This window comes from Flavobacterium sp. JAS, from assembly GCF_020991455.1.
GTDB lineage: Bacteria > Bacteroidota > Bacteroidia > Flavobacteriales > Flavobacteriaceae > Flavobacterium.
On the sequence record NZ_JAJMOX010000006.1, the window covers coordinates 346,030 to 403,700 of the forward strand.

The following is a 57,671-nucleotide window of genomic DNA, read 5'->3' on the forward strand; positions in this document are numbered from 1 at the left end:
TCCTTGTCAGGAAAAACACAAAATGTATGGAAGAATGTTCAGATAGGTGGAGGGGGTTTTGTATCTGGAATTATTACCAGTAAAAATGATGCAGATTTAAAATATGCCAGAACTGATGTTGGCGGTGCTTACAGATGGGATGCTGCGAATAAAAAATGGATCTCTTTGCTGGATTGGCTAAGTATAGATCAGGTTGGTTATTTTGGCGTTGAATCATTGGCAATAGATCCACAAAATAATAATGTGGTCTACTTATTGGTTGGAACCAGTTATTTTAATAATGGAAAAACGGCTATTTTAAAATCCACAAATAAAGGAAATACATTTACTGAAATTGAAGTGACTTCTAAATTTAAAGCACACGGTAATGGTATGGGGCGTTCGAATGGTGAACGTTTAGCTGTTGATCCAAATAATTCGAATATTATTTATTGTGGAACCAGAAACAATGGTATTTTTCAAAGTATTGATGCCGGTTTGACTTGGAATAAATTGTCAGGTTTTCCTGTTACGACAACTTCAAATGCAAATGGGGTATGTTTTGTTGTTTTGGATCCGGCTTCGGTTTCAGGAGGTAAAACACAAACTATTTATGCCGGGGTTTCACAAGTTGGAGCCTCTAATCTATACAAAAGTCTTGATGGCGGAATTAGCTGGAATGCTGTTTCAGGAGCCACAACATCTTATATGCCGCAGCGTGCTGTTTTAGATTCAAATCGATCTTTATTGATTACTTATGCCGACCTGGAAGGACCATGGAACGGAACCCAGGGAAAAATATCAAAATTAAGCAGTACAGGAATTTTTACAGACATTACGCCGGCTGGTATTACAAGGCCGTTTGGAGGTATTGATGTTGATCCGGTAAATCCACAACGATTAATCGCTTCAACGACAAACACATGGTCGTTCCAATATACTACTCCTGGAGGAACAGCTGTATATGGGGATCATTTTTATGTAAGTACAGATGGAGGAACTAATTGGAGAGATTTAGTTGGTAATTCCGGATTTTTTTTTGAAACTAATGGCTGTACATGGGTTAGCGGTCAGTCAATACACTGGGCAACAGATTTTAAATTTAACCCGGCAAATACGGCTCAGGCAAGTATTGTTTCAGGAAACGGACTTTTTACTTGCGATGATATTAATGCAGTTAAAACTACCTGGAAATTTGATGCAATCGGTATTGAAGAATCAGTTCCTTTAGATTTAATAAGTATACCATCTGGTCCGTTAATGAGTGTAATTGGTGATTTTGACGGATTTAAACATACAGATGTAACTGTTTTTGCTCCACAACATGCTCCGACTATGGGTACTTCAACTTCTATTTCGTATGCTGCAGGAAACACAAATAAAATTGTGAGGTTAGGGGAGTTCATGTATTATTCTGGAAATCAAGGTGCAACATGGACCAAAACTACAGCGGCCTTAATGGGACAAAAAGGAAGGGCAGCCTTGTCTTATGATGGTAATACCATTTTGCATTGTCCCGCCGGTTCAACAAGTACATATCGTTCTGTTGATAACGGAACTACATGGACAACCTGTAAAGGTATAAGTGTTAGTGATGCAATCCCGGTTTCTGATCAGGTAACCAATAATAAGTTTTATGTTTATGATCAATCAACAGGATTAATGATGATTAGTACTGATGGAGGGGTTAATTTTGCTTCTGCAGGTAATGCCGGTTCAGGAGGTTCACAATTAATTCGAACTGTTCCGGGTAATGCAGGACACATCTGGATTGCAATGAGTGGCGGCGGTTTAAAACGTTCAATTGATGGTGGTCTCACTTTTGTTGTTCCTTCAGTAAATGTAACAGCTGCGTCAGCTGTAGGGATTGGTAAAGCAGCTCCTGGAAAAACATATCCTTCTATATATATTTGGGGAACAGTAAATGGAGTTACGGGTGTGTTTCGTTCTATTGATGAAGGCATTACATGGCTTCGTGTAAATGATGATGCGTATGAGTTTGGCGGAACAGGAAATGGTAATTTTGTAATTGGTGATATGAATACTTTTGGCAGGGTTTATATGAGTACCGTAGGAAGAGGAATTGTTTACACCGACAAAGATGCAAATCTTGGGATTTCTGATAACGAATTTAAAAATGATACTCAGATATTCTCTGTAAAAGCGCATCCTAATCCAATGAAAGATTATGTGGTATTAGAACTGCCTGATTATATAAACGGAACTCTGGTTAATATTCAGGTTTATGATTTATTAGGGAAATTGATAAAGCAAGATATGTATACAGTTTCAAATAATACTGTGACATTGTTCTCTGATGATTTATCAAATCAACATGGTGTATTATTGGTAAAAGTAAAAACCAGCAACGGAAAATCAGGTATTGTAAAAATTATAAAATAAAAATACCTTTTTTGAATTGGTTGATTAAAAAAATAAAGGCCTCACTTTTTGGTGAGACCTTTATTTCTTATGCTGAATTTAATAATATAACCTGTCTAAAGCTAATTGATCTCTTTAGTTACAATTTGCATTGTTTCTCTACTCACTTGTTTTAGTAGAACTTCTTTGTTTTCTTCAACCGTTTGAGCGGCTTGTTCAGTAAAGTGACGAATGGTGTATAAAGTTACATTTTCGCTATAATCTACTTTGAATTTTTTCGAAAGTATCGCATTCAATTCGCTGAAATTCTCAAATTTATCTTCAACACAAACAGAAAAACTAATAGCAGAATTCTGAATTAAGTTAACTTTGATTTTGAATTCATGAAATAAAGCAAAAATCTCACTGATGTTTTCTTCCATTATAAAAGAGAAATCAATTGATGAAAGCGAAATCAAAAGTTGATTTCTTTTTACGATAAAACAAGGATATTGTGGTTCTAAATCAACACCTTTAGAAACACAAGTTCCTTTTAATAATGGATTGATAAAAGATTTTACATATAACGGAATTTCTTTTTTCTGTAACGGCTGTAATGTTTTTGGGTGAATAACCGTTGCACCATAAAAAGCTAATTCGATTGCTTCACGATACGAGATTTGGTTTAACAAACTTGCATTTTCAAAATAACGGGGATCGGCATTCATAACTCCAGGAACGTCTTTCCAGATTGTAACACTTTCGGCATTTAAGCAATAAGCAAAAATTCCCGCAGTATAATCAGAACCTTCACGGCCAAGAGTTGTTGTAAAGTTGTTTTCGTCGGCACCTAAAAATCCCTGAGTGATGTTTAATATTTTGCGTTTTACATTTTTACTGATCAGTTGTTGCGTAGTTTCCCAGTCAACTTCAGCATCTCTGTAATTTGCGTTTGTTTTAATGAAATTACGAACGTCCAGCCATTGCGTTTGGATTCCCATAAAATTCATGAAATGACTTAGAATAGTAGTCGAAATTAATTCTCCAAAACTCACAATCTGATCGTAAACAAAATTGTAATTAGGAGATTTATTATGTGCCAAAAAGTATTCTAACTCTGAAAATTGAGCATTTACAGCAGTAAAAACGGCATGTTTTTCATCTTCAAATAAATCTAATAAGATTTGATTGTGATATTTTTTTATTTCTTGTACAGAAGAATTTAACTCTGCCGATTTATCAAAATAATTCTTGATAACAACCTCAAGAGCATTTGTAGTTTTTCCCATAGCCGAAACTACCAAAATTACATCTTCGTAACCTACTTTTTGTAAAACGTCATATACGTTTTTAATTCCATCGGCATCTTTTACAGATGCTCCACCAAATTTAAATACTCTCATTTTTAATTTTAGATTTCAGGTTTTAGATTTCAGATTCGGGGTTTGAATGAAATCTTATTTTGTTTTATTTTTTGCCACGAATTTCACGAATTGGCACGAATTAATTAGTGTAGATTCGTGAAATTCGTGGCAAACAGACACAGATTTTAAATCATTTTAATTGTAATATCCCGATAGCTATCGGGAGTGGCAAATACTTTTTATTTTTTTTCTAAAAACGTATTAATTCCGCTTTCGTCCATTTGAACAACTCTCCATTCTTCGAGAATCTTTGCACCTGAATTCTCATAGAATTTAACTGCCGGAGTATTCCAATCCAGAACATTCCAGTCTATTCTTCTAACGTTGTCTCTTTTTCCTTGTTTCATAATCTCAGAATAAAGTGCAGATCCTAATCCGGTACCGCGCATTTTTTCTTTAACTACTAAATCTTCAAGGTGTATTGTTTTTCCTTTCCAGGTAGAATAGCGGTAATAATATACAGCCATTCCAACGATTTCTTTTTCTTGTTTATCGTTTTCAATTTCTGCTACAAAAACATGAAACAATGGTTTTTCGCCAAAACCGTCGCGAACTAAATCTTCCTCAGTTATAACAACTGCATCAGGTTCTTTTTCGAATATTGCCAGCTCCTGTATTAATCCTAAAACCGATTTCATGTCTTCGGGATTTCCTTTTCTAATATTCATATTGTTGCAATTTATTTTATAGGTCCTATATAGTATTGCTTTTTTGTTTTTAAGACGTTTGTTTGCGCAAACGAATCCTTTAGAGCAATTTCATATATTCTTATTATTAATCAGTTATAAGCTAAAAAAGCGTGTTTTTTGTGTGTACTTTTTGACTTTATTTAGCAAATATACAATAGTAGCAAACTAACAAAATAATTTTTAAATCATTCTCACAAAATAAACGATATTTGTGACTTAAAAATAAATCTACAACGATATAGTAATGGAAGAACGCAATAAAACACTGGGAGAGTTTATTATTGAGAACCAAAAAGCATTTCAGTATTCGTCGGGAGAGCTTTCCCGAATTATCAACTCTATACGTTTGGCGGCAAAAGTCGTAAACTATAAAGTAAACAAAGCTGGTTTAGTTGACATCATTGGCGCCGCAGGCGAGCAAAATGTTCAAGGAGAAGATCAGCAAAAATTAGATGTGTATGCAAACGAAGTATTTATCCAGACGTTAATAAACCGTGAGATTGTCTGTGGAATTGCTTCAGAAGAAAACGACGATTTTATTACTGTTCAGGGGAGCGACAACAGTCATAATAATAAGTACGTGATCTTAATGGATCCGCTTGACGGATCTTCAAACATTGATGTAAATGTTTCTGTGGGAACTATTTTTTCAGTTTTCAGAAGAATTACACCAATTGGAACTCCGGTAACAAGCGAGGATTTTTTACAACCAGGAGTTAATCAGGTAGCAGCAGGATATGTAATTTATGGAACTTCGACAATGTTGGTTTACACCACAGGTCATGGCGTAAATGGATTTACATTAAACCCGGCTATCGGAACATTTTATTTATCACATCCGAATATGAAATTTCCGAAAGACGGAAATATATATTCAGTGAATGAAGGAAATTATGTTCACTTTCCGCAAGGAGTAAAAAACTACATTAAATATTGTCAGCGCGAAGAAGAAGACAGACCTTATACTTCAAGATATATAGGAAGTTTGGTTTCTGATTTTCATCGAAATATGATCAAAGGCGGAATTTATTTATACCCAACAAGTTCAAAAGCACCAAAAGGGAAATTACGTTTATTATATGAATGTAATCCGATGGCGTTTATTGCGGAACAAGCGGGAGGAAAAGCGACAGATGGTTTTGGAAGAATTATGGAAATCCTGCCTACTGAATTGCATCAAAGAGTTCCGTTTTTCTGCGGAAGTTATAATATGGTAGAAAAAGCCGAAGAATTTATGGCAGAAGCTGAGTAGTTTTTAATCTTAGTTTTCAGTCTTAGTTTTTAGTTACAGTTCAAACCCGACAGGTTTTTAAAACCTGTCGGGTTTATTTCTTAACCACGTTTTAGTTTTAATAAGAAACAAAAAAAACCGGCAGATTTTAAAAATCAGCCGGTTTTTTAATTTTTATATTAAGTTTAAAGTTTCAGTTCAAAACTGAAAACATATACTATTTATGCATGTGTTGCATTTCATAAACAAAAGTATCACCGTCTACTTTTTTGTCGACTAATGATAATGCTTTTGCAATGATATAATTTACGTTACTTGGAGTAAATCCTAAAGCAATACCTAATTTTCTTAACATTACTTCTTGTTGGTCTTCAAGATGGTGATCAACATGCACCATTCGGGTTAAATCATATAAACGCTCTAAACGCTGTACATGCAAATAAGGAGGGTTGATAGGATATTTTAAAGGGTCGTTAAGAATTTCTTCGTATTCAGTTTCTGAAATTTCTAAACGTGCAGCTAATTTGTCCAAGAATTTTTTTTCTTCAGGATGTACTATTCCATCTGCTAATGCTACACGAACAATAGCTGAAAAGTGACCTTTGTTTCTTTGTTTGAATTCGCTATCAAATAAATCTGAAAATGACATAATTATGGTTTTTTTTATCCAACAAAGATAAATCTTATTTTAATTTAACATTTTAAATTTCTCATAAAATTTAACTTATTTTTATTCGTTGTTTAAATAGTGGACTTTATTAATTTTTCAAAATAAATCGTAAGTTTACAACCCCTAATCAATTAATATTATTGCCCCTATGTCAGATTTTTGGATTTATTTTCAAATAGGATTGAAGCATGTTCTGGATATTCACGCTTACGATCACGTTCTTTTTTTAATAGCATTAACAGTTCCTTATTTATTTAAGGATTGGAAACGTATTTTGCTTTTGGTCTCTGTTTTTACAGTGGGTCACACCTTAGCCTTATTGCTTTCTGTTTATGGGATTGTTGCCATAAAAGTAAATATTGTAGAGTTTTTAATTCCGATTACGATTTTAGTAACAGCCTTTTTTCATCTTCTTACAGCGGGGAAAACCTCGAAGAATGATGGTGTGAATCTGATCTTTTTTGTAACCTTGTTTTTCGGGATTATACACGGACTTGGATTCTCAAATTATTTTAAGACTATTTTGGGAGGGTCACCAAGCTCAAAATTACTACCTTTAGGAGAATTTGCACTAGGTATCGAAGCTGCGCAATTAGTTGTAGTTTTTGTGGTCTTAGTTATATCATATATTGTACAAACGATCTTTCGTTTTTCAAAACGCGACTGGGCGCTTGTAATGTCGGCTTTTATCATTGGAGTTGTGATTCCGATGATTATTGAAAGCCCAATTTGGAACAGATAAATTAAATGAAGCTAAAGAAATTAAATAAATACGATAAAGCGTATTTGCGTATTGCAAAAGAGTGGGGTTTACTCTCGTATTGCAAGCGAAAACAAGTTGGAGCAATTATCGTAAAAGATAGAATGATTATTTCTGATGGATATAACGGCACACCATCCGGATTTGAAAATTGCTGTGAAGACGAAGACGGATTAACGCGTTGGGATGTTTTGCATGCTGAAGCAAATGCGATTTTAAAGGTTGCCCGATCAACTCAGTCCTGCGAAGGAGCAACGTTATATATTACGCTTTCGCCTTGCAAGGAATGCAGTAAATTGATTCATCAATCCGGAATAAAAAGAGTGGTATATCATAACGGATATCGTGATGATTCCGGGATTCAGTTTTTATTAAAAGCCGGTGTTGAGGTTGAACATATTCCTGTTTTAGAAGAGTAGATGAAATTTAATTCAAAATATTTGCCAATCGTTATCGGAGCTACTTTTGCTCTCGGAACCGTACTCGGAAGCAGAATGAATGCGCCCGTTGATGATCAGTTATTGGCTAAGAATTACTCTAAAACCAAGCTGAATAAACTGATTGATTTTATCAATAACGAATATGTTGATAGCATCAATACAGATTCTATTGTAAACTTAACAGTAGATAATATCCTTTCAAAATTAGATCCGCATTCCGTTTATATTCCGCCAACGGAACAAGCTGAAGTTGCCGAAAGTATGAAAGGTGATTTCGTAGGTATCGGAATCAATTTTTATATGTATAAAGATTCTGTTGCAATTATAAAACCTATCGAAAACGGGCCTTCGGCAAAAGCTGGAATCAAATCTGGAGATAGAATTTTATTTGCCGGAAAAACGAAGTTATTTGGAAGAAGTTTGCCATCTGATAGTTTGTTTTCGAAACTAAAAGGAAAACAAGGAAGCGAAATCGAATTGACCGTTTTTAGAAAATCAGAACAAAAGAAACTTAAGTTTAAAGTAAAAAGAGATATTATTCCGATAAAAAGTGTTGATGCTTCTTTAATGCTTGGGAATAACATTGGTTACATCAAAATCAATCGTTTTGCAGAAACTACTTTTAATGAGTTTAAAGCAGGTTTAAATAGATTGAAACAAAATGGAATCGAATCCTTAGTAATAGATCTTCGTGATAATGGAGGAGGATATATGGAAGAAGCTATTGCTGTTGCTGATGAATTTTTGAAAGACAAACAGCTAATTGTATTTACCAAAAATAAAAACGGTACAACCGAAAAAACATACGCTACAAAAGCGGGTAGTTTTGAAACGGGTAAAGTATATATTTTAATCAATGAAAATAGTGCATCTGCCAGCGAAATTTTAGCAGGAGCCCTTCAGGATAATGATCGTGGAATTATTGTGGGACGTCGTTCTTTTGGAAAAGGATTGGTGCAGCGCGAAATGGATTTTAACGACGGATCTGCAGTAAGACTAACCGTAGCGCGTTATTATACGCCAACGGGAAGATCGATCCAGAAACCATACAAAAAAGGAAACGAAGAATATTTTAAAGAATCAGAATCTCGAGTGAAATCGGGGGAACTTTATGCAAAAGACAGTATTAAGGTTGCAGATTCTCTAAAATTTAAAACTCCAAAAGGTAAAATTGTTTATGGCGGCGGCGGAATCGTTCCGGATGTTTTTGTGCCAATGGAAGCAGAACACGGAAATGAAAATGTTGCCTATTTACTTCAAACAGGGATTGTTGGTCATTTTGTTTTTGAAGAATTAGATAAAAACCGTAATGCTTTTTCAGGACTTCGTTTTAATGAGTTTTTAAATAAGATGAAAACTTCTGATGTGTATTTTAAAAAGTTTAAAGCCTATGTTTTAATAACAGGTTTAGATTTAAAATTAGATAAAACAAAAGCGTTGGTAAACCGTTATATTACTGCAGAGTTTGCTCGACAATTGTATGGCGAATTGTATTATTATGATGTGATTTTGAAAGAAGACGCCATGATCAAAGCAGTTTTGAATCCGAAAAAGTAATTTTTAATTTCTTTTAATATGAAAACAGAAGCCATTGTGAATGCTGAGATTGAACTTTTAACAGCTATTAAAAAAGCTGACGTTTCTGCTTTAGACAAAATACTTCATGATGATTTACTCTTCAATTTACCGGATGGTCAAACCATCACGAAAGAGTTTGATTTGAATGTTTATCGTTCCGGAAAAATGAAAATTGATACATTTGAAGCTTCAGATCAAATTATTAATATTATTGATGATACCGCTGTGGTTGCAGTGACTGTTTTGCTAAAAGGAAATTACGATCACAATCCGTTAGACGGAGTATTTAAATACATTAGAGTTTGGAAACAATTCGGCGAAAGCCTGAAAGTAATTGCTGGAAGCTGTGTTGAATTGAAATAGAATTAATAAAAACTTACAATACAACTTAGCGTCCCGATAGCTATCGGGATCGCGGTTAATAAAATAAAATATGAAAAATCTAAAAAGAATAAGTTTCTTAGCGATGCTAATGGCTTTTGTAATTTCTTGTGCGACTATGAAAAGCAATAGTAATAATGCAGTTACAGGTAAAGTAGATTCAATCGAATCAGGAAAAGACGGTTATACAGCTAAAATCTCTACTGATGCTAAGGAAGTGTATTTTGCAACAATCAGCATTGTAAATCTTGGCGGACCGCAAAATTACAAACAATTAAAAATTGGTGACGTAGTCTCATTAAAAGGAGAAATCTGGAAAACCGATGACGAAAAACACATCAGAGTAACGGAGATTGTTTCGATTAAATAGAAACTAAACCTATTTTTTTGAACCATTAAGATATTAAGTTTATTAAGCTTTGCGGCTAAATTCTCTTAATATCTTAATGGTTTAATCTTTTATAAAAGTTTATGTTTTTGAATTTTTAGTATTAAGTTATTAAAGCGTCAAAGCTTAATAAACTTAATATCTTAATGGTAAAAATGAAAATATGGTAAAATAAAAATTTAATGTTTTTAAATTTTATCGGATGCTATCGTGAACATGGGTCTGAATGCCATTATTCCATAAAGTTAGAATATCTGTAGCAACAGCAGCGCCGCTTCCGGCAGCAATTGCCAATTGACTTCTCCAGCCTGCCAAAGTTCCAATAACATAAATGCCATCGGCTACCTTGTGATCGTCGTTTTTAAGCTGAATACGTTGTTTTTCGGGAAGTGCTTTTTTATGAGGTTCAATATATTGCATTAAACCTTCAATATCAAATGTATTGGCAGAACCAATCCCAACAACGATATTTTTGGTTTTATAGGAGTCTTTATTGGTAGTTACAGTAAATTCAGGATAAGAACCTTCAACTTTAACTACTTTTTCGTTTGGTATTTGTGTGATGTGCGGATAGCTTTCGGCTAAATGTTCAGTGCTTTCATCCAGTAATTCTGAACCCAATTTGCCCGGAGTTATGCCGTAAGCATTGTAGAAAATTGCCTCTTGTAAAGAAGAACTTTTTTGATGTGTAAAAACTCCGATTTTTTTATCGGTAACAAAAGCTTTGTTTTTGGCAGATCCTAAAACTAGGGCACAAGACATGCCCGAAACACCTCCGCCAATAATTAAAACGTCATACATAAGTATTATCGTCCGTTTGTTTTTTCTTCAATTCTTTTTGAAATTCTAAAAATCAAAAGAATTAATACGGCACAAAATGAAGCTGCAATTCCAATAAAAGCAACTACACTATCCCCCTGAAAAGGATTTTTGAAGTCTAGCAACGTAATATTAAAAACAATTAAAGCTAATGCTAGAAGCACTAAGATGGAAGTAAAAATTTTCATAATGGTTGTTTGTTTGCCTAAAAGAATAAAGTAAAACTCTAGACTTAAAAATGTCTTAAAGTTATATTTTAGAAATTTTATGGGGTAAATTTATAAAAATAATTGTTAGACGAACAAACCTTTAACATTAGCAGCGAATAATTTAACAGCAATTGCTAAAAGTATAACTCCAAATGTCTTGCGAACCACGCCAAGTCCGTTTTCTCCTAACAAAGTTTCGATCTTTTTAGAAGATTTTAAAACGATATAAACCAGGATGATATTCAATAAAATAGCAATAATGATATTAATAGTGTGAAATTGAGATCGAAGAGATAATAAAGTGGTCATAGTTCCTGCTCCGGCAATTAGCGGAAAAGCCAGTGGAACAATAGAAGCAGATCCCGGTTCTTCGTCACGATAGATTCTGATTCCTAAAATCATTTCTAAAGCCAGAAAGAATAACACAAAAGAACCCGCAACGGCAAATGAATGAACATCGATACCTATAAGATTCAATAAACCTTCTCCAACAAAAAGAAAAACGATCATAATAAGACCTGCAACAATCGAAGCTTTCTCAGATTCGATATGTCCAACTTTTGCTCTTAAATTTACAATAATCGGAATAGATCCTACAATGTCAATTACAGCAAAAAGAACCATTCCAACGGTGATAATTTCTTTAAAGTCAATTTCTAGCATATTGCTTTGATTTTTAGGAGTTAAAATTTTTGCAAAAATAGATAATAAAGATAGGTGTTTTTTGGGTACGATGCATTATTGTTATAAAAACACGTTTTGTGGTTTAAAAAAGTGATATTTGTAACAATTCATAGCTTTACCACGGAGATTCACAAAGATTTTCACAGAGTTTCGTAAAGTTAATTTTTAGATTTTATTAGTCTTGTGAGTTTTACCACAGAGATACACAAAGTTTTTAATAAGCTTTGCGAAAGTTAAATTTTAAAGCTTTGTGAACTTAAAAAAAAACATCCAATGGAGTTAACCCTGCGTATCTCTGCGAAAAAACTTTGCGTATCTCTGCGGTAAAATCTGCCCAAACTGCGTAGTAAAATTTAATCTCATATCATCTGCTTTCTTTGCCTATCTTTGCACTTTATAAATTACAGTATTTTAATATCATGTTTCAATTAGGTAAAACCATTATTTCAGAGGATATTCTTGAAAAAGAATTTGTGTGCAACTTATCAGCTTGTAAAGGAGCTTGCTGTGTTGATGGAGATGCCGGTGCGCCTTTGAGCGAAGCAGAAACGAAAATTCTGGAAGAAATTTACCCTAAAGTAAAACCATTTTTACGTAAAGAAGGTATTGCTGCAATCGAAGCGCAAGGAACGTGGGTAAAAGGAACCGATGGCGATCTTGAAACGCCACTAATCGATGATAAAGATTGTGCTTATGTTATTTTTGACGGTAAAACTGCACTTTGCGGAATCGAGCAAGCTTATAACCAAGGAATCGTAGATTGGAAAAAACCGGTTTCTTGTCATTTATATCCAATCCGTGTAAAAGACTTTACAGAATTTGCTGCGGTTAATTACGATAAATGGGATATTTGTGATGATGCTTGTTCTTTAGGTAAAGAATTAGAAGTTCCGGTGTATAAATTTGTCAAAGAAGCACTAATTCGCCGCTTTGGTCAGGACTGGTATTTGGAGCTTGAAAAAGTAGCCGAAGAACTTAAAAAATCTTAAAAATTCGGTAGCCATTACCATTGCTGAGAAGTGCTCTGTTTTTGATCAAAAAAATCAAAAAGCCGCTTCGAAAAAACTTTTAAAAACAATTAAAAATTTCTTGCTTTTTATTCTAAAAAGTCTATATTTTACAGCCCCTTAAGGTGTAAATGACAATATTAAATTACTCATTTACAACAATTTAATTATTGTCTGAAAAATATCTCATTTTTGGCGCGTTGTTAAAAACTACGCCCGATTGTGAATAAGTTTGACTTTTATTTTTGGCTACAAATGATAATCTTTGTAGTCTATTGAATGAGCAAAAATTCAGTACAAAAATTAAATAAAAATTACATGTCACAAGTCGAGCCAATATTACAAGAAAATAAAAATCGTTTCGTTATTTTTCCAATTAAACATCATGATATTTGGGAATGGTACAAAAAGATGGAAGCTAGTTTTTGGACTGCTGAAGAAATTGACTTGCATCAGGATTTGACAGACTGGAATAATAAGTTAAGTGACGACGAAAGATATTTCATTAAACACATTTTAGCATTCTTTGCAGCTTCTGACGGAATTGTAAATGAAAACCTTGCGGAGAACTTTGTAAACGAAGTTCAATATGCTGAAGCGAAGTTTTTCTATGGTTTCCAGATCATGATGGAAAACATTCATAGTGAAACATATTCTTTATTAATTGACACTTACGTGAAAGATGAAGCGGAAAAAGCAGAGTTATTTAATGCTCTAGAAGTTTTTCCTGCAATTAAGAAAAAAGCAGACTGGGCTTTAAAGTGGATTGAATCTGATTCATTCGCCGAAAGACTAATTGCTTTTGCAGCAGTTGAAGGAATTTTCTTTTCAGGTGCTTTCTGTTCTATTTATTGGTTGAAAAAACGTGGATTAATGCCAGGTTTAACTTTCTCTAACGAATTGATTTCTCGTGACGAAGGTGTACACTGTGATTTTGCAGTGCACTTACACAATCATCACCTGATCAATAAAGTTCCAAAAGACAGAATTAAGGAAATTATTGTTGATGCTTTAGATATCGAAAGAGAATTTGTTACAGAATCACTTCCGGTAAGTTTAATAGGTATGAACGCTGTTTTAATGACGCAATATTTAGAATTTGTTGCGGATAGATTATTAGTAGAATTAGGTTGTGAGCGTGTGTATGGATCAGCGAATCCGTTTGATTTCATGGACATGATCTCTCTTCAGGGAAAAACTAATTTCTTTGAAAAACGTGTTGCGGAGTATCAAAAATCAGGTGTGATGAACACAGATAGTGATGCTCAGAAAATTTCATTTGATGCAGATTTTTAGACAACAAAAAAACTTTTAGCGCGATCTAAGAAACGCTAAAAAAAAGAATAATAGTAGAGTTTTTTAAGATTGAATCTTCATCCCAAATCGTCGATTCAATAACAATTTTTAATGTATTTAAATTCATTTTTCGAATTTGAATCGGGTAACTATTGAGAATCCTACAATTCTCAAAAAATAATTTAAAAACACGCAATGTTTAAGATCTGGAATTCGTTATTCCAGTGTCTTTCATTTTTTCAATAACTAAATTAGTAAGCTTATGTATGTAGTAAAAAGAGATGGCCACAAAGAGCCCGTAATGTTTGATAAGATTACAGAAAGAATCAAAAAATTGTGTTACGGCTTAAATGAGCTTGTAGATCCGGTCAAGGTAGCGATGAGAGTTATCGAAGGATTGTATGATGGGGTTTCAACTTCTGAACTAGATAATCTTGCGGCAGAAACGGCGGCTTCTATGACAATTGCGCATCCAGATTATGCACAATTAGCAGCACGTGTGGCAATTTCAAACCTACATTCAAATACAAAAAAATCGTTCTCAGAAACGATGAAAGATATGTATCATTACGTTAATCCAAGAAATGGTCAGGAAGCACCATTACTTTCGGATGAAGTATTTAATGTAATTCAGGAAAACTCTGCTTTCTTGGATTCTCATATCATATATACAAGAGATTTCAATTACGATTACTTTGGTTTCAAAACCTTAGAACGTTCGTATTTATTGAAAATCAACGGAAAAATCGTCGAAAGGCCACAACACATGTTGATGCGTGTCTCTGTTGGTATTCACTTAGATGATTTAAAATCTGTAATTGAAACTTACGACTTAATGTCTAAAAAGTTCTTTACGCATGCAACGCCAACGTTGTTCAATGCTGGAACTCCAAAACCACAAATGTCTTCTTGTTTCCTTTTGGCAATGCAGGATGATAGTATTGATGGTATTTATGATACTTTAAAACAAACGGCTAAAATCTCGCAATCAGCAGGAGGAATAGGTCTTTCTATTCATAACGTTCGTGCAACAGGATCTTATATTCGTGGTACAAACGGAACTTCAAACGGAATTGTACCAATGTTGAGAGTTTTCAACGATACGGCTCGTTACGTAGATCAAGGTGGTGGAAAACGTAAAGGAAGTTTTGCGATTTATATCGAAACATGGCATGCTGATATCTTTGATTTCTTGGATTTAAAGAAAAATACAGGAAAAGAAGAAATGCGTGCAAGGGATTTGTTCTTCGCGATGTGGACTTCAGATTTATTTATGAAACGTGTGCAGGAAGATGCGTCATGGACCTTAATGTGTCCTAACGAATGTCCAGGATTATACGATGTTTATGGAGAAGAATTCGAAACCATGTATTTGGATTATGAATTTAGAGGAAAAGGTAGAAAAACCATTCGTGCACGTGAATTATGGGAGAAAATCCTTGAATCACAAATCGAAACAGGAACGCCTTATATGTTGTACAAAGATGCAGCAAACCGTAAATCGAACCACAAGAATTTAGGAACTATCCGTTCATCAAACTTGTGTACAGAAATTATGGAGTTTACTTCTAAAGATGAAATCGCGGTTTGTAATTTAGCTTCTATTTCGTTACCAATGTTTATTGAAAACGGAAAATTCGATCACGAAGCACTTTACAACGTTACAAAACGTGTAACTCGTAACCTGAACAAAGTAATCGACAGAAATTACTATCCGGTAAAAGAAGCTGAAAATTCTAACTTACGTCACCGTCCGGTAGGATTAGGTGTTCAGGGTCTAGCAGATGCTTTTATCATGTTGCGTATGCCGTTTACTAGTGATGAGGCAAAAGTATTAAATCAGGAAATTTTCGAAACATTATACTTCGCAGCTGTAACCGCTTCAATGGAAATGGCAATAGAAGAAGGTCCATATTCTACATTTGCAGGATCTCCAATGTCTCAAGGAGAATTCCAATACAATATGTGGGGAATGAAAGATGAAGAATTATCTGGTCGTTGGGACTGGGCTTCACTAAGAAAAGAAGTAATGGAACACGGAGTTCGTAACTCATTATTGGTTGCGCCAATGCCAACTGCTTCGACTTCGCAAATTTTAGGAAACAACGAAGCTTTCGAACCATATACATCTAACATCTACACACGTCGTGTATTGTCTGGAGAATTCATCGTAGTAAACAAACATTTACTTGAAGACTTGGTAAAACTAGGTTTATGGAACGAAGATTTGAAACAAGAAATCATGCGTCATAACGGATCTGTTCAAAACATTGATATTATCCCGCAAGACCTTAAAGACCTTTATAAAACGGTTTGGGAAATGTCGATGAAAGATATTATTGATATGTCTCGTCAAAGAGGTTATTTTATTGACCAATCGCAATCGTTGAACTTGTTCATGCAAGATGCAAACTATTCTAAACTAACGTCAATGCATTTCTACGCTTGGCAATCAGGTTTAAAAACAGGAATGTATTACCTAAGAACAAAATCTGCAGTTGATGCGATTAAATTCACCTTAAACAACGATAAAAAAGAAGAAGATGCTCCTGCAGTTTTAGTGCCGGAAACAGAATCTATCAGCGTTGAGGATTACAAAGCGATGTTGCTAAAAGCACAAGCCGGAGATCCTGAAGACTGTGAAATGTGTGGGTCTTAATTTTTTTCTTTAGAAGAAAGATAATAGAGTAAAGAAGAAAGATTTTTATTCTTGTGTTTATAGAAAAGCAGTTATTGTAATGATAGCTGCTTTTTTTTTTTTGGAGCTATTTCCCGCTTTTCGTTGCAATCTTTTTTATTTTTAAAGAAAAAATAAAAAAGGATTTTCACTTCAATCGGGGCTATTTAATTACTGGAACTTTATAAATAGCGTTCCGCAGGAACAAATTATATTGTAGGGATGGATTTTAATCCATTCTATGTGATTACAATTACCAATCTTAGTAATTGTAATATTGAGAAGAAAACATCGTTTTAATGTTACCAAAGACCTTTTCAAATCTCAGCACCTTAGTATCTAAGAAACTTAGTGCCTTCTCTTTAAACCTTTGAGAGAAAGTCAAGTCTTATTGTAATAATTTCTGAATTATGAAAAAAAGCAATGTTTGGTCGTTACGATTGGGGTTTTCCGGAAAAAAATCCAATACAATTGAAAAACTAGGATTAGAAAAATTTCTAAAGTATTCCTATAAATCTACATTTGACAAACAACTTCCTGCTTTTTTAGAAGACGATCCCAAAACACTTCTTGAACTCAAAGCTTTCCGCGAATCTATAAAAACTGCTGACTCTGAAGCTAAAAAGAAGATTCTGAAAAAAGAAATCTATTCGGCTCTTGACTTTAGAAAGTGGTGGATAGATAAAATACGGAATGATGAATTTCCATTACGTGAAAATATGGTTTGTTTCTGGCACAATCATTTCGTTTCGACTTCTCAAAAAGTAAAAGTCAACTATTGGATTTACCAGCACAATATGATTTTGCGTGAAAATGCTTTTGGTAATTTCAAGGAATTAACCAAGCAAATCATAAAGTCAAATGCGATGATAAAGTATTTGGACAATGTCGACAATAAAAAAGGCAAATACAACGAAAATCTAAGCCGTGAATTATTAGAATTGTTCACAATCGGGATTGGGAATTATTCTGAAAGTGATATCAAAAACGGCGCAAGAGCTCTGGCTGGTTTAAATTATGGAGATGATGGTGCGGTTTATAGAAAAAATATAGAAGATAATAGCGATAAAACTTATTTCGGAAAAACCGGAAACTGGAAAGTAGATGATTTGGTTGATATTATTTTCGAACAAAAGAAAATTCCGTATTTGATTACCCGCAAGATTCTAAAATGGTTTATTTATGATAATCCGTCAGAAGAATTGGTGACGTATTACGGGGATTATTTCAGAAAAGTAAAATTTGAAATCGAGCCGTTGCTAACAAAGATTTTTACAGAAGAATATGCCAAAGAGAATTTTGGAACAAAAATTAAAGATCCGCTTGTTTATATTTTGCAATTAGTAGAAGAATTAGAAATCAAAGATTTTGATAGTGGTTTAATTGTTTTGTTTTTGAGACAGCAGGGAATGGATTTGTACAATCAGGTAAATGTAAAAGGTTGGGATGGCGGAAATTCCTGGTTGACTTCGCAGATATATTTGCAGCGCAATAATACCTCAGATTTACTTTGCAGTGGAAGAACTATTACCAGAAAAATTCTTAATTCATTAGGTAATAGTGATGAAAAACCGAAAGCAGAATTCGAAAAAATTGATGTGAAAATCGATTTTGATTCTAATGGAAATAACAAAACCATTATTACAGAATTATCGAATAGACTATTGTTTAAAGTAAATGAATCTGTTCAAAAAGATATGGAAAATTTACTAAAATATGATTTTGATCCAAAAGAGGAACACGCCAACTTCGCGGTAATAAGACTCTTTAATTACATTACGAAACTACCCGAATATCAATTAATTTAGAAAACTACAGCCATGAACAGAAGGAATTTTCTAACGCTTACAGGAACTTTTACGGGTGGAATGCTTGTGCTTCCTGATTTTTTACATGCTTTTGGTTCGCAGAATAATTTGATAATCGGTGAGCAATGTATTGTTTTTGTACAGTTAAATGGTGGAAACGACGGATTGAATACATTTATTCCGTACGATAATCCGCTCTATTATGATTTGAGAACAAAAATTGCTTTAAATAAAGATGTGGTTGTTGGAAAAAATAACGGAATGGCGTTTCATCCTTCTTTAAAAGATTTTGCCCAAATGCAACAAAACGGTGATTTAACAGTAATTCAGAATGTGGGTTATCCGGAACCTATTCGTTCACATTTTCGCAGTCAGGAAATCTGGCAAACAGCAACAGATTCTAATAAATATATAAATGAAGGCTGGTTAGGAAGATATTTAGACTTACAATGTAACGGACATCAGGCAACGGCGGGAATAAATCTGGATTCTATTGATAATCTGGCTTTGAAAGGAATGGAGCCGAATTCTATTACGGTAAAAGATCCGAATCGATTTAAGGTAAAATCAGACAAAGAAGAAAACGTAACATTATCAGATAATCCACAATTAGATTTTGTTCGGAAAATTGCCAATTCAGTTACCGAGGGTTCGGATGAAATTCAGAAAGCATTGGCAAAGTCCAAAACAGAAATTAGTTATCCTAAAACGGACTTATCAAAAAATCTGGAATGGATTGGAAGATTAATCAAAGGAAATTTGAACTCAAAAGTATATTATACTTCACTTGGAGGATTTGATACACATGACAATCAACTTGCCATTCACGAAAAAAAATTAACAGATTTAAATGACGCATTGTACAGTTTTTATCAGGATTTAAAACAAGCACAATTACTTCAAAATGTTACAGTTGTTGTATTCTCAGAATTTGGGCGACGAGTAAAAGACAATGGAAACGGTACAGATCACGGAACCGCAGCGCCAATGTTTATTATTGGAGGAAATAATAAAGGAACAATTTTAGGAAATAACCCAAATTTATCCGACTTAGATAATGGAGATTTAAAATATGAAATTGATTTCAGGAGTGTGTATGCTTCTTTGTTACAGCAAAAAATGAATTTTGATTATTCTAAAATTGGAATTAAGAATAAACCTGTTTCTGGGTTGTTTAGTTAAATACAAAATCAAGATTTTGTTTGAGTTGCCTCCTGCTTTAGCTGGAGGTTTTAATAGAGATAGGAAAAATAGGCTTTAGCCAAAATACTTGAGAAATTTTGGCTAAAGCCTAAAAGATGTAAAATCTCTCTAACCTCCAGCTAAAGCAGGAGGCAATTCAGAATATATCTCATGTATTTATTTTTACTAAATTTGTATATTCAATTCTAATAATAAAAATATGGAAATCAAAAATTTATCTAAATATAGTGATGCAGAAAAAATTGTTTTGGCTGAACAACTATGGGATAGTGTTTCTAAAGAGAATTTAGAAGTTTCTGATGATGTGAAGAGGGAATTAGATATTCGTATTCAAAATTTAGAAGAGGGGAAAACTGAGTTATATACTTGGGATGAGGTTAAGGCTCATTTAAGATCGATTAGATAATGCATAGAATTAGGTTTATTAAAGAAGCGTTATTTGATGTTGAAGATGTTGTTATTTGGTATGAAGAACAAAGAATAGGGCTTTCGTATGATTTTGAACTTTGTCTGGAAGCGGGACTTAATGAAATCTCAAGAAACCCGAATGCTTTTCAAAAGAAATATAAAAATGTAAAAATTAGATTTATTTCAAGATTCCCTTATGGGATTCATTATCGATTTGAGAAAGATGAAATTATTGTTATAGGTGTATTTCATACCTCGCGTTCTCCTAAAAACTGGTCGAAGAGGTTAAAGTTATAGATGAAATCTTAGTAACTTAGAACCTCAGAATCTTAGCAGCTCACTAAAAACCAATTGTAAATATCTCGTTTTAAGTCAATATTTTTATATTATCATACAAAACCTGCTAAATTTGTTAAGAAATCCTTTTTTGTTTCATAAAATGCAATATTTTTTTTGGTGCACTGAAATTAATTTATACATTCGCAGAGAATTTATTGAAAAACACAAACAAAATGTCTAATAACCGTTTTTATTTTAGCAACTCTTTTTATTTCTTCTTTAGTAGAAGTGAGGATTGTGCTATGGTTATTTGAGAAAATTTAAAAGACAAATAAAACTAATATACAATCCTGATGCAAATCAGGATTTTTTTTTGAATATATGACAACTAAAATTGCAATACAAGGTATAAAAGGTTCTTTTCATCATCAGGTAGTGAAAGAGTATTTCGCTGAAAACGTGGAAATTGATGAATGTTTATCTTTTGAAGAATTAATTGACAGCTTGCTTTCCGGAAAATCAGACCAGGCAGTTATGGCAATTGAAAATTCGATTGCAGGGCCAATTATTCCGAATTATGCTTTGATTGATAAGAATAATTTACACATTATTGGAGAGCATTATTTAAGCATTCACCAAAATTTAATGGCTTTAAAAGGTCAGAAAATTGAAGATATAAAAGAAGTTCATTCGCACCCAATGGCAATTTTACAATGTATGGATTTCTTGAAACAATATCCAAACATCAAATTGGTTGAAGATAAAGATACAGCTGAAACAGCAAGAAGAATTCAGGAAAAACAACTAACCGGAATTGCAGCAATTGCAAGTAAAACGGCTTCTGAAATGTATGATCTTGAAATTATCGCTCCGGAAATTCAAACGATCAAAAACAACATGACTCGTTTTGTGATTATCAAAAAACAGAATTCATTTTTGCCTGAAGACGAAATCAACAGAGCCTCAATCAAATTTGAATTAGATCATAAAAGAGGAAGCTTAGCAGCAGTTTTGAATGTAATGAGTGATTGCAAACTGAATTTAACGAAAATTCAATCGCTTCCAAAAATTGAAACACCTTGGAAATATTCGTTTTTCGTAGATGTAACATTTGAAAAATACGAAGATTTTGCAAAAGCCAAAACGTTATTAAATATAATGGCAGAATATTTTAAAGTGCTGGGAGAATATAAAAACACTAAGCCTTACATAGGTTAGAAGTTAGAAGTTAGAAAGTCAAAAGTAAAAAGAGCCTAAAGTATACAGCTTAAAGCCTAAAGCAGAAAAAAAATGATTACAACAGCAAAAAGATTAGATACAGTTGAAGAATACTACTTCTCATCAAAATTGAGAGAAGTAAGGCAACTAATGTCTGAGGGAAAACCGATCATTAGTATGGGAATTGGAAGCCCTGATTTGAGTCCGTCTAAAGCAGTAATTGAAGCGGTTGCCGCAGCAATTCAAGATGAAAACGGGCATGGTTATCAGAGTTATCAGGGATTGCCGGAATTGAGAAAGGGAATGGCAGATTTTTATCAGAATCAATTTGGTGTTGAATTAAATCCGAATAATGAGATTTTGCCTTTGATGGGTTCGAAAGAAGGAATTATGCATATTTCGTTAGCATTTTTAAATGAGGGCGATCACGTTTTAATTCCGAATCCGGGTTATCCAACATATACTTCGGTAACTAATTTAGTTGGAGCGGTTCCGGTTTATTATGATTTGAAAGAAGCGAATGCTTGGGAACCGGATTTTGAAGCTTTAGAAAAATTAGATCTTTCGAAAGTAAAAATTATGTGGCTGGGTTATCCACACATGCCAACAGGAGCGAGAGGAAGTTTAGCGTTATTTGAAAAATTGGTTGCCTTTGCTAAAAAACACAATATATTATTGATTAACGATAATCCGTATAGTTTTGTTTTGAATGATAATCCGATGAGTTTATTGCAAGTTGAAGGTGCAAAAGAGGTGGCTTTAGAATTAAATTCATTAAGCAAAACGTTCAATATGGCGGGCTGGAGAGTTGGAATGGTTTTAGGAAATCCTGAAATTATTGATGCAATCCTAAAAGTAAAAAGTAACATGGACAGCGGTATGTTTTACGGAATCCAAAAAGGTGCAGTTGCAGCTTTAAACTGTGATGAATCCTGGTTCGAAGATCAGAACAAAATTTACAGACGCCGCAGAGAATTAACAGAAAAACTAGCAGAGAAATTAGGCTGCAAAGTTTATAAAGAAGGAGTTGGGCTTTTTGTTTGGGCAAAACTTCCGGAAGGAATCGAATCATCAGAAAAGTTCATTGACGAAATATTATACGAGAAACATATTTTTATCACACCAGGAACAATCTTCGGAAGTAATGGTGAAGGATATATCAGATTCTCGTTGTGTGTGAAAGAAGAAAAAGTACAAGAAGCGATTGATAGGTTTTAAGTATTAAGATTTTAGAAGTAAGAAGCAAGATGTTAGACTTTAGATTGTCTGGTGACAGAAAGATTAAATTGAAAATCAGAGGTCTTGAAAAAACGTGAAGCCCTAGCCCTGATAGAAGTGGAAATCCTTTTTTGAGGTTTTTACCGAAAAAAAGATTGAAACGGATAGCAGAAAATTGCTTCAAATAAAAATAAATATGAAAGTATACGTAATAGGAATAGGGTTAATAGGAGGATCGATGGTGCTGGACATTAAAGATCAACATCCAAATGCGACTATTTTTGGAATAGATAATAACGAGAAACACTTGCAGGAAGCAATTGATTTGAGTGTTATCGATCAGGCAGGAAGTTTTGAAGGTTTGGCTGAAGCCGATTTTGTAATTGTTTCAGTTCCTGTAGATGTTGCATTGACGGTTTTGCCTAAAGTGCTGGATTTGGTTGGAGATAAAACGATTGTTTTTGAGGTTGGATCGACTAAAAAACCAATTTGTGATGCTGTGGCGAACCACCCGAAAAGAAGAAATTTTATTGCAACGCACCCAATTGCGGGAACGGAGTTTTCAGGACCTTCGGCAGCGATAAAAGGTTTGTTTAAAGGGAAAACGAACATTATTTGCGAAGTGGAAAAAACCACTTTTAAATTGCAGGAAAAGGCGTTAAAGCTTTTTAGCGAAATAGGAATGAGGATTCGATACATGGACCCAATTTCGCACGACAAACACATTGCTTACGTTTCGCATTTGTCGCACATTAGTTCGTTCATGCTTGGTAAAACGGTGATGAATAAAGAAAAAGACGAACAGGATATTTTTGATATGGCGGGAAGTGGATTTGAAAGCACCGTTCGTCTGGCAAAAAGTTCTCCCGCAATGTGGACACCGATTTTTAAGCAAAACAAGGAGCACGTTCTGGAAACACTAGAAGCTTACATTTCAAATTTGAGTCGGTTTAGGGATTTGTTAAAAGAAGAAGATTACAACGCCATTTTTGAGGAAATGGAAAGCACAAATAAGATCAAAGAGATATTAAACGGATTAACTATTAAAAAATAAAAATAAAACTAAAAATTAAGATGGAAAATAAGAAAGAAATGAGAAAGTGGTTAGAAGATTTCAATTTAAATCACCCACTTGTGATAGCTGGACCATGTAGTGCAGAAACAGAAGATCAAGTATTGAGAATTGCTCACGAATTGAAAGATTCAAAAGTTAGTGTGTTCAGAGCAGGAATCTGGAAACCAAGAACGCGTCCGGGAGGATTTGAAGGTGTTGGAGAAATTGGTTTAAAATGGTTACAAAAAGCAAAAGCTGAAACTGGTTTATTGATGGGAACTGAAGTTGCAACTGCAGCTCACTGTAAACTAGCTTTAGAACATGATATCGACGTTTTATGGGTTGGTGCTCGTACAACAGCAAACCCTTTCGCCGTTCAGGAAATTGCTGATACTTTGAAAGGAACTGATAAAATCGTTTTGGTTAAAAACCCTGTAAACCCGGATTTAGCTTTATGGTTAGGTGGTGTTGAGCGTTTACACATGGCTGGAATCGAGAAATTAGGTGTTATTCACAGAGGTTTCTCTACTTACGAAAAAACAAAATACAGAAACATTCCAGAATGGCAAATTGCTATCGAATTGCAAAATAAATTCCCTGATTTACCATTAATCATCGATCCATCTCACATTACAGGAGATCGTAAAATGATTTTTGAAGTAACTCAAGAGGCTTTAGATTTGAATTACGATGGTATGATTATCGAAACGCACTACGATCCGGACAACGCTTGGTCTGATGCTGCGCAACAAGTTACTCCAGATGCTTTGAAACAAATCATTAAAGATTTGACTATCAGAAAAACGGATGATACTACAGATGAGTACAGCCAAAAAATGAAAAAACTAAGAGCTAACATCGACGTTCTTGATGCTAACTTATTAGAGTTGTTAGGAAAACGTATGAAAGTTGCTGACGAAATTGGTCAGGTGAAAAAAGATGCAAACGTAGCGATTCTTCAAAACAATCGTTGGAATGAAATCTTAGGGAAAATGATTTTGGAAGGTGAGAAAAAAGGTCTTACTGAAGAGTTTGTTTTGAGAATGTTCAAAGCTATTCACCAGGAAAGTATTGGTCACCAGGAAAAAGTATTCAATGCATAATTGATTATTAAAATTTATAAGTGCTATAAGTTAATTTAAGTTTTTGCAAATTTTGCTCTTTTATTTTCTTATATCACAATATTAAAAATAGATTGTTTTTTTTAAAATCCCCATCGCTTTGAAAGAAGTGATGGGGATTTTTTGTTTTTAAATTATATAGCCCGCGGTTTTGATCGAGGGGACACAATCAATAATCATAATCTTTATCGCCACGATTGAAACCGTGGGCTATGTTTAAAATTATTCATTTATCTTTGCAAAGATTTAGAGCTTAAATCTAAACTCTAAAATCAGCAATTTAAAATTAAATAATGACAGGACTCGTATATAAATCTACAGGAAGTTGGTACACCGTAAAATCTCAAAGTGGTGATTTTATAGAATGCCGTATGAAAGGGAAGTTTAGGATGAAAGGTATAAAAAGTACTAATCCTATTGCTGTAGGCGATATTGTAGATTATGAACTCGAAGAAACTTCGGATGCCGTAACAGGAACGATTTTTAATATTCACGAAAGAAAGAATTACATCGTTCGTAAATCGGTTAATTTATCGCATCAGATGCATATTATTGCGTCTAATATTGATCGTGTTTTTTTATTAATCACAATTAATAATCCTCCAACAACCTTCAATTTTATAGATCGTTTTTTGGTAACTGCCGAAGCTTATAATATTGAAACTATTTTGGTTTTTAATAAAATTGATACTTTTGATGAACCTACGCTTGAAGACCAATTGTATATGCAATATGTTTATCAGCAAATAGGTTATAAATGTCTTCGAGTTTCTTCAACCGAAATGAAAGGAATCGAAGAATTAAAAGAAATGATGATTGGCAAAGTAAGTATGTTTTCTGGCCATTCAGGTGTTGGGAAATCTACTTTGGTAAATGCTATGGAACCTACCTTGCATCTTAAAACCAAAAATATTTCTGAAGCCAGTAAACAAGGTCAGCATACGACGACTTTTGCAGAAATGTATGACTTGTCTTTTGATGCAAAAATCATAGATACTCCCGGAATTAAAGGTTTTGGAATTGTAGATATGGAACCATCTGAAATTAGCGGATATTTTCCTGAGTTCTTTAAACTAAAAGATCAATGTAAGTTCAATAATTGCTTGCATAAAGAAGAACCACATTGTGCTATTAAGGCAGCTTTAGAAAAAGACGAGATCGCTTGGTCGCGTTACAATAGTTACTTGAAGATTCTGGAGGGTGATGATGAAAATTATCGTACAGATTCTTACGATGAAGATCGAAAAGCTAGTGACGAACTAAGAAAATAGTCGTTTACATCTCATAAACAGTATTTTACACTTTATATAGGTCGTTTTACCATTAAAATTATTTATAAGTAAATTTTATAGATTCCAGTTTCCAATCAAAAAAATAATATTAAACAATAGTTTATTGTAGAGATGCACTGCAGTGCATCTTTTTGTTATAATTGAAAATTTAAAAAAATGAGAATAGTTCTTCAAAGAGTTTCTTCAGCATCAGTAACGGTTGAAAATAATAAAACAGCAGATATTCAAAAGGGATTATTAGTTTTAGTTGGAATTGAAGAGGCCGACACTCAGGAAGATATTGATTGGCTTGTTGGGAAAATTATTAAAATGAGAATTTTTGGTGACGAAAATGATGTCATGAACTGCTCGGTTCAGGATATTGATGGCGATATTATAGTCGTAAGCCAATTTACACTTCACGCTTCTACCAAAAAAGGCAATCGTCCTTCGTATATAAAAGCAGCAAAACCTGACTTTGCAATTCCTATGTACGAGAATTTTGTGAAAGCATTAGAAAAAGATTTCAATAAAAAAGTTCAAACCGGAATTTTTGGTGCCAATATGAAGGTAAGTCTCTTAAATGACGGGCCTGTAACAATTATAATGGACAGTAAAAACAGAGAGTAAAATTTTACAAACAAATGTTAAGGATTTCTAAAAATAATATATATTTGGCGAAATTACTTACTAATGAGAAACCCTTTTTTTGCGTTACTTTTTTTCTTTGTTACTCTTCTTTCGTCAGCTCAAAAAAGCGAATATGCAATAACTACAATTGCTGATAGTCTTAAAGAAAATGCCAATGCTGTTGTACGTTTAAATCAGATTGATATTACTATTGCTTCGCAAAGAAGTATGATTGTTAAAACACAACGTGTTGTAACGGTTTTTAATGAAAAAGGTTCTCATGAAATTGATGCTGCTGAAGGATATAGTAAAAATTCATCAGTTAAGAGTATTGAAGCAATTGTTTATGATGCTTTTGGGAATGAATTAAAAAAAATCAAAAGAAAAGATTTTAAAGATGTGAGTGCGGTTGATGAAGGAGTACTTATTTCTGATAATAGATATCTTTATTTAGAATATACTCCAATTTCATATCCTTACACTGTGGTTTTTAACAGTGAAACAGAAACTTCTACTACTGCATTCATCCCAAGTTGGATGCCAATAAGCGGGTATTATACAAGTGTTGAAAAAAATGTACTAAATGTTAATTATCCTGCTAATTTAGGTTTTAGAAAGAAAGAATATCATTTTTCGAATTTTAATATTAAAAAAATATTAGATAGTGATACGCAGCTTAATTATGTTGCGTCTAATATTGTCGCTCAGAAATCTGAGGAGTATAGTCCTGCTTTTAGTGATTTATATCCGAAGGTGCTTATGGGATTAGAGTTTTTTAATTTGGAAGGAGTAGATGGAAATGCTAAAACTTGGAAAGAATATGGTAAATGGTGGGCAGATAAAATATTAGTAGGAACTGATGAGATTTCGGAAGAGACAAAATCTAAGATGAGGGCTTTGGTAAGTACCGAACAAGATCCTATAAAAAAAGCAAAGTTAATTTATGATTACTTGCAGAAAAAGGCAAGATATGTTGCAATTGCAGAAGGAATTGGAGGATGGAAGCCAATGTTGGCGGGTGATGTTGATAGACTAGGATACGGTGATTGTAAAGCTTTAACAAATTATACAAAAGCCTTATTGAAATCTGTAGGTGTTGAATCATATTATACAAAATTGTATGGAGATAATTATAAAAGAGATATTCAATCAGATTTTGTATCACAACAAGGGAATCATATTATTTTAGCAATTCCAACAGGAAAAAGTTATACTTGGTTAGAATGTACGAGCCAGAATGATCCTTTTGGCTATCAAGGGACTTTCACTGATGACAGGGATGTTCTGGTAATTAAACCGGAAGGAGGGGAAATCGTTAGAACAAAACTGTACGAAGATGTGGGTAATGCACAAAAAGACAAAGGAACTTATACTATAGATGAAAATGGTAATTTTTCGGGTTCATTATCAATTGTTTCAGAAGGTTCTCAGTATAGCTCAAAAGCCAGAATAGAAACATTACAGCCAACAGAAAAAGAAGCTCATTATAAAGAATACTGGGATAATATCAATAATTTGAAACTTGGAAAAATAACTTTTACAAACGATAAAGAAAGTATTCGTTTTACCGAAGATGTTCAGTTGAGTGCTATAAATTACGGAGCAATTTCTGCCAATAAAATGATTTTCCCAATTGATGCATTCAATCAAAATAAAGGAAATGTAAAACGCATCAGAAACAGGAAAAATCCATTTCAAATTCAACGTGGTTATTTAGATACTGATGAGATCGAAATTAATCTTCCGGCAGGTTTTACAATTGAATTTTTGCCTTCAAACTTTGAATTAAAAGGAAAATTTGGAGAATACAAAACCGAAATCATTAAAAAAGAAAATAATAAACTGACCTATAAACGCTCGATGTTTTTAAACAAGGGAAAATATTCAAATAAAGAATATGACGAATATCGCCTTTTTATAGAGCAAGTGTCAAGAAACGATAATGCTAAAATAATACTAACCAAGAACTAGCCAAATGAAATTTATTAAACTTTTTAGTCTTTCAATTCTATTGTCATTTATTACAAATGTAAAGGCACAAGAATTTAAATTAGGAAAAGTATCCGTTGCAGAACTGGAGCAAAAAGTGCATCCAAAAGATTCTTCTGCGGTTGCAGCAATATTGTATACAAAGGGAGAAGCAAGAATTGAGTACGATTCGAATGATGGATTTATTACCTTAACTGATGTTGAAACCAGAATCAAAATTTATAAAAAAGAAGGGTACGATTGGGCCAATCAAAAAGTTTGGTATTATAATCAAAGTAGTTTTAAGGAACGCGTGTTTTTTACGGATGCGGTTACTTATAATTTGGTAAATGGTAAAATTGAAAAAACAAAACTTAAAAGTGATGGTACTTTTGATGAAGTGTTGAATAAATACAAAGGGCAAAAAAAGATTACAATGCCTAATGTTAAAGAAGGATCTGTAATAGAATTTAGATATACAATTAAATCTCCTAGTAAAATGATTAGAGACTGGGATTTTCAAACCTCTATTCCGGTAAATTATTCTGAATTCTCAACTTTTATTCCTGAATATTATGTTTATAATTCAAGACAAAAAGGGTATATTTTCCCTAAAACTTCTACGCTAAAAAATCCTAAATCAGTAATGTTAACAAGTAAGGAAAGATCAGATAATGGTAATGTTTCTCATACTACTTTTTCATCAGATAAAGTAGAATATATGGAGAGTCAAACTACTTATAAAGCGATAGATTTTCCGGCAATGAAAGAGGAAGCTTTTGTAAATAATATTGATAATTATATTTCAAGTGTTGAGCACGAATTGTCATTGACAAAATTTCCAAATTCACCAATGAAAGAATATTCAACCGATTGGAATTCGGTAGTAAAAACAATCTACGAATATGATGATTTTGGACCTGAATTGAATAAAACAGGATATTTTGAAGATGATTTAAAAACGTTACTTGCAGGAAAAAACACTCCTGAAGAAAAGATTTGGGCAATTTTAAATCACGTAAAAGCTACTGTAAAATGGAATGAATATTTTGGATACAGCTGCGATAGCGGAGTTAGAAAAGCATACAAAGAAAAAACAGGTAATGTTGCTGATATTAATTTAATGCTTACTGCGATGTTGCGTTACTCTGGTTTAACAGCAAATCCGGTTTTGGTAAGTACACGTTCTAACGGTATTGCTTTGTTCCCAAATAGAAATGCTTTTAATTATGTAATTGCAGCAGTTGAAACTCCAACCGGAAATATTTTAATTGATGCTACTGAGAAATTTTCAACTCCAAACATTTTGCCTTTAAGAGTTTTAAACTGGTCTGGAAGATTAATTAGAAAAGACGGAACATCTGAGGAAATTGATTTGATGCCTAGTAAACCATCAAGTGATAATATTTTTATGAATTATAGTATTGATGCTGAGGGTAAGGTTACAGGAAAAACCAGAAGACAATGTACAGATTATAATGCAATGGTTACCAGAGGTAATATTGACGGGGTGAAAGAAGAGGAGTATCTTGAGAAACTTGAAAATCTAAACAATAAAATTGAGATCAACGAGTATGCCAGAACAAACGAAAAAGACATTTTGTTGCCAACTGTAGAGACGTATTCGTTTACAGGAAATAATTTATGCGAAGTAATTGGGGGTAAGATTTATGTAAGCCCAATGTTGTTTTTTACTGATGATAAAAATCCTTTTAAACAGGAAGTTCGTGAATATCCGGTAGATTTTAGTTACCCGTTTTTAGATAAATATAATATTATCATTAAGATTCCAGAAGGTTTTGCAATTGAAACTCTTCCAAAAGCGGTGATTCTTAATATGGAAGATAATTTAGGAAGCTTTAAATTTAATATTGCTTCAGACGGTAGTACATTGCAATTAAATATTCAACATCAAATTAACGAAGCAATCGTTTCTGCTGAAAAGTATGAAATGCTAAAAGAATATTATAAAGGAATGATTGCAAAAGAAACAGAGAAAATAGTTTTAAAAAGAATTTGATATTAGCTTTTAAATTATATTCTGAAACATTTCAAATGAAGGAAATAAAACCCAAATTTTGAGTACAAAAGAAATTAACAATAGTATTTTTGCAGCAGACGCGTATAAAGGAATAAAGAGCCTTTTTCAGAAAGTAATTGCGAGTCAGAACGAAAAAATTATTCTTAAAAAATATAATCATGGATTTGAAAAATGCACAGCTAGATGTTGATACCTGGATAAAAGAACACGGGGTTCGCTACTTTAATGAGTTAACTAATATGGCGCAGCTTACAGAAGAAGTTGGGGAAGTTGCTCGAATTATTGCACGTAGATACGGAGAACAATCTGAAAAAGAGAGTGATAAAAACAAAGATTTGGGAGAAGAATTAGCCGATGTTGTTTTTGTAGTTTTATGTCTGGCAAATCAAACAGGAATCGATTTACAAGCCGCTTTCGATAAAAAAATGGATTTAAAATCTGTTAGGGATAAGGATCGTCATAAAAACAACGATAAATTAAAATAATTGTGAAATATCACTCATAAGCTTTGAATTATGAGTTTTGAATTTTGAATTATGAATGGGGAGTGGTAAATTGCGGAGCTGAATTACGTTTCTAATCATTCATAATTCATAATTTACAACTTACAATTAAAAAAATGAATTTACTACTTCAAACAACTCAACATAACTTAAAAGGACAAATTGCAGTAACAGGGTCAAAAAGCGAAACAAATCGTTTATTATTGTTAAAAGCTTTGTTTCCGAATATTACATTGGCAAACACTTCAAACTCTGATGATAGCGAAGTAATGCAGAAAGCCTTAATAGGAAATGACGAAATTGTAGACATTCATCATGCAGGAACGGCAATGCGTTTTTTAACTGCTTATTTTTCGGTACATGAAGGTCGTGAAGTAGTGATGACAGGTTCCAGCAGAATGCAGGAACGTCCGATAAAGATTTTGGTAGAAACTTTAGGACAATTGGGAGTTGAAATCTCTTATGAAAAAGAAGAAGGTTATCCGCCAATTAGAATCAAAGGAAAAAAAGTTACGGCTTCAAAAGTAACTTTGGCAGCAAACGTAAGCAGTCAATATATTTCGGCACTTTTATTAGTAGCGTCAAAATTAGAGAACGGTTTAGAATTGACTTTAGAAGGCGAAATCACTTCAATTCCGTATATTAAAATGACTTTGGCTTTGCTGAATGATTTAGATATTCAAACTAGTTTTGAAGGAAATGTGATTAAAGTATATCCAAAAGCTGAGGTTGCATCAAAAGAAATGGTAGTAGAATCTGATTGGAGTTCAGCCTCATACTTCTTTAGTTTGGTAGCTTTGGCAGATACAGCTTCGATAACTTTGAGTAGTTACAAAGAAAACAGTTTACAAGGCGATTCAGAATTAGTATCATTTTATGAGAAATTAGGAGTAAAAACTACGTTTCAAGACAATAAAATGACTTTGGTTAAACAAGAGAATTTTAAATTTGAAGCGATAAATTTTGAATTAAATAATACACCGGACATTGCACAAACTATTGTTGTGACCTGTTTAGGTTTAGGAATTGGGTGTCATTTAACGGGTCTTCATACTTTAAAAATTAAAGAAACAGACAGACTTGAGGCGCTTAGAATTGAGCTTACAAAATTGGGAGCCAATATTTCTGTGACAAATGATAGTTTAACTTTGATAGCTTCAGAAAATATCAATCATAATGTGAAAATTGCTACATACAACGATCATCGTATGGCAATGGCATTTGCTCCTCTGGCACTTAAAGTACCAATTATTATAGAAGATGCCGGAGTAGTTTCTAAATCGTATCCTGATTTCTGGAATGATTTGAAAGCATTAGATTTCCAAATTTCAGAATTATAATAAAAAATATTCGCCACGAATTCACGATTTTAATTTTCATACATACTTTAAAATAATTCGTGAATTCGTGGCAAAAAAATGAATAGCCTCCAGTTTTAACTGGAGGTTTTTTATGTCTTTTTATTCGGCTTTAGCCGAATAAAACCATCATTGATTTTTCAAGAATCCAAATTAAATGAACTTATCTTTCTTATATGGTGAAAAAATAGGTAAAACTTGATTTTTATTCAATCGGAAACTCCACTGAATCAACGACTTTTGAAAATAAACATCAAAACACTTGACAACGCCTATCTCACAGTCGTATATTTGCACACGATTAAAAATCAGGTGTTCAAATAATCCTGATCGAAAATCTATAACTCATAACTTTCTCAGATGAAATTATCACATTTTCAATTTAATTTACCGAAAGAACTTTTAGCGGAATTTCCAGCAGAGAACAGAGACGAATCTCGTTTAATGGTAATCGATCGTCAAAAACAAACTATAGAGCACAAAATGTTCAAAGATGTTATCAACTATTTTGATGACGGTGACGTTTTAATTCTTAATAATACTAAAGTTTTCCCGGCTCGTTTGTACGGAAACAAAGAAAAAACCGGAGCAAGAATTGAAGTTTTCTTATTAAGAGAATTAAATTCAGAACAACGTCTTTGGGATGTTTTGGTTGATCCGGCTCGTAAAATCAGAATTGGTAACAAACTTTATTTTGGTGACGACGATTCATTAGTTGCTGAGGTAATTGACAACACGACTTCTCGTGGTAGAACTTTACGTTTTTTATATGACGGTTCTTACGAAGAATTCAGAAACAAATTAACAGAACTTGGAGAAACTCCAATTCCTAAATACATCAATAGAGAGGTAACTGCAGAAGATGCTGAAAGATACCAAACTATTTATGCAAAAGAAGAAGGAGCTGTAGCAGCACCAACTGCTGGTTTACACTTCTCAAAACACCTTTTGAAAAAATTAGAAATCAAAGGAATTAATTTTGCTGAAGTAACACTTCACGTAGGTTTAGGAACTTTTAATCCGGTTGAGGTTGAAGATTTATCTAAACACAAAATGGATTCTGAGGAATTGATCATTAAACAAGAAGCTTGTGATATTGTAAATGATGCAAAAGCAAAGAAAAAACGTATTTGTGCTGTTGGAACAACTTCAATGCGTGCAATTGAAAGTTCAGTTTCTTCTCAAAACACTTTAAATCCTTATGAGGGATGGACAAATAAATTTATTTTCCCTCCTCACGATTTTAGTATTGCAAATTGTATGATTACAAATTTCCATACACCAAAATCAACATTATTAATGATGATTTCTGCTTTCTGTGGACATGATTTAATGAAACGTGCATACGAAGAAGCAATCAAAGAAGAATACAAATTCTATTCTTACGGAGATGCAATGTTGATTATCTAATTAGATAATTCAAATAAAATATAAAACCTGTCAGAAATGATGGGTTTTTTGTTTTAAGAGGGTTACAAGTTTCAGGTTTCAGGTTTCAAGTTTTCCGCAACAATAAAAACTTGAAACCTGAAACCTGAAACAAAAGAAACATTTTCCTTATTTTTACGGCTCAAAACAAAACAGATGACTTTTCAAAATACACGCGAATTTGCACGAGAGCTTGATTCGCAAGACACATTAAATCACTATCAGGATCAATTTATTTTTCCGAAAGTAAATGATAAACGCGTTATTTATTTTACGGGGAATTCTTTAGGATTACAGCCAAAACGTACCAAAGCTTACATTGACGAAGTAATGAACGACTGGGCAGATCTTGCTGTTGAAGGACATTTTTATGCCAATAAACCTTGGTGGGATTATCAGGAAAGATTTGCTGAGCCATTGAGTAAAATAGTTGGCGCTTTACCATCAGAAGTTACAGTAATGAATACTTTGACGGTGAATCTTCATTTGTTGATGGTTTCTTTTTATCAGCCAAAGGGGAAACGTTATAAAATTATCTGCGAAGAAAAAGCATTTCCTTCAGATCAATATATGTTTCAGAGTCAGGTTCATTTTCATGGTTATAAAACAGAAGATGCAATTGTAGAAATCAAACGCAGAGAAGGAGAACATAATATTCGACTTGAAGATGTTTTGGCAAAAATTGAAGAAGTTGGCGATGAATTGGCTTTGGTTTTAATTGGAGGTGTAAACTATTATACCGGACAAGTTTTTGATATCAAAACGATTACTGCTGTAGGTCATAAAGCCGGTGCAAAAGTAGGTTGGGATTTGGCGCATGCTGCCGGAAACATCAAATTACAGCTTCACGATTGGAATGTAGATTTTGCTGCTTGGTGCAGTTATAAATACATGAATTCAGGACCAGGAAATGCTTCTGGTTGTTTTGTTCATGAAAAACACCATAATAATCCGGATTTGCCAAGATTTGCAGGTTGGTGGGGACACAATAAAGAACGCCGTTTTAAAATGGAACCTAATTTTGATCCGGTTCACGGAGCAGATGGTTGGCAAATTAGTAATCTGCCTGTGCTTTCTTTAGCACCCTATTTAGCTTCAGTAGAAATGTTTGCAGAAGTTGGTATGGATGCTTTAATCACTAAAAGAGATAAAATCACGGCATATCTGGAATTTATTTTACATGAAATTGATAAAGAGGTAAAAGGTAATTTCGAAATTATTACACCATCAACTCTAGAAGAAAGAGCTTCTCAATTATCTGTTCTTTTACATGGAGAAGGAAGAAGTTTATTCGATTATTTAATGAAAAATGGTGTAATTACAGATTGGCGTGAACCTAATGTAATTCGTTTAGCACCAGTTCCGCTTTATTGTTCTTATGAAGATATGTTCGATTTTGGGCAAATTCTGAAAAAGGGAATTTTAGGAAAGTAATAATAAATGCGAATTAATCTCGCAAAGACGCGAAGCCGCAAAATTCTTTTCAGCCACAGATTAAAGGATTAAAATGATTAAAAAAAATTTGCTTAAATCAATTTAAAATCTGCGTGAAACAAAAAACTTTGCGACTCTGCGTCTTTGCGAGATTATTTTTAGATACTTGTTTAAAAAAATCTATGTTCAAATTCAATAGAATCTTCAAATTCTATAACCTTTCTGCAAAATCATGTAACTCAATCCAGATAAAGAGACCTTACTTTGTAGTGTAATAATTATTTAAAACTACAAATCATGAAAGCCTTATATATATTTATTGCTGCATTGTTCATCGTTTCTTGTCAAAATCAAGGGAAAGCAGATATTAATAAAGCAAAACAAGCTAGTATTGATTCGATGAAAGTTGAAATTAACAGACAAAGAGTTATTGATTCAATGAGGACAGAAATGGCAAACTTAAGAGAGGAAAAAAGAATGGAATCTCAAAAGGTCGTAGTGGTAAATCAACCAGCTAATCAAACTGCAACACCAACTACAGCTAAAAAGAAAGGTTGGAGTTCAGCCGCTAAAGGAGCCGTAATTGGTGCAGGAGTTGGAGCTGTAACCGGAGCCGTTATAAGCAAGAAAAAAGGAGAAGGAGCCATAATTGGAGGTTTGGCCGGAGCAGGCGTTGGTGCTGGAACAGGTGCAATCATTGACGGAAGCAAGAAGAAAAAAGAATAGACATTTAAGATCTATAATTATAAAACCCCGACTCAGGTTTCTGAATCGGGGTTTCTATTTTATACTAATTCTAAAGTTGGAATCTTAATTTGAGATAATTCTAATTTATAAAAATCAAAGTCTTTTTTTATTTTACTTAAATCTTCTTTAAAGTAAGAAGCTGGTGAAAGTAAAGATTGATAATATTCAATTCCTTCCAGAATATTTGCTTTAAAGGTGTTCCATTTTTTTAGTTGTGAATTAGTGATTTCTCCCGAAATGGAATCTATTTCATTTCTGAAATAATCAATGTACATTTTCAATTCTTTTACAAAAATATTTGGCCTGTTTTCAGTTCTTAGAATTGATTTATTTCCATAAATATGTCCCAACATATCAGACAAAGAAACTTCTTGATCAAAATAAGCCATATTTGGCCCAGGGCAGATTACAACACCTTGTGCCTGACCTTTTATTTTAATATCATTTTCTAAATACGCAGCATTTGCTAAACCTACACACAAGCAAGATTTTTCGGTAATGTCAAATTTTGCTTTTTGAAAAGATTCAAGAGAAAGTGTATCTCTTTTGTTTTCCAATTCTTCAAGTTTAAGATCCTGAAATTTTTTCGAAGCCGTACAAATTCCCTCCGGATCATATTCTTTGCTTAAAGCAAGGAATTTTTTCGGACAAGAACTTCCGGCTTTATTTTGCTCGATTCTTTTTTGTTTTAAAATTTCATTTGTAGTTCCCTTCAAAGTATTAAACGGAACTCCCAAAGGCGAGATGTGACTTAAATACAAATCTTGTTCTTTAGCATTCATCAACAATTCTCGGGTTGCTTTATCTACAGAAGTTGCTTCGGGAACTAATAAAAACGGAGAACCCCAGCCAACAGAATCAACTTTGTAGTTTTCTAATAAAAACTCGTGTTCTTCAGCAGTTCCTACACCACCTTGAACCGTAATTTTAAGAGGCAAAGGATTTTCTGGTGCGTAAATTTGCTTTTGCTGTAATACTTTTGTCATCAACTCATGTGCAGATTGAATAAGCTGATCCTTTTTTTGCTTAAATTCCTCTAAGATTGGACCTAATAAAAGTCCGTCTGTAGCAAAAGCGTGTCCGCCGCAATTTAGTCCGGATTCGATTCTGTATTCAGAAACCCAAAGCCCTTTTTTGGCCAAAAAGTTTCCCTGAATCATAGCAGATCTAAAATCACTTACTTTTAATATGATTTTCTTTTTAAGTTCATTATTTGAATTCGGAAAGAAATCTGAAAAATTTTCAAAATAGCTATACAATCTCGGATTCATTCCTGCTGAAAGTACTACAGAAGATTCCAGATTACTATTAGCAAAACCTCTTAAAGCTGCGTGAGCATCATTAAATTCGATAGGAAGCTGTTCGTTTTTGTCGAAATTGTCTTTGTCCAGTTTTGTCATGATATTTACATCAATTAGCCCCGGAGAAAGATGTGATTCGATATAACTTTGAATATTTTCTTTGAAAGAAATTCCATCTTCAAGCAAATTCTGAAAACCTTTTTTGATGTCTGAAGTATTGGGTAACATCGCAATATAATTTTCTACAGCAGCTTTGCTTTCTATCAATTCAGTTTTAAAATGTTCAAATTTATCTTTTACAATTTTATCTACTAAATTAAGATAGGATGTAATTCTTTGTGCTCTATAGTCGTGAAATTTCTGACTTATCTCTTCGTACGGAAAATTAAACTTCGTACTATAAAAATTACGCATCTTTTCAATTAAATCGTCATCAGCGATAGAGACAACAGACGAAATACCGTATTGTGCCACTCTAATTGGGCTGTCAATCGTATATGCGAGTCCCATTACGGGAATATGAAAAGTATGCAAAGGCTTTTTTGTCATTTGTATTTAAATTAAAATAGAAACAAATGTTAGAAAAAGAATTTACTATAAACCTGATAATTATCAGGTTTATAAATGGTTGAAATTTTTATAAGAGAAAGGTTGCCACGAATTTTCACTAATTTGATTTAGAGGGAGCAAAATATTAATTCGTGAAAATTCGTGAAATTCGTGGCGAAAAAAAAATATCAAATCAAAATCTTCTTTAAAGACTCTGCAATGCTTCTCCATAAAAAGTTATAAAACGACTTTTCGGGAATACGATTAAGTTCAACGTCAGCTTTTTTACTTTCGTCTCCTGAGTCATTTTTTAGCAATAAATTGGCGACTGCCGTTTTTAGTTTAGCTTCTTTTTCGCGATGTTTCTTTTGATACAATTTTACTTTTAAGTTATCATATTCCAGTGAAGCATTTCCTTTTGCGGTATTATCATTTCCATAAAAATTGAAGCGGTATTTGTCGAAAGTTCCCGTAAACGAAGAGTTTATGTAGGGTTTTGTAAATCTCTCCATTGCTGCTACATTAAAATTCGAGATAGTTCCCTGAATATGAAAACTGTCTTTTTGATCCAGAACATTAAAGCTCCAATCAACTTCTAAAGGTGATGTTTTCATGAACTGACAATTCACTTTTATTTTTACATCAGCAGTTTCCTTTAGTCCAAAACCGCTTTTTATATTAGTAATTTGCATATTAAAATGATCGAAATTTAAAACTCCGGGGCCTTTTGCGAAATCAATTTCTTCTTCATAAATCAATTTTGATTTAAGAATTTGAACGGTATCGATTTGAAGCGGAAACTTAATTTTTCGCAATAAAGCATTGTAGAGGTATTTTTTACTCAAATCATCTTTCGGTATTTTATTTCTATAAATATTAGCTTCAACACGATTAGCAACAATCGAATTTGCTTTAAAAAAGAAACGATCATTTTTAAAACCCCAATCCATTTTTTCAATATCTGCCGAGTCGAGTTTTATCGTATAAATGTCTTTCTCCTTTTCTAGTTTTCGAACAAAATCTTTCCTGTTGAACTCTGGTAAATAAGAGAAATTCTTAATTCTTAAAAAACGATTTTGCATACTGATTTTGCCAATATTCATATGATAAAATGCATTCGGCTTATAATAAAGACTATCACAGATTAAAACATATTTTTCGAAATGCATTGGAATTTTTTCTTTTAATGTGGCATCAGAAATTAAAATTCCTTCCAGTTTCAAAAGGATATTTTTAATGCTGAAAATGGGTTTATCATTTTTTAAAGAAACTACATCAACACTTCCTTCATTGAGATAAATATTAGAAACAGCAATTATTTTATGGAAAGGTTCAATTATTTGGGTTTCGATACTATTGCGATTGTTGATAAGCTTCTCGTCTTTTTTGTATAAAATCACTCGCGCTTTATTAATCGTAATGCTTTCGGCCTGAATAATATCGTGAAAAGCTAAATTCCAAATATTAAAATGTTTAATGCTAATGGATTCTATTTTGGAGTATATACCAATTTTTGTTTTACTGTTTTCTGGTTGGTTTTTTGGGTAAACCAATAAGGTTTGTGCATCGATATTTCTCGACCAAAGCGATACTTCGATTTTTTCGTAATTAATATTATAAGCAGTTTTGTTTTTCTCGTGTATAATGATTGGTAATTGTTTTTTTATCCAATAATTAAGACCAATATTGACTAAAATCACAAAAAAGAGAAGGGGAATTATACAGATTGCTATTTTTTTATAGACAGACATTTATAGTATTGGTTTTAAATACATAAATTTAGACTTTTAAAAGCGATGTTTCTTACAGTATTTTAGCTTTAAGTTACATCATTAGAGAATCATTTACTATTATACTTTTTTATAAATATGAGAAAAATTAAAAGAATTCTGCTGGTTTTATTCGTTTTGATTGTTGTTCTTGGAATAGGTTTATGTGCCTATATTTTTCATTTAAAGCCCAAGTATGAAGGCGAGGTTCAGTTGAAAAATCTCCAGAAAGAAACCACGGTTTATTTTGATGATTTTGGAGTTCCTCATATTTATGCCGATTCGGAAAAGGATGCGATGACAGCTCTTGGTTATGTTCATGCGCAGGAAAGATTATGGCAAATGGAATTACTTCGTAGAATTGCACCCGGAAAATTGTCTGAAATCTTTGGATCTGTTGCGCTTAAAAATGATAAATTTTTCTCCGGAATTGGTATCGAAGAAGCTTCGGCGAAAGCCATTGCCAAATTAGACAAAAACAGTCAGAGCTATAAAATGACAATGGCGTATCTTGACGGAATTAATCAATATTTAGAGGAAGGTGTAACGCCGATTGAGTTTACTTTGATTGGGGTGAAAAAGGAAAAGTTTACGATAAAAGACGTTTATAATATTTTTGGATATATGTCTTTTAGTTTTGCAATGGCTCAAAAAACTGATCCTTTATTGACTTTTGTTCGTAATAAATATGGTGTCGAATATTTGAAAGATTTAGGAATTGAAGGCGAGTTCAATACTACTAGAATCAAGATTTCTAAAGAGAATATGGATGAATACACTACGATTTCAAAATCTGTAGCAGCATTATTGGATAATTCTCCAATTCCGCCATTTGTGGGAAGTAACAGTTGGGTTGCCGGACCTCATAAAACAAAAAGCGGAAAAGTGATTTTTGCCAATGATCCACATATTAGTTTCTCGCAGCCTGGAACTTGGTACGAAGCGCATTTGATTACACCTGATTTTGAATTGTACGGATGTTATTTGGCAGGAACACCATATCCGTTATTGGCCCATAATCGCAATTATGCTTATGGTTTGACGATGTTCGAAAATGATGATATCGATTTTTATCAGGAAAAGAATAAAGCGGGAGATCCAAATCAATATCAAACGCCAACTGGTTTTGCAACTTATGAAACCAGTACAAAAACGATAAAAGTAAAAGATACGTCGGATGTGGTTTTGACAGTTAAATCAAGCCGACATGGACCAATTATGAATGATGTTTTAGATCGTTTAGATAAGAAAAACCCAATTGCGATGTCATGGATTTATACCCAACAGCCAATCAAAATTTTGGATGCAGTTTATGGACTTTCGCATGCTAAAAGTAAAGACGATTTTAGAAAAGCAGTAGGATTGGTTGCCGCACCAGGATTGAATGTAATGTATGGCGATGCTAAAGGAAATGTGGCTTGGTGGGCAACAGGAACACTTTATAAACATGATAAGGGAGTAAATACGTTTCTTATTCTGGATGGTGCAAGTGGTAAAGATGATATCAAAGAATATCTGGATTTCTCGAAGAATCCATCAGCCGAAAATCCAAAATGGGGTTATGTTTATTCTGCAAATAATCAGCCGGAAGCAATTGACGGATTTTTATATCCAGGATATTATTTGCCGGAAGATCGTGCAAAAAGAATTTCGAGCTTAATGGATGCAAAATCAGATTGGGATAAAGAAACGATCAGTAAAATGATTTTTGATAATACTTCGCCAGTTTCTCCTGGTGTGGTTCAGAGTTTGATTTCGAATGTAAACAATAACTCAATATCGGCAAAAGAAAAAGAAGCGATTGAAGTTTTGAAATCCTGGAAAGGAACTAATAATTTGGAAGATGTTGCGCCAACGATTTACAACAAATGGATTTATTTATATCTGAAAAATACTTTTGAAGATGAAATGGGTGCCGATAATTTTACTTTATTTCTGGATACTTCTTTAGGAAAACAAATTATTGCCAGACAAATCGAGAATGAAAACTCGGTTTGGTGGGATAATATTAAAACTAAAAACGTAAAAGAAACCAGAAGCGAAATTGTTTCAAAATCATTTCATGAAGCTATTGCAGCACTTCAGATACAATTAGGAACTCAGGTTGCCGATTGGAATTGGGGCAAAGTACATACGGTAGAACACGAGCATCCGTTAGGAAAAGTGGCAGCTTTACGAAGATTATTTAATGTTGGACCATTTGCTGATCCAGGGGCAAATGAAGTAATAAATAATCAGTTCTTCGGATTTAATAAAGAAGGTAAATACCATACAAAAGGCGGGCCTTCGACCAGACGAATTGTAGATTTCTCAGATATCGAAAATAGTTGGAGTATTCTGCCAACGGGACAATCCGGAAATCCATTCAGTAAACATTATGATGATCAGGCGGAAATGTACAATGCTGGAAAATTCAGAAAGATGAAATTGAATAAAGAGGAGATTATTAAAACTTCGACAAAATTGGTTTTAAAACCGAAAGGGGAGTAGGTTTAGATTCTTTAAAGTTTCAGGTTTCAAGTTTGGGCAATCTTTGTCAAAGTTTAAAACTTTGACAAAGATTTTAGGTTTTAAACCTCTGTCCCTTTGAACCTTTGCAGCTCTGAACCTTTATTTAGAAATATATCTTCCACGAACAACATCATTAGCAAATATCTCAAGATTGTAAGCTAAGGCATCGTTAGTGGTCATGACATTTGCAGTTTGATATGCAGTGTCTTTTTGATACTTTTTCAATAATGTCTCCAGATCTATTTCGTTATAAAAAGCAAACATATTATAAACAGCATCTCTAAAGTTTTTATAATTGATGCTTTCTGTAGTTTCAATTGTTTTTTGATCGTTCCATTTTTCTGTAGCAGCGGCTTCGTTTATAGTAGTTAAACAAAAGTCTACAACGTAGTTTTTGTAATGTGTAGCTTCTACAATTTTGTCGATTATGATTTTATTTTGCTGTGTAGGCATTGCTACTTTTGGCGCAGCTGTTTGAGAAATAACAGCAACCGGAATAAACATGCATACTAATAACACTAAAAGAGTTTGCTTCTTTAATTTTTTCATAGGTTAATATTTGGTATAAATTACAGCTATAACAGTTGTAATTTTAGATTTGTTTTGGCAGTGCTAAAATAGTTTTTTTATACTAAATATGGAATCAGAAAATGCAATTTCAAATAAAAAAACTCTGATAATTTTGGTCATAAACCAGAACTACCAGAGTAAGTAAGAATTAGGATTGCTGTCCTTGAATACTTGTCTTATAAGTACTATTTTTTAGAAATTTCGACAAGAACTTTTTTTCCATTTTCGTTTGTTGGATCAAGTTCTACTGATTTTTTATAATTTGTAATAGCCAGTGTTTTATCTCCATCAGCCAGATAAGCTTCGCCTAAACTGTCATAAGTATTGCCTGATTTAGGAAAAGTTTCTACATTAATTTTAAAAACTTCTATAGCTTCTTTCTTTTTTCCGGATTGTAATAATTGATAACCCACTTGGTTTATGTCATTTTCTTTAATGCCATAAGTAGGATCGTTTTTCAATTTTTTATAAGTATCTGTTCCAATTGCAGCTCCTTTTTGTGTGTAAACATCCAAGAGTTCAAATGCCAATGATTTTTTAGGTTGATCATAAGCCTGATCGTACAAGATTGCTCTAATAGCACTATTCATTTCGCCTAAAACAGTTCCGCCGGTATTGTTCAATAAAACAACTAAGTTTTTATCAGCAGGAATGCGTGAAATCACTGTATTAAAGCCGTTGATTCCTCCACCATGTTCTACGATTCTTATTTTGGTAGTACTCTTTCCAATGGTTTCTTCATTGGTAAACCACCCGTATCCATAAAAATCATCTCCGCCTGCAGCAATATATGGTTTAAACATAAGGGCCATTGATGCTGAAGAAAGTAATTTGTTGGTATAAAGTGCCTGATCCCAAAGATATAAATCCTCGACAGTAGAATATAAAGAACCCGCAGCATACGGAAGACTCATATCGATATATGAAGCATTTACAATTATTTTACCTTTTTTCTCATAACCCGCAGCTCTGTTTTTTGTGATAATATCACTGTGATCATAACCTGTATTTACCATATTTAATGGAGTAAAAATAGTTTCCTGCAAATTTTGCTCGTATGATTTTCCGGTGATTTTTTCGATAATGTATCCCAATACAAAATACCCCGAGTTGCTGTAACTGAATTTTTCGCCAGGAGTAAAGTCAAGAGGCATACTCGAAAATGTTTTTACAAACTCTTCGGGAGTATATGGATTTCGGCTTACATCTTTAAAGAAATTTGGGAAAGAAGTATAATTCGGAATTCCTGAAGTATGTGTTAGTAAATGATGAATCGTGATTTTATCACCATTTGCTTTCGGATAATCCGGTAAGTAAGTTGTAATTGGCACATCGAGTTTAATTTTTCCTTCTTCGGCTAATTTTACAATTAGTAAAGAGGTAAATTGTTTGCTGATTGAGCCTAATCTAAATTTAGTATTGCCTTGATTTGGGATGTCCCATTCCATATTAGCAAAACCGTATCCTTTTTTCAGAATAATTTTTCCGTTTTGAGATACAAGCGCAGATCCGTTAAATTGTCCGTATTCGTTGTATTTACTCAAAAGCTGGTCTATTTGTTTGGCCTTATCCTGAGCGTTAATAGTGATTGTGAAAAATAAAAGAATTGCGCTGAGTGCAATAAGTTTGATTGGTTTTTTCATGATGATTGATGATTAGTAATTAAGATTATTAAAACGTTGTTTGATTTTTTGATTGGATGACTGAAACTCTGTAAACGTTTGTAATTTAATTTGTTAAACGAAATTACAAATTAAAGCAAAGTTTTTAACGATGCTTTAATCTTAATAGACAACAAAAAGATCATTTGGTTTCAGTTTTAATCAATTTTTTTTCAAATACGTTTGCTAATGCGGAATTACAACAGGTTTGAAGAGCTATTTTTTAATAGGTCTATGCTCGTAACTAACAATTCTTTTTAATTTCCAATCATTACCAGTTCGTTCCCAAATATGAACAAACTTTCCGGTGCCTTCCGGTTTACCATCAAAATAGAATGTATGTTCGCCCAATTGCACAGCTCCAAAATCACCTAATTTATCAATTGTGCAGGAGTTTAATTTTCGGGTCAGTTTTTTAGCCATCACACATTTTGAGATTAAAGATTTTATCTCATTTCCTTTAGAAGTATTTAATCCGGAGCGGTCATCGTAAAATTCGATGTCGTCGGCAATTATTTTTTTGAAAAGCGTAGTGTCGCATTGATTGAATGCAACTGAAAAAAGCAAACTATCCATTTTGATAATTTCTGTTTTCAAAGCAGCCATTTTTAGAACTTCATTGTTCGTTTGGGCAAAAACTACTTGAGTTAAAAATAATAGTATAAGGATAAATAGTTTTATCATGAGTTTCATAATTAGGATTTTGTTAATGCCTGATTTTTTTGACTTGTGCTTATTTCGTTTCTATCTCAATTATTTTCTTTCCGTTTTCACCCAAATAATGATTCACTATTTTTTCATAAACCTTATAACCATCGTCAACATTGGTAAAAATAACCAAACCTTGTTTTGTCTTCGGAAGTAATATTACAATGGTCTGAACGCCTTTGTCTGCGCCGCCGTGAGATAATGCATAATCATTGTTTCCTAAATCATAGATTTCAAATCCAAGTCCAAAGTATTTGTTTTTCTTCGTTTCGACCTGATGTGAAGTCATATCGTCAAAAACTTTTTTGCTTAATCCGTCGCTGTTCATTACGCTGCACAAAAATGTTCCGTAATCTTTAATCGTCGTTAATAAATCATCGGCAGCGTTTGCTGTATTATTTTTAGTAGGCTCATAAGCATTTCCTTTATTGTCATAATTAATGGCATATCTTGAAAGATCGATTTTATCATTCCAGATCATTTGTGTATCGGTCATTTTTAGAGGCTGAAAAACTAATTCATTCGCCAGTTGATCTAATGTTTTGTGGAATTTCTTTTCAAGCGCTCTTCTCAAATATTCTAACCCTTCGCCAGAATATTGATATTTTGTGCCGGGTTTAAATTTAAAATCCAGTTTGCCTGATTCATTCATAAATCTCCAATTCGGGAAACCCGTTTGATGGCTTAGGATAATTCTTGTTGTTAAGAGTTTAGTATTTGGATCATTTGCAATATCCGGATCTGTCCAATATTTGTAAAGTGGTTCATCAAGATCCCATTTTCCTGCACTTACGAGTTTCAAGGCAACTATTGCCGTTACAGGTTTTGTCAACGAAGCAACATTCCAAATCGTGTTATATGGCGCTGTAATTCCTTTTTTAAGTTCGCCAAAAACTTTTATTTCCTGTAGTTTTCCGTTGTTGATAACGCCAATTCCCAAGGTTGGAACATTGTTTTGTGTTAACCATTTTTGAATTTCCTGATCGTTATCAAAAAGATCCGATTTTGTGCCTGCCGTATTAGTCTCTTGATGATCATAACTAAAAGATCTTCTCAATTTCCAAACACCATTTTCTAAAAGCCAGACATGGGTAAATCGTGCCGTGCTGCCAAATTTTTCTTTTGCATCTGCAAGAGACTCATTTTTCCCAACTGATTTTTCGTAAAATTGATGAATACCCATTTGCATTGCACCATACAAAACACCTTTATTATAAAGCGGATATATTTCAGTACTATTAGGTACTAAATATCTTCTGGCTCTATAAGTGTCGGTCGAGCGGCACAAGCCCTTTTTAAGATTGGTTAAAAAAACAGCTTTGTCAGAAGGGCCGTCTTTATCGTGATAAAATTCAAAGTTCTCGCTATAAAGATTTTCAAACTGAGATACGTCGCAAGTATTAAAGCCGATATTAAAAAGAAGGCTATCTTTTGACATTATAGTTTTGTACAATTCTGAGTTTTTTTCTTCTTGAGAAAAGCCAATTTGAACTTGAAAAAGTAAGATTCCAATTAAAATTGCTTTGAAATGGAAGAATGATTTGTTGATTTTCATTTGTGATTGATTTGATTGATGATTTTGCAATATTAGTTTAATCATTACTCACAAAATTGTACAAATGCGAAATCTTATCTTTTTTGTGAAAGAAAATACAAACTTGAATTGAACATTTTTGGAGTTGTTTTGGTCACATCTTTAAACTTTTTTATAAAATGCGACTGATCAAAATATTTATTATAAAGTGCCACATCGGTTAATTTTAGTTTTTCTAAATCAGAATTCACCATTTGATCGACCGATTTTCTGAATTTCAGAATCTGAATGTAATTTTTAATCGTAAGTCCGGTTGCGGTTTTAAACTTAATCTGCAGCAATCGTTGAGAAACATTTAGGCTTTTCCCGATTTCCGAAACCGTAATTTCTTCGTTGTGAAATTTTATAATCTCGCAAATTTTTTCGATTTGGTTTTTAACAGGATTTGAAAAACTTAATTCTTCAAAATAAGTATTCAGTGTATTTATTAATTCCGAAATATCGCTGTTTAAACCCGAATCAATTTTAGTTTTGAAAGGCAATTCGATTTGATCGATTTTGAGAATAGAATCTGTAAAATTGCTCAAATCATAAATAGGAAACATCGAAAGTGTCCAAGCGTGCAATTGTATTATCGTAATTTTAGTTTTGGGCTGAATATTAACCAAAACTTTATTGGTCATTTGCGAACAGAAGTAAAAACCTTCGTTCATCGTGTATTTGTTCTTACTTGTATGAACTTCAATCGCATTTCCGCTCACAATTGCGAGATTAAAACAGCCGTTAGGTAAAACAAGTTTGTTTTCGATAAGGCTTTCGCCGATGCTGTTATCGAGATACCAAATTTTGTTGACAAACCGCTCGCAATTTTCACTTACATAATATTCTGAATATAGGTTCATTTGGAGATTATTATGTTATTGAATGATTGTTTGGCTCTTATTTTTTTCCTGTAAATAATTCTACGCTTGATGTTTTCTTAAAAGGCTCAGTGAAAAAACTCATTAAAACCAGATTAAAAAGTTCCGGTTTTTCATAAGCACCAAAATGAGTAGCGCCGGGCATTACGAAGAAGTTGGAATTTTCAATATTATTGAAGATTTTTATCGAATGCTCTAATCTTATAACATCTCTGTCGCCGGACATAATTAAAACAGGGCATTTAATTTTTTGCAAATCTTTCTCACTAATGTTGGGCTGATAAGCTAATAAAGTATAAAGATTTTTGGTATGAGGATCTTTTGTTGTTTTTAAAGTGTCCATAACCATTTGATCAATTTCGTTAAAAATAGCTTTTTTACCAGGAAATATATTGGCACCAAAAGTGGCTACTTTAGCTGTTTTATCTGGATGATTAATTGCTAATAAAAGGCCCAGAATTCCACCATCGCTCTGACCCCAAATATTAGCGTTTTTAATTTTAAGAGAATCTAATAAAACACTAACATCATCAGCCATTTGAACATAATTCAATTGTTTATTTGAATCGTCGATAGATTTTCCATGACCTCTACTATCAATGGCTATAACCTGAAATTTTTGCTTGAAATATTCAATTCGGCGTGTATGACCTTTAATCGAACCGCCATTGCCATGAAGCAAAACCAGAGGCTCTCCAGTTCCATAAACTTCATAATACATTTTAAAGCCGTTGATTTCTTTATAATGTCCGGCTTCGGGATTGTTTCCATACGGAGTTTTAATTTCTGCCTGCGCAGAAATCTTTGCAAAAGTTAATAGGAGAATTGCAAATAGAAGGATTGATTTTTTCATTTGGTTTGATTTTGATTGATGATTTTTGGAGTGATTAATAATGATATTACTCAAGGCTAAAATACTATTTTTTTCTTTAGCTATTATCTAACGTTCGTTCTGCTAATTTCCTGAAAATATTCTCGCTTAGTATTTTCCCATTCCTCCAAAATCACACTATAATAAACATCATCTTTACTTTTTCCTTCAGAATCGACATAATTGTTTCTAAAGATCCCTTCTTTAACCGCACCTAACTTTTCAATTGCTCGTTGTGATTTTTTGTTCTCCAAATCAGCGCTGAATTGTATTCTTTTGAATTGTATGTTTTCGAAACCAAACTTTAATAATTCATATTTACAAGCTTTGTTTAAACCCGTTCCTTGGAATTCTTTTCCGTGCCAAGTCCAGCCAATTTCGCATTTTTGACTTGTGTGGTTTAGATAACCATAACGTGTACTTCCGGCAACTTTGTTTGTGGCTTTGTCAATGATTAAAAATGGATAACAAATCCCGTCGGCTTTTTGTTTTAAGGTGTTTTGAATGTAATTTTCGAAGTCATTATCGTTTAGAACGTACATTCCCATATATTTCCAGATTTCATCGTCGAAAATGATTTCTTTTAGTTCGATGTTTCTTTCGTTTTCAAAAGGAAGTAATAGTGCTTTTTCGTTTTCCAGAATAATGTCTGATTGTAATAATTTGTTGTTCATAGGATTGGTTTGGTTATAGTTTTGCCACAAAGCCACAAGGGCGTAAAGTTTTTTCAAGCAGATTTTGCAGATTGAGCAGATTTTTTTTAATCATTTTAATATGTGGCTATAAAAAAAACTTGGCGCCTTTGCGTCTTTGCGAGAAATTCACTTTGTCTTCGCGAGATTATATCTTTAACGAAAGTAATCTTTTTCGGATTTCTAATAAATCATTAAAAACAGGATTTTGTTATGAAAACAAGTACTGCATGAGTGATAGAAGCAGTATCTCCCGATTTAGAAAACAAGGCTTTTTAGTCGTAGTTTTTGTTAATCGGGAATATAGCCGAAAGCCCGACCCGCTTTTTTCCGCGGGTCATGCCCATATAAATCATAAATATTTCCTTTATTTTTAAGCTCTTGTAGAATTATTACTTATTTTTACGATCTTATATTTAGATTTTTCTTGATGCAAACTTCACTAAAAATTGCTGTTGTAGGTTCTGGATTAGTAGGATCACTATTGGCAATTTATCTTAAAAAAGCAGGTCACACCGTTCATGTTTATGATCGTAGTCCTGATATTCGCAAAATTAATTTTTCGGGTCGTTCTATTAACCTGGCTATGTCTAATCGTGGATGGAAAGCGCTTGATGGCGTTGGCGTTGGTGATTCGGTGCGGGAAATCGCAATTCCGATGGACAAACGTGCGATTCATTTGGTTGATAAACTCAATTTTCAGAATTACGGACAGGAAGGTGAGTCGATTTATTCGATTTCCAGAGGAACTCTGAACAGGAAAATGATTGATCTTGCTGAAGAAGCGGGAGCGGAGTTTTTGTTCGACCAAAAAATCTGGGATGTAACGTTAAGCGATGCTACTTTGCATATTGGCGAAACAGAAAGAGGAGAGTGGGAGGAGAAAAAATATGATATGGTTTTTGGTGCCGATGGTGCTTTTTCGAGAATCAGACACAGAATGCAACGTCAAAGCATGTTTAATTATTCGCAGGAATTTTTGAATATGGGATATAAAGAATTAAATATTCCGGCAAATGCCGACGCTACACATAAATTAGATAAAAATTCATTTCATATTTGGCCGAGAGGAGAATATATGTTAATCGCACTTCCTAATTTAGACGGAAGTTTTACATGTACTTTGTTTATGCCTTTTGAGGGTGAAAATTCTTTTGCTTCGTTGATAGATCGTAAAATGGTGGAGGATTTCTTTACGAAAAATTTCCCTGATTCAATTGAAGTGATTCCGAAGTTGGCAGAGGATTTCTTTAAGAATCCAACAAGTACTTTGGTAACGATGAAATGTTTCCCTTGGACTTATGAAGATAAAATTGCTTTAATTGGAGATGCCTGTCATGCTATTGTTCCGTTTTACGGACAAGGAATGAATGCAGGTTTTGAGGATATTACGGTTTTACACGAAATGATTGAAAAATATGGAGATGACTGGAAAAAGATTTTCTCTGAATATCAAATCTCACGTAAACCAAATGCTGATGCAATTGCTGAACTTTCGTATCGCAATTTCATGGAAATGAGCACGAAAACGGCTGATGAAAAATTCTTATTACAAAAGAAAATAGAAAAAGCATTCTCTGATAAGCATCCTGATAAATGGATTCCGCTTTATAGTCGTGTAACTTTTAGTGACCGTCCGTATACCGAAGCTTTGGCTATTGGAGATTTCCAAAACGAGATCATGGAAAAAGTTTTACGAACTGATAATATCGAAAACATCTGGAACACTCCTGAAATCGAAAATAAGATTCTCGAGTTGTTGCAGAAATAAAATTCAATGTCAATTACAATATCAAAATTCAATTTAAAATTTGACATTGATATTGTAATTGATTTTTGATATTGAATTTACTTCTTGAACATTTTTGACAATACACCAAAAACACCTCTGATAAAAGTAGCACTCGTTACGACTTTCAATACAGATTTTCCAACAACACTTGCTGTGCTTGGTTCAGATTTTGAGGATCTTGTTGGCACTTCCTCTTCTTGCTCTGCGCTGGCTTGAACTGCATCGGCAATTTTTTTGTTCAGCATTTCGTAAGCGCTTTCGCGATCAATTTCTTCAATGTATTTTTTAACGAGTTTCGATTTGTTGTTTATTTCTTCGATTTCGTCAGCGGTCAAAATATCCATTCGACTCATTGGTGCGCGCATCATTGTTGCAACAAGCGGCGTTGGAATCCCTTTTTCGTTAAGCGCTGTAACCAAAGCTTCTCCAATTCCTAAATTAGTCAGTAACTCATCCGTTTTATAATAAGGAGAAGTAGGATAATTATCGGCAGTCTTTTTTATCGCTTGTCTGTCATTAGCGGTAAAAGCTCTAAGTGCATGCTGAATTTTTAATCCTAATTGTGCCAAAACTCCGCTTGGTACATCCATTGGATTTTGAGTTACAAAATAAATACCAACACCTTTTGAACGGATCAGTTTTACGATAGTTTCAATTTGTTCCAGTAAAGCTTTGCTGGCTTCGCTAAAAATTAAATGTGCTTCGTCAATAAAAATGACCAATTCAGGTTGTTCAGCATCTCCTTTTTCGGGCATTTTCTGGTAAATTTCGGCTAGTAAACTCAACATAAAAGTCGAGAATAATTTTGGCTTGTCCTGAATATCCGTCAAGCGGATGATATTTACGTAACCTTTTCCGTTTTCGTCAATACGCATCAAGTCATCTGTTTCAAAAGATGTTTCTCCAAAAAACAAATCTCCGCCTTGTTGTTCCAGTTCAATTATCTTTCTAAGAATTGTTCCGGTCGTCGCAGTCGAAATCTTCCCATAACTGGCTGCAATTTCATCTTTGCCTTCTTCGGTAATATAATTAATGACTTTTTTAATGTCTTTTAAATCTAATAAAGCCATTTGATTGTCATCGCAATATTTAAAGATAACAGATACTACTCCGGCCTGAGTATCATTTAAATCTAAAATACGAGAAAATAACACAGGGCCAAATTCAGAAACCGTAGCACGAAGGCGAACTCCGTTTTGTTTTGATAAAGACATCAATTCAACCGGAAAAGAAGCTACATTATAAGGTATGTTTATTTTTGTATGTCGCTCTGTAATAAAACCTTCCTCTTTTCCTTCTTTGGCAATTCCGCTAAAATCTCCTTTTATATCCATCATCAAAACCGGAATCCCAGCATTTGAGAGTTGCTCAGAAAAAACCTGTATTGTTTTTGTTTTCCCGGTTCCGGTAGCGCCTGCTATCAATCCGTGGCGGTTTAAAGTTTTTAGGGGAATTTTGACGTGTGCCTCAGCTATTGGCTCTCCATCTAAAATAGCGCCTCCTAGAATGATGCTATCACCTTTAGATAAATAGCCATTGTTTATATCTTGAATGAAATTGTCTTTTTTATTCATGTTTTTATTTGTAATTTAGATGATTATAAGAGTATTGCTTTGTTTTTTAACATTTTTAGATCGTTTTTTTTAGTAAGAAAAAGCTTTTTTCGATTGAAAATTATATAAAAAATAATTTCGCAACTTTTTAAGAAGATATCAAAGGAATGTTTGAATATTTACTAAAACGTTGTAATTTTCCCATTAATCGTCCTTTTTTTTGTTTTATCTAGAAAATGACGTGGGCAATTTAATGAGATATTTTTTAAATTGACGTTAAATTTCGTTCAATTAAATTAAAAAAAGTTTTTTTATTTAAACTAAACGTATAAATTTGCTCCTCTACAAGTTAAATATAACTAAAAAATAAAATTATTTAAAACTATTAAAATTAAAAAAAATGGCAAACGTTAAAGTTAAAAAAGAAAGCACTTCAAATGGAGGAGGAATGATTACAGGAATCATTATTGTTGCATGTATTTTAGTTGGGGTGTTTCTTTGGAAAGTAGTTATGGGAGATACTGCTAACTTCGAAGGAGGAGATGCAGAAAAAGGTCATCCACTGAATTTATTAGGTACAGTATATAAAGGAGGTTTTATCGTACCAGTATTATTAGGTATGCTTTTAATGGTTGTTGTTTTCTCTATTGAAAGATTTATCGTTATCGGTAAAGCTGCTGGAAAAAGTAACTTAGATGCATTTATGAAAAATGTACAAGGAAGTATCAAAGAAGGAAACATCGAGGCTGCTATCGCTTCATGTGACAAACAACAAGGTTCAGTTGCAAATGCAATTAAATCTGCTTTGATTAAATATCAAGATGTTAAAAAAGAAGGTTTCAACAGTGAAGAGGCTTCAGAAGTAATCCACAAAGAAATCGAAGAGGCAACTTCATTAGAAATGCCAATGTTAGAAAAAAACATGACTATTATCTCTTCTTTAGTATCATTAGGAACTTTAGGTGGATTATTAGGAACTGTATCAGGTATGATTAAAGCGTTTGGTGCGTTAGCTTCTGCTGGAACTCCAGATCAAGCTGCTCTTGCAACAGGTATCTCTGAAGCACTTATCAACACTGCAACAGGTATCTCTACTTCAATCTTAGCAATCGTTTCTTATAACTTCTTTACTGCTAAAATTGATGATTTAACTTACTCTATCGATGAGGCAGGTGTTACTATCGTAAACACTTACAGAAGATTCAGAGGAAGTTTAAAACAATAATTAATTTTTGATATTATAATTAACTAGTTTAATTATATCAAAATAAAAATAAAAAGAGAATGGCTAAATTAAAAATGAAAAAAAAGTCAACATCGACAGATATGACTGCCATGTGTGATGTTGCGTTCCTTTTGCTTACGTTCTTTATTTTGACCGCAACTGCTAAGGTGCCTGAAGCACTTCCTGTAGATATGCCTGCTTCTGTTGCTGAATTTAAATTGCCTGATACTGATTTGGCAATTATTACAGTAGGAAAAGGGAAAGACGGGAAAAGCAAAGTGTTTTTTGACATCAAAGGAAGAGAGATTCGTAAAAAAACTCTTGAAGGAATGGGTGCAAAATTCGGTGTGACTTTTTCAGAAGATGATAAAACTAAATTTGCTTTAATGGATGACTTCGGTGTTCCAGTTGCAAATTTAAAGCAGATCATTGCTATGAAAGCGTCTGATAGAGTGAAAGCAGATCAACCTGGTATTCCAATCGATTCTTTAGATAATCAATTAAAAGAATGGTTGCTGGTTTCAAGAAGAGCTGCAATTGACATTGATGATAAAGAATTGCAGATTGCAATAAAAGGCGATGCTAAAGAACAATATCCACAAATCAAAAAGATTATGGATATTTTACAAGATCAGAAAATCAATTCCTTTAACTTAGTTACAGGTACGAGAGGAAAAGACTTTTAATTAAAAAAGATACACTAAAATGGCTGAATTAAATACCGGCGACGGTGGTGGCGGAAAAGGTGGTAAAGTAAGAAGTAAAAAGCAAAATTCTAAAGTAGATTTAACTGCGATGGTAGATTTAGCTTTCTTATTGATCACATTCTTTATGTTGACCACGACGTTGTCAAAACCTCAATCAATGGACTTGTCTCTTCCAGATAAAGATCCGGATGATAAAACTCCACCGGTTAAAGTCGATGAGAATCGTACAATGACTGTGATGTTGGGAGAAAATAATAAGATGGTTTACTATATGGGATTATTGGCAACTCCTAAGGTTGGTCCAAAAGATATTGCATATGGAAAAGATGGGATTAGAAGAGAATTGTTGAAGCAAAAAAGAGAAGTCTTAGCTTATTCTGCATCTTTAGGGAAACCTAAGAATGGAATTATAGTTATTATCAAACCAACTAAAAAATCAAATTACCGTAATTTGGTTGATATTTTAGATGAGATGGCTATTACTGGAGTTTCTACGTATGCAATTGTACCTGAATTTTCTCCAGAGGAAACAAAATTAATAGATAAACAAAATTAATTTTGTTGTAATACACTAAAATCAAGAAAAATGAAATTAGATATAATTAAAAATCAGTGGCTTGATATCGTATTCGAAGGGCGTAATAAGATATATGGTGCATATGAGTTAAGAAAATCAAACGGTAAAACTACCGTTAGAGCTCTTATCATAGGTTCTGTTATTTTTAGCTTTGCTGTTGCAGCTCCTCTTATTGCTAGTTTTTTGCCAGATTCTTCTGATGATGATGTTAACAACAATGTTAAGATCGCGACAATAAAGCTACCTCCTAAAAAAGAGGAAGTAAAGCCTAACCAACCACCACCACCACCACCACCACCAAAAGTGGATCAGGTGAAGTTTGTGAAACCGGTTGTTGCTAAAGCAAATGAAGTTACTGAAGATCCTCCAAAAATTGAGGAGCTTAAAGATAAAAAAGTTGGTTCAGAAACTATCAAAGGAGATCCGGATGCAGTTTTAACTGTTGATGAGCCAGTAGGTACTGGAACTGCTGCAGTAGTTGAAGAAGATAACCAAGTATATAACACAGCTGGTATCGAAGTAAAACCAGACTTCCCTGGAGGAATTGAAAAATTCTACAAATTCGTAGGAAACAATTACAAGACTCCGGAAGAAGAAGGTTTAAAAGGTAAAGTTTACGTTACGTTTGTAGTTGAAAAAGACGGTTCATTAACCGACATTAAAGTTTTAAGGGATATCGGTTATGGTACAGGAGCAGAAGCAATTCGTGTTCTTAAAAAATGTCCAAAATGGACTCCTGGCGAGCAAAATGGTAAAAAAGTTAGGGTTCTTTACTCTCTTCCTATTACTATTCAATCTGCAGAATAATGTTAAAAGATATGCTTAATAATATTCAGAAGAAATCGCTCAAAGAGCGATTTCTTCTTGTTTTAGGAATACTGTTTTTTTTAATATATCTTGTGCTGGGTTTAATGATTATGTTTTGGGAAAAGCTTCCGTTAGACTGGGAGCCAAAATACAGATATGCTTTTGGTGGTTTGTTGATAGTATATTCGGCAATACGTTTTTTGAGATTAATTAATTCAAACGCAGAGTAATTATGTTAAAATATAGTAGAGTTTTTGGTTTGGTTGTTTTTGTCTTTTTGTTTGCCATGTGTAACCAAAAAAGCAAGAATGATTCTAATAAAGAAACAATCTTAAAAGGAAAAATGGATATTACAGTTGATGAAACTGTAAAACCAATTGTAGATGACCAAATTGCTGTTTTTGAAGGAACTTATTATGAAGCTCATATTTCTGTAACACCTAAGTCAGAAGCAGAACTTATAAATGATTTGTTAAATTTGAAAGCAAAGGTAGCTGTAACAACAAGAGATTTAACTAAAGAGGAAAAAGCTAGATTTGAAAAGAATAAGATAAATCCGAGAGTTACTTCATTCGCAGTAGATGCAATTGCTTTAATTTCAAACAAGAGCAATAATGATACATTAATTGCGTTGAAAACTGTAATCGATTTTATGCAGGGTAAATCTGATCCGAGAATTAAAGGTTTGGTATTTGATAATCCAAATTCAAGTACAGTGCGTTATATGAAAGAATTGGCTAAAGTGAAAAATATTCCCGCTACAGGTGTTTTTTCTTTTAAAACTAACGATGAAGTTATTAAATTCGTTTCTGAGAATGATGGTATGATTGGGGTAGTTGGCGTAAATTGGTTATCACAACCTTCTCCAAGTATGATTGAGGCGATAAAAAAAATCAATATTTTAAGTGTAAAAGGCTTAAATGATGATAAGTATTATGATCCAAGTCAAAGTGATCTTATATTAAGGAAATATCCTTTGGCACGTGATTTGTATATTATCAATTGTCAGGGATATTCAGGTTTAGGAATGGGCTTTGCTTCATTCATTGCTGGAGATATTGGTCAACGTATTGTTTTGAAATCTGGATTGATGCCAGTTAGAACACCGGGAAGAAAACTTAAGATTAGAAGTCAAATTATAAACGATAAAGAATAAATTAATTACAATAAAGATGAATAAATTTAAAATTTTTAGTCTTGCCTTAGTTGCTTCAGCTTCTGTAGCAAAAGCGCAAGATATCAACCAAGCTAAGAAGGCAATCGATGCTGAGCAATTTGATAAAGCAAAATCATTATTAAAATCAATCATTAAAGCTAAACCTTCTGATGGTGAAGCTAATTTTGTTTTAGGTAATATTTACTTAAATCAAACTATTGTTGATTCTGCTAAAATTTATTACTTAAATGGATTAGAAGCAGCGGATAAGAAAAACTTAAATTATATTGGATTAGGTCAATTAGATCTTGATGCTAAAAATGCAGCTTCTGCTAAAGCTAATTTTGATTTGGCAGCAAAAGATATGAAGCGTAAAGATGTAAATGAATTTATTTACATTGGTAGAGCTTACATGAATTCTACAAGTCCTGATTACACAAATGCTGTTGCAATTTTAAAAAGAGCTTTGTTAATTGAGCCACAAAA

At 33.3% G+C, this 57,671-nt stretch carries 52 protein-coding genes (2 of these 52 only partly in view); 36 read left to right on the forward strand and 16 right to left on the reverse strand.

The genetic code is table 11. The annotated features are described in order from the left end of the window. Nucleotides 1–2,382, forward strand: the 3' portion of a protein-coding gene (locus tag LPB88_RS11050) for a T9SS type A sorting domain-containing protein (protein ID WP_230715442.1). 42 nt of this gene lie to the left of the window's left edge; only the last 2,382 of its 2,424 coding nucleotides appear in the window; the start codon falls outside the window, past its left edge; its stop codon occupies nt 2,380–2,382. 101 nt (nt 2,383–2,483) lie between these two features. Here the strand turns inward: LPB88_RS11050 and LPB88_RS11055 are convergent, their stop codons facing one another. Together LPB88_RS11055 and LPB88_RS11060 are read right to left on the reverse strand one after the other, a co-directional pair. Then, nucleotides 2,484–3,743 (reverse strand): aspartate kinase, encoded by a 1,260-nt coding sequence (locus LPB88_RS11055; RefSeq protein WP_230715444.1) that lies wholly within the window; start codon nt 3,741–3,743, stop codon nt 2,484–2,486. Between the two features lie 200 nt (nt 3,744–3,943). Next, on the reverse strand, nt 3,944–4,432 hold the full coding sequence (locus tag LPB88_RS11060; RefSeq protein WP_230715447.1) for a GNAT family N-acetyltransferase: 489 nt from the start codon (nt 4,430–4,432) through the stop codon (nt 3,944–3,946). A 265-nt stretch (nt 4,433–4,697) separates the two neighbouring features. On the opposite strand from LPB88_RS11060, the gene fbp reads away from it, so the two are divergent. Then, on the forward strand, nt 4,698–5,705 hold the full coding sequence (gene fbp / locus LPB88_RS11065; RefSeq protein ID WP_230715449.1) for a class 1 fructose-bisphosphatase: 1,008 nt from the start codon (nt 4,698–4,700) through the stop codon (nt 5,703–5,705). Between the two features lie 196 nt (nt 5,706–5,901). Here fbp and LPB88_RS11070 read toward each other — a convergent pair whose 3' ends face one another. Beyond that, nucleotides 5,902–6,333, reverse strand: a complete 432-nt coding sequence (locus tag LPB88_RS11070; RefSeq protein WP_132037376.1) for a TerB family tellurite resistance protein — start codon at nt 6,331–6,333, stop codon at nt 5,902–5,904. Between the two features lie 169 nt (nt 6,334–6,502). Here LPB88_RS11070 and LPB88_RS11075 point away from each other — a divergent pair, with 169 nt between their 5' ends. The 5 genes from LPB88_RS11075 (at nt 6,503) to LPB88_RS11095 (ending at nt 9,883) form a co-directional block, all read left to right on the forward strand. After that, nucleotides 6,503–7,096 carry a HupE/UreJ family protein gene (locus LPB88_RS11075; protein WP_230715450.1) on the forward strand — a complete coding sequence of 198 codons (594 nt, stop codon included), beginning with the start codon at nt 6,503–6,505 and terminating at the stop codon, nt 7,094–7,096. Nucleotides 7,097–7,101: 5 nt separating this feature from the next. Next, nucleotides 7,102–7,533, forward strand: a complete 432-nt coding sequence (locus LPB88_RS11080; protein ID WP_230715452.1) for a dCMP deaminase family protein — start codon at nt 7,102–7,104, stop codon at nt 7,531–7,533. After that, complete coding sequence (locus LPB88_RS11085; RefSeq protein WP_230715454.1) at nt 7,534–9,111, forward strand: S41 family peptidase; 1,578 nt, start codon at nt 7,534–7,536, stop codon at nt 9,109–9,111. 18 nt (nt 9,112–9,129) lie between these two features. After that, the gene (locus LPB88_RS11090; RefSeq protein WP_230715456.1) at nt 9,130–9,495 is read left to right on the forward strand and encodes a nuclear transport factor 2 family protein; all 366 of its coding nucleotides are present in this window, start codon (nt 9,130–9,132) and stop codon (nt 9,493–9,495) included. Nucleotides 9,496–9,565: 70 nt separating this feature from the next. Beyond that, nucleotides 9,566–9,883: a hypothetical protein gene (locus tag LPB88_RS11095; RefSeq protein WP_230715458.1), complete on the forward strand. Its 318-nt coding sequence runs from the start codon at nt 9,566–9,568 to the stop codon at nt 9,881–9,883. A gap of 213 nt (nt 9,884–10,096) precedes the next feature. Here the strand turns inward: LPB88_RS11095 and LPB88_RS11100 are convergent, their stop codons facing one another. From LPB88_RS11100 to LPB88_RS11110, 3 genes are all read right to left on the reverse strand, one after another. After that, nucleotides 10,097–10,702 (reverse strand): FAD-dependent oxidoreductase, encoded by a 606-nt coding sequence (locus LPB88_RS11100; protein WP_230715459.1) that lies wholly within the window; start codon nt 10,700–10,702, stop codon nt 10,097–10,099. Between the two features lie 5 nt (nt 10,703–10,707). Next, nucleotides 10,708–10,908, reverse strand: coding sequence for a hypothetical protein (locus LPB88_RS11105; RefSeq protein ID WP_017496183.1), 201 nt, complete (start codon nt 10,906–10,908; stop codon nt 10,708–10,710). A 105-nt stretch (nt 10,909–11,013) separates the two neighbouring features. Next, on the reverse strand, nt 11,014–11,592 hold the full coding sequence (locus LPB88_RS11110) for a MarC family protein (protein ID WP_230715461.1): 579 nt from the start codon (nt 11,590–11,592) through the stop codon (nt 11,014–11,016). 440 nt (nt 11,593–12,032) lie between these two features. Here LPB88_RS11110 and LPB88_RS11115 point away from each other — a divergent pair, with 440 nt between their 5' ends. From LPB88_RS11115 to LPB88_RS11210, 20 genes are all read left to right on the forward strand, one after another. Further along, complete coding sequence (locus LPB88_RS11115) at nt 12,033–12,602, forward strand: DUF3109 family protein (protein ID WP_230715462.1); 570 nt, start codon at nt 12,033–12,035, stop codon at nt 12,600–12,602. Nucleotides 12,603–12,938: 336 nt separating this feature from the next. Beyond that, the gene (locus LPB88_RS11120) at nt 12,939–13,916 is read left to right on the forward strand and encodes a ribonucleotide-diphosphate reductase subunit beta (RefSeq protein ID WP_089353179.1); all 978 of its coding nucleotides are present in this window, start codon (nt 12,939–12,941) and stop codon (nt 13,914–13,916) included. A gap of 262 nt (nt 13,917–14,178) precedes the next feature. After that, nucleotides 14,179–16,575 carry a ribonucleoside-diphosphate reductase subunit alpha gene (locus LPB88_RS11125; RefSeq protein WP_230715469.1) on the forward strand — a complete coding sequence of 799 codons (2,397 nt, stop codon included), beginning with the start codon at nt 14,179–14,181 and terminating at the stop codon, nt 16,573–16,575. A 428-nt stretch (nt 16,576–17,003) separates the two neighbouring features. Next, nucleotides 17,004–18,401 (forward strand): DUF1800 domain-containing protein, encoded by a 1,398-nt coding sequence (locus tag LPB88_RS11130; protein WP_230715471.1) that lies wholly within the window; start codon nt 17,004–17,006, stop codon nt 18,399–18,401. 12 nt (nt 18,402–18,413) lie between these two features. After that, on the forward strand, nt 18,414–19,583 hold the full coding sequence (locus LPB88_RS11135) for a DUF1501 domain-containing protein (protein WP_230715473.1): 1,170 nt from the start codon (nt 18,414–18,416) through the stop codon (nt 19,581–19,583). A 220-nt stretch (nt 19,584–19,803) separates the two neighbouring features. After that, nucleotides 19,804–20,010, forward strand: a complete 207-nt coding sequence (locus LPB88_RS11140; RefSeq protein WP_230715475.1) for an addiction module protein — start codon at nt 19,804–19,806, stop codon at nt 20,008–20,010. After that, on the forward strand, nt 20,010–20,309 hold the full coding sequence (locus LPB88_RS11145) for a type II toxin-antitoxin system RelE/ParE family toxin (protein ID WP_230715478.1): 300 nt from the start codon (nt 20,010–20,012) through the stop codon (nt 20,307–20,309). Before LPB88_RS11140 ends, LPB88_RS11145 begins: the two co-directional genes overlap by 1 nt. A 363-nt stretch (nt 20,310–20,672) precedes the next feature. Further along, the gene (locus LPB88_RS11150) at nt 20,673–21,509 is read left to right on the forward strand and encodes a prephenate dehydratase (protein WP_230715479.1); all 837 of its coding nucleotides are present in this window, start codon (nt 20,673–20,675) and stop codon (nt 21,507–21,509) included. Between the two features lie 72 nt (nt 21,510–21,581). Next, on the forward strand, nt 21,582–22,727 hold the full coding sequence (locus tag LPB88_RS11155; RefSeq protein ID WP_230715481.1) for a pyridoxal phosphate-dependent aminotransferase: 1,146 nt from the start codon (nt 21,582–21,584) through the stop codon (nt 22,725–22,727). Between the two features lie 196 nt (nt 22,728–22,923). Next, nucleotides 22,924–23,781: a prephenate dehydrogenase gene (locus LPB88_RS11160; RefSeq protein WP_230715482.1), complete on the forward strand. Its 858-nt coding sequence runs from the start codon at nt 22,924–22,926 to the stop codon at nt 23,779–23,781. 20 nt (nt 23,782–23,801) lie between these two features. Then, nucleotides 23,802–24,884: a bifunctional 3-deoxy-7-phosphoheptulonate synthase/chorismate mutase type II gene (locus LPB88_RS11165; RefSeq protein ID WP_230715483.1), complete on the forward strand. Its 1,083-nt coding sequence runs from the start codon at nt 23,802–23,804 to the stop codon at nt 24,882–24,884. Nucleotides 24,885–25,195: 311 nt separating this feature from the next. Next, a complete protein-coding gene (rsgA, locus tag LPB88_RS11170; RefSeq protein ID WP_230715484.1) occupies nt 25,196–26,173 on the forward strand; it encodes a ribosome small subunit-dependent GTPase A in 978 nt (325 codons plus the stop codon). Nucleotides 26,174–26,350: 177 nt separating this feature from the next. After that, the gene (dtd, locus tag LPB88_RS11175) at nt 26,351–26,803 is read left to right on the forward strand and encodes a D-aminoacyl-tRNA deacylase (RefSeq protein WP_230715485.1); all 453 of its coding nucleotides are present in this window, start codon (nt 26,351–26,353) and stop codon (nt 26,801–26,803) included. 63 nt (nt 26,804–26,866) lie between these two features. Then, complete coding sequence (locus LPB88_RS11180) at nt 26,867–28,774, forward strand: DUF3857 domain-containing protein (protein ID WP_230715486.1); 1,908 nt, start codon at nt 26,867–26,869, stop codon at nt 28,772–28,774. Between the two features lie 4 nt (nt 28,775–28,778). Next, a complete protein-coding gene (locus tag LPB88_RS11185) occupies nt 28,779–30,791 on the forward strand; it encodes a DUF3857 domain-containing protein (protein WP_230715487.1) in 2,013 nt (670 codons plus the stop codon). Nucleotides 30,792–30,970: 179 nt separating this feature from the next. Then, entirely contained in the window at nt 30,971–31,297 is a 327-nt protein-coding gene (locus LPB88_RS11190; RefSeq protein WP_012022600.1) for a nucleotide pyrophosphohydrolase, read from the forward strand. Nucleotides 31,298–31,431: 134 nt separating this feature from the next. Continuing rightward, nucleotides 31,432–32,655: a 3-phosphoshikimate 1-carboxyvinyltransferase gene (locus tag LPB88_RS11195; RefSeq protein ID WP_230715489.1), complete on the forward strand. Its 1,224-nt coding sequence runs from the start codon at nt 31,432–31,434 to the stop codon at nt 32,653–32,655. 378 nt (nt 32,656–33,033) lie between these two features. After that, nucleotides 33,034–34,083: a tRNA preQ1(34) S-adenosylmethionine ribosyltransferase-isomerase QueA gene (gene queA / locus LPB88_RS11200; RefSeq protein ID WP_230715490.1), complete on the forward strand. Its 1,050-nt coding sequence runs from the start codon at nt 33,034–33,036 to the stop codon at nt 34,081–34,083. Between the two features lie 174 nt (nt 34,084–34,257). After that, nucleotides 34,258–35,535 carry a kynureninase gene (gene kynU, locus LPB88_RS11205; protein ID WP_230715491.1) on the forward strand — a complete coding sequence of 426 codons (1,278 nt, stop codon included), beginning with the start codon at nt 34,258–34,260 and terminating at the stop codon, nt 35,533–35,535. 297 nt (nt 35,536–35,832) lie between these two features. Next, a complete protein-coding gene (locus LPB88_RS11210) occupies nt 35,833–36,261 on the forward strand; it encodes a glycine zipper family protein (protein WP_230715492.1) in 429 nt (142 codons plus the stop codon). A gap of 59 nt (nt 36,262–36,320) precedes the next feature. On the opposite strand, the gene LPB88_RS11215 is transcribed toward LPB88_RS11210, so the two are convergent. Both LPB88_RS11215 and LPB88_RS11220 read right to left on the reverse strand, forming a co-directional pair. Continuing rightward, a complete protein-coding gene (locus tag LPB88_RS11215; RefSeq protein ID WP_230715493.1) occupies nt 36,321–38,132 on the reverse strand; it encodes a hypothetical protein in 1,812 nt (603 codons plus the stop codon). A gap of 188 nt (nt 38,133–38,320) precedes the next feature. Beyond that, complete coding sequence (locus LPB88_RS11220; RefSeq protein WP_230715494.1) at nt 38,321–39,883, reverse strand: hypothetical protein; 1,563 nt, start codon at nt 39,881–39,883, stop codon at nt 38,321–38,323. 117 nt (nt 39,884–40,000) lie between these two features. On the opposite strand from LPB88_RS11220, the gene LPB88_RS11225 reads away from it, so the two are divergent. Then, nucleotides 40,001–42,391 carry a penicillin acylase family protein gene (locus LPB88_RS11225; protein ID WP_230715497.1) on the forward strand — a complete coding sequence of 797 codons (2,391 nt, stop codon included), beginning with the start codon at nt 40,001–40,003 and terminating at the stop codon, nt 42,389–42,391. Nucleotides 42,392–42,511: 120 nt separating this feature from the next. On the opposite strand, the gene LPB88_RS11230 is transcribed toward LPB88_RS11225, so the two are convergent. From LPB88_RS11230 to LPB88_RS11260, 7 genes are all read right to left on the reverse strand, one after another. After that, nucleotides 42,512–42,961 (reverse strand): hypothetical protein, encoded by a 450-nt coding sequence (locus LPB88_RS11230; RefSeq protein WP_230715498.1) that lies wholly within the window; start codon nt 42,959–42,961, stop codon nt 42,512–42,514. Between the two features lie 206 nt (nt 42,962–43,167). Further along, nucleotides 43,168–44,625 (reverse strand): serine hydrolase, encoded by a 1,458-nt coding sequence (locus LPB88_RS11235; RefSeq protein ID WP_230715499.1) that lies wholly within the window; start codon nt 44,623–44,625, stop codon nt 43,168–43,170. A gap of 234 nt (nt 44,626–44,859) precedes the next feature. Next, nucleotides 44,860–45,327, reverse strand: coding sequence for a nuclear transport factor 2 family protein (locus LPB88_RS11240; RefSeq protein ID WP_230715500.1), 468 nt, complete (start codon nt 45,325–45,327; stop codon nt 44,860–44,862). A 49-nt stretch (nt 45,328–45,376) separates the two neighbouring features. Continuing rightward, the gene (locus LPB88_RS11245) at nt 45,377–46,906 is read right to left on the reverse strand and encodes a class A beta-lactamase-related serine hydrolase (protein WP_230715502.1); all 1,530 of its coding nucleotides are present in this window, start codon (nt 46,904–46,906) and stop codon (nt 45,377–45,379) included. 74 nt (nt 46,907–46,980) lie between these two features. Then, nucleotides 46,981–47,787, reverse strand: a complete 807-nt coding sequence (locus LPB88_RS11250; protein WP_230715504.1) for a helix-turn-helix transcriptional regulator — start codon at nt 47,785–47,787, stop codon at nt 46,981–46,983. Between the two features lie 37 nt (nt 47,788–47,824). Then, complete coding sequence (locus tag LPB88_RS11255) at nt 47,825–48,658, reverse strand: alpha/beta fold hydrolase (protein ID WP_230715506.1); 834 nt, start codon at nt 48,656–48,658, stop codon at nt 47,825–47,827. An 83-nt stretch (nt 48,659–48,741) separates the two neighbouring features. Continuing rightward, a complete protein-coding gene (locus LPB88_RS11260) occupies nt 48,742–49,350 on the reverse strand; it encodes a GNAT family N-acetyltransferase (RefSeq protein WP_230715508.1) in 609 nt (202 codons plus the stop codon). A 448-nt stretch (nt 49,351–49,798) separates the two neighbouring features. On the opposite strand from LPB88_RS11260, the gene LPB88_RS11265 reads away from it, so the two are divergent. Then, entirely contained in the window at nt 49,799–51,139 is a 1,341-nt protein-coding gene (locus tag LPB88_RS11265; RefSeq protein WP_230715509.1) for an NAD(P)/FAD-dependent oxidoreductase, read from the forward strand. A gap of 77 nt (nt 51,140–51,216) precedes the next feature. On the opposite strand, the gene LPB88_RS11270 is transcribed toward LPB88_RS11265, so the two are convergent. Next, nucleotides 51,217–52,734, reverse strand: a complete 1,518-nt coding sequence (locus tag LPB88_RS11270; protein WP_230715511.1) for a helicase HerA-like domain-containing protein — start codon at nt 52,732–52,734, stop codon at nt 51,217–51,219. Between the two features lie 379 nt (nt 52,735–53,113). Between LPB88_RS11270 and LPB88_RS11275 the strand changes: the two genes are divergently transcribed. The 7 genes in view from LPB88_RS11275 to LPB88_RS11305 are tightly spaced (at most 59 nt apart) and all read left to right on the forward strand, a layout consistent with a single transcriptional unit that may run on beyond the window. Continuing rightward, on the forward strand, nt 53,114–53,938 hold the full coding sequence (locus LPB88_RS11275) for a MotA/TolQ/ExbB proton channel family protein (RefSeq protein ID WP_230715512.1): 825 nt from the start codon (nt 53,114–53,116) through the stop codon (nt 53,936–53,938). Between the two features lie 59 nt (nt 53,939–53,997). Further along, complete coding sequence (locus tag LPB88_RS11280; RefSeq protein ID WP_230715514.1) at nt 53,998–54,624, forward strand: biopolymer transporter ExbD; 627 nt, start codon at nt 53,998–54,000, stop codon at nt 54,622–54,624. A gap of 19 nt (nt 54,625–54,643) precedes the next feature. Next, nucleotides 54,644–55,201: a biopolymer transporter ExbD gene (locus tag LPB88_RS11285; protein ID WP_230715516.1), complete on the forward strand. Its 558-nt coding sequence runs from the start codon at nt 54,644–54,646 to the stop codon at nt 55,199–55,201. Nucleotides 55,202–55,231: 30 nt separating this feature from the next. Next, on the forward strand, nt 55,232–56,029 hold the full coding sequence (locus LPB88_RS11290) for an energy transducer TonB (RefSeq protein ID WP_230715518.1): 798 nt from the start codon (nt 55,232–55,234) through the stop codon (nt 56,027–56,029). Further along, nucleotides 56,029–56,259 carry a hypothetical protein gene (locus LPB88_RS11295; RefSeq protein ID WP_230715520.1) on the forward strand — a complete coding sequence of 77 codons (231 nt, stop codon included), beginning with the start codon at nt 56,029–56,031 and terminating at the stop codon, nt 56,257–56,259. Before LPB88_RS11290 ends, LPB88_RS11295 begins: the two co-directional genes overlap by 1 nt. Before the next feature lie 2 nt (nt 56,260–56,261). Further along, on the forward strand, nt 56,262–57,185 hold the full coding sequence (locus LPB88_RS11300; RefSeq protein WP_230715522.1) for a PstS family phosphate ABC transporter substrate-binding protein: 924 nt from the start codon (nt 56,262–56,264) through the stop codon (nt 57,183–57,185). A 16-nt stretch (nt 57,186–57,201) separates the two neighbouring features. Further along, nucleotides 57,202–57,671, forward strand: the 5' end (the start) of a protein-coding gene (locus tag LPB88_RS11305; RefSeq protein WP_230715524.1) for a lipopolysaccharide assembly protein LapB. 1,198 nt of this gene lie beyond the right edge of the window; the window shows 470 of its 1,668 coding nt (coding positions 1–470); its start codon is at nt 57,202–57,204; the stop codon falls past the right edge of the window.

What these genes read in the sequence shown, in the direction of transcription:
- LPB88_RS11095 (WP_230715458.1), top strand. Translation starts at nt 9,566, where the DNA reads ATGAAAAATCTAAAAAGAATAAGTTTCTTAGCGATGCTAATGGCTTTT.
- LPB88_RS11300 (WP_230715522.1), top strand. Translation starts at nt 56,262, where the DNA reads ATGTTAAAATATAGTAGAGTTTTTGGTTTGGTTGTTTTTGTCTTTTTG.
- LPB88_RS11285 (WP_230715516.1), top strand. Translation starts at nt 54,644, where the DNA reads ATGGCTGAATTAAATACCGGCGACGGTGGTGGCGGAAAAGGTGGTAAA.
- LPB88_RS11110 (WP_230715461.1), bottom strand. Translation starts at nt 11,592, where the DNA reads ATGCTAGAAATTGACTTTAAAGAAATTATCACCGTTGGAATGGTTCTT.
- LPB88_RS11295 (WP_230715520.1), top strand. Translation starts at nt 56,029, where the DNA reads ATGTTAAAAGATATGCTTAATAATATTCAGAAGAAATCGCTCAAAGAG.
- LPB88_RS11090 (WP_230715456.1), top strand. Translation starts at nt 9,130, where the DNA reads ATGAAAACAGAAGCCATTGTGAATGCTGAGATTGAACTTTTAACAGCT.
- LPB88_RS11280 (WP_230715514.1), top strand. Translation starts at nt 53,998, where the DNA reads ATGGCTAAATTAAAAATGAAAAAAAAGTCAACATCGACAGATATGACT.
- kynU (WP_230715491.1), top strand. Translation starts at nt 34,258, where the DNA reads ATGACTTTTCAAAATACACGCGAATTTGCACGAGAGCTTGATTCGCAA.
- LPB88_RS11055 (WP_230715444.1), bottom strand. Translation starts at nt 3,743, where the DNA reads ATGAGAGTATTTAAATTTGGTGGAGCATCTGTAAAAGATGCCGATGGA.
- LPB88_RS11190 (WP_012022600.1), top strand. Translation starts at nt 30,971, where the DNA reads ATGGATTTGAAAAATGCACAGCTAGATGTTGATACCTGGATAAAAGAA.
- LPB88_RS11160 (WP_230715482.1), top strand. Translation starts at nt 22,924, where the DNA reads ATGAAAGTATACGTAATAGGAATAGGGTTAATAGGAGGATCGATGGTG.
- LPB88_RS11185 (WP_230715487.1), top strand. Translation starts at nt 28,779, where the DNA reads ATGAAATTTATTAAACTTTTTAGTCTTTCAATTCTATTGTCATTTATT.
- LPB88_RS11250 (WP_230715504.1), bottom strand. Translation starts at nt 47,787, where the DNA reads ATGAACCTATATTCAGAATATTATGTAAGTGAAAATTGCGAGCGGTTT.
- LPB88_RS11100 (WP_230715459.1), bottom strand. Translation starts at nt 10,702, where the DNA reads ATGTATGACGTTTTAATTATTGGCGGAGGTGTTTCGGGCATGTCTTGT.
- LPB88_RS11255 (WP_230715506.1), bottom strand. Translation starts at nt 48,658, where the DNA reads ATGAAAAAATCAATCCTTCTATTTGCAATTCTCCTATTAACTTTTGCA.
- LPB88_RS11180 (WP_230715486.1), top strand. Translation starts at nt 26,867, where the DNA reads ATGAGAAACCCTTTTTTTGCGTTACTTTTTTTCTTTGTTACTCTTCTT.
- LPB88_RS11130 (WP_230715471.1), top strand. Translation starts at nt 17,004, where the DNA reads ATGAAAAAAAGCAATGTTTGGTCGTTACGATTGGGGTTTTCCGGAAAA.
- LPB88_RS11145 (WP_230715478.1), top strand. Translation starts at nt 20,010, where the DNA reads ATGCATAGAATTAGGTTTATTAAAGAAGCGTTATTTGATGTTGAAGAT.
- LPB88_RS11195 (WP_230715489.1), top strand. Translation starts at nt 31,432, where the DNA reads ATGAATTTACTACTTCAAACAACTCAACATAACTTAAAAGGACAAATT.
- LPB88_RS11290 (WP_230715518.1), top strand. Translation starts at nt 55,232, where the DNA reads ATGAAATTAGATATAATTAAAAATCAGTGGCTTGATATCGTATTCGAA.
- LPB88_RS11105 (WP_017496183.1), bottom strand. Translation starts at nt 10,908, where the DNA reads ATGAAAATTTTTACTTCCATCTTAGTGCTTCTAGCATTAGCTTTAATT.
- dtd (WP_230715485.1), top strand. Translation starts at nt 26,351, where the DNA reads ATGAGAATAGTTCTTCAAAGAGTTTCTTCAGCATCAGTAACGGTTGAA.
- LPB88_RS11060 (WP_230715447.1), bottom strand. Translation starts at nt 4,432, where the DNA reads ATGAATATTAGAAAAGGAAATCCCGAAGACATGAAATCGGTTTTAGGA.
- LPB88_RS11085 (WP_230715454.1), top strand. Translation starts at nt 7,534, where the DNA reads ATGAAATTTAATTCAAAATATTTGCCAATCGTTATCGGAGCTACTTTT.
- queA (WP_230715490.1), top strand. Translation starts at nt 33,034, where the DNA reads ATGAAATTATCACATTTTCAATTTAATTTACCGAAAGAACTTTTAGCG.
- LPB88_RS11230 (WP_230715498.1), bottom strand. Translation starts at nt 42,961, where the DNA reads ATGAAAAAATTAAAGAAGCAAACTCTTTTAGTGTTATTAGTATGCATG.
- LPB88_RS11215 (WP_230715493.1), bottom strand. Translation starts at nt 38,132, where the DNA reads ATGACAAAAAAGCCTTTGCATACTTTTCATATTCCCGTAATGGGACTC.
- LPB88_RS11070 (WP_132037376.1), bottom strand. Translation starts at nt 6,333, where the DNA reads ATGTCATTTTCAGATTTATTTGATAGCGAATTCAAACAAAGAAACAAA.
- LPB88_RS11235 (WP_230715499.1), bottom strand. Translation starts at nt 44,625, where the DNA reads ATGAAAAAACCAATCAAACTTATTGCACTCAGCGCAATTCTTTTATTT.
- LPB88_RS11135 (WP_230715473.1), top strand. Translation starts at nt 18,414, where the DNA reads ATGAACAGAAGGAATTTTCTAACGCTTACAGGAACTTTTACGGGTGGA.
- LPB88_RS11225 (WP_230715497.1), top strand. Translation starts at nt 40,001, where the DNA reads ATGAGAAAAATTAAAAGAATTCTGCTGGTTTTATTCGTTTTGATTGTT.
- LPB88_RS11080 (WP_230715452.1), top strand. Translation starts at nt 7,102, where the DNA reads ATGAAGCTAAAGAAATTAAATAAATACGATAAAGCGTATTTGCGTATT.
- fbp (WP_230715449.1), top strand. Translation starts at nt 4,698, where the DNA reads ATGGAAGAACGCAATAAAACACTGGGAGAGTTTATTATTGAGAACCAA.
- LPB88_RS11150 (WP_230715479.1), top strand. Translation starts at nt 20,673, where the DNA reads ATGACAACTAAAATTGCAATACAAGGTATAAAAGGTTCTTTTCATCAT.
- LPB88_RS11270 (WP_230715511.1), bottom strand. Translation starts at nt 52,734, where the DNA reads ATGAATAAAAAAGACAATTTCATTCAAGATATAAACAATGGCTATTTA.
- LPB88_RS11115 (WP_230715462.1), top strand. Translation starts at nt 12,033, where the DNA reads ATGTTTCAATTAGGTAAAACCATTATTTCAGAGGATATTCTTGAAAAA.
- LPB88_RS11165 (WP_230715483.1), top strand. Translation starts at nt 23,802, where the DNA reads ATGGAAAATAAGAAAGAAATGAGAAAGTGGTTAGAAGATTTCAATTTA.
- LPB88_RS11140 (WP_230715475.1), top strand. Translation starts at nt 19,804, where the DNA reads ATGGAAATCAAAAATTTATCTAAATATAGTGATGCAGAAAAAATTGTT.
- rsgA (WP_230715484.1), top strand. Translation starts at nt 25,196, where the DNA reads ATGACAGGACTCGTATATAAATCTACAGGAAGTTGGTACACCGTAAAA.
- LPB88_RS11265 (WP_230715509.1), top strand. Translation starts at nt 49,799, where the DNA reads ATGCAAACTTCACTAAAAATTGCTGTTGTAGGTTCTGGATTAGTAGGA.
- LPB88_RS11075 (WP_230715450.1), top strand. Translation starts at nt 6,503, where the DNA reads ATGTCAGATTTTTGGATTTATTTTCAAATAGGATTGAAGCATGTTCTG.
- LPB88_RS11210 (WP_230715492.1), top strand. Translation starts at nt 35,833, where the DNA reads ATGAAAGCCTTATATATATTTATTGCTGCATTGTTCATCGTTTCTTGT.
- LPB88_RS11125 (WP_230715469.1), top strand. Translation starts at nt 14,179, where the DNA reads ATGTATGTAGTAAAAAGAGATGGCCACAAAGAGCCCGTAATGTTTGAT.
- LPB88_RS11220 (WP_230715494.1), bottom strand. Translation starts at nt 39,883, where the DNA reads ATGTCTGTCTATAAAAAAATAGCAATCTGTATAATTCCCCTTCTCTTT.
- LPB88_RS11120 (WP_089353179.1), top strand. Translation starts at nt 12,939, where the DNA reads ATGTCACAAGTCGAGCCAATATTACAAGAAAATAAAAATCGTTTCGTT.
- LPB88_RS11155 (WP_230715481.1), top strand. Translation starts at nt 21,582, where the DNA reads ATGATTACAACAGCAAAAAGATTAGATACAGTTGAAGAATACTACTTC.
- LPB88_RS11240 (WP_230715500.1), bottom strand. Translation starts at nt 45,327, where the DNA reads ATGATAAAACTATTTATCCTTATACTATTATTTTTAACTCAAGTAGTT.
- LPB88_RS11245 (WP_230715502.1), bottom strand. Translation starts at nt 46,906, where the DNA reads ATGAAAATCAACAAATCATTCTTCCATTTCAAAGCAATTTTAATTGGA.
- LPB88_RS11260 (WP_230715508.1), bottom strand. Translation starts at nt 49,350, where the DNA reads ATGAACAACAAATTATTACAATCAGACATTATTCTGGAAAACGAAAAA.
- LPB88_RS11275 (WP_230715512.1), top strand. Translation starts at nt 53,114, where the DNA reads ATGGCAAACGTTAAAGTTAAAAAAGAAAGCACTTCAAATGGAGGAGGA.